Annotated in this window: 51 protein-coding genes, 1 tRNA gene and 1 pseudogene (2 of these 53 cut by a window edge); 19 read left to right on the top strand and 34 right to left on the bottom strand. The window is 70.8% G+C overall.

Annotation, left to right across the window (positions count from 1 at the left end; all coding sequences use genetic code 11):
* The 3 genes in view from IAG44_RS25945 to IAG44_RS25955 are tightly spaced (at most 10 nt apart) and all read right to left on the bottom strand, a layout consistent with a single transcriptional unit that may run on beyond the window.
* On the bottom strand, window positions 1-800 hold the 5' portion of the coding sequence (locus tag IAG44_RS25945) for a carbohydrate ABC transporter permease (RefSeq protein WP_187749477.1). It extends 109 nt beyond the left edge of the window; only the first 800 of its 909 coding nucleotides appear in the window; the start codon lies at window positions 798-800; the stop codon falls past the left edge of the window.
* A 10-nt stretch (window positions 801-810) separates the two neighbouring features.
* Complete coding sequence (locus IAG44_RS25950) at window positions 811-1,824, bottom strand: carbohydrate ABC transporter permease (protein ID WP_187749478.1); 1,014 nt, start codon at window positions 1,822-1,824, stop codon at window positions 811-813.
* A gap of 5 nt (window positions 1,825-1,829) precedes the next feature.
* Window positions 1,830-3,170: an ABC transporter substrate-binding protein gene (locus IAG44_RS25955; protein ID WP_187749479.1), complete on the bottom strand. Its 1,341-nt coding sequence runs from the start codon at window positions 3,168-3,170 to the stop codon at window positions 1,830-1,832.
* A gap of 349 nt (window positions 3,171-3,519) precedes the next feature.
* Here IAG44_RS25955 and IAG44_RS25960 point away from each other — a divergent pair, with 349 nt between their 5' ends.
* Window positions 3,520-4,566, top strand: coding sequence for a LacI family DNA-binding transcriptional regulator (locus tag IAG44_RS25960; protein ID WP_187749480.1), 1,047 nt, complete (start codon window positions 3,520-3,522; stop codon window positions 4,564-4,566).
* A gap of 5 nt (window positions 4,567-4,571) precedes the next feature.
* Here the strand turns inward: IAG44_RS25960 and IAG44_RS25965 are convergent, their stop codons facing one another.
* A complete protein-coding gene (locus IAG44_RS25965; RefSeq protein WP_187749481.1) occupies window positions 4,572-4,838 on the bottom strand; it encodes a hypothetical protein in 267 nt (88 codons plus the stop codon).
* 201 nt (window positions 4,839-5,039) lie between these two features.
* Here IAG44_RS25965 and IAG44_RS25970 point away from each other — a divergent pair, with 201 nt between their 5' ends.
* Window positions 5,040-5,816, top strand: a complete 777-nt coding sequence (locus tag IAG44_RS25970) for a serine/threonine-protein kinase (protein WP_187749482.1) — start codon at window positions 5,040-5,042, stop codon at window positions 5,814-5,816.
* 34 nt (window positions 5,817-5,850) lie between these two features.
* On the opposite strand, the gene IAG44_RS25975 is transcribed toward IAG44_RS25970, so the two are convergent.
* From IAG44_RS25975 to IAG44_RS25995, 5 genes are all read right to left on the bottom strand, one after another.
* Window positions 5,851-6,351 (bottom strand): GNAT family N-acetyltransferase, encoded by a 501-nt coding sequence (locus IAG44_RS25975; RefSeq protein ID WP_187749483.1) that lies wholly within the window; start codon window positions 6,349-6,351, stop codon window positions 5,851-5,853.
* 67 nt (window positions 6,352-6,418) lie between these two features.
* Window positions 6,419-6,491, bottom strand: a tRNA-His gene (locus IAG44_RS25980).
* A gap of 127 nt (window positions 6,492-6,618) precedes the next feature.
* On the bottom strand, window positions 6,619-7,221 hold the full coding sequence (gene orn / locus IAG44_RS25985) for an oligoribonuclease (RefSeq protein WP_187749484.1): 603 nt from the start codon (window positions 7,219-7,221) through the stop codon (window positions 6,619-6,621).
* A 212-nt stretch (window positions 7,222-7,433) separates the two neighbouring features.
* Entirely contained in the window at window positions 7,434-8,648 is a 1,215-nt protein-coding gene (locus IAG44_RS25990) for a helix-turn-helix domain-containing protein (RefSeq protein WP_187749485.1), read from the bottom strand.
* 377 nt (window positions 8,649-9,025) lie between these two features.
* Window positions 9,026-9,355, bottom strand: coding sequence for a hypothetical protein (locus tag IAG44_RS25995; RefSeq protein ID WP_187749486.1), 330 nt, complete (start codon window positions 9,353-9,355; stop codon window positions 9,026-9,028).
* 322 nt (window positions 9,356-9,677) lie between these two features.
* Here IAG44_RS25995 and IAG44_RS26000 point away from each other — a divergent pair, with 322 nt between their 5' ends.
* Entirely contained in the window at window positions 9,678-10,205 is a 528-nt protein-coding gene (locus IAG44_RS26000; protein WP_187749487.1) for a universal stress protein, read from the top strand.
* Window positions 10,206-10,368: 163 nt separating this feature from the next.
* Entirely contained in the window at window positions 10,369-10,947 is a 579-nt protein-coding gene (locus tag IAG44_RS26005; protein WP_187749488.1) for a GPR1/FUN34/YaaH family transporter, read from the top strand.
* A 104-nt stretch (window positions 10,948-11,051) separates the two neighbouring features.
* Here IAG44_RS26005 and glmS read toward each other — a convergent pair whose 3' ends face one another.
* A complete protein-coding gene (gene glmS, locus IAG44_RS26010) occupies window positions 11,052-12,869 on the bottom strand; it encodes a glutamine--fructose-6-phosphate transaminase (isomerizing) (protein ID WP_187749489.1) in 1,818 nt (605 codons plus the stop codon).
* Window positions 12,870-12,884: 15 nt separating this feature from the next.
* Window positions 12,885-13,142 carry a hypothetical protein gene (locus IAG44_RS26015; protein WP_187749490.1) on the bottom strand — a complete coding sequence of 86 codons (258 nt, stop codon included), beginning with the start codon at window positions 13,140-13,142 and terminating at the stop codon, window positions 12,885-12,887.
* Window positions 13,143-13,341: 199 nt separating this feature from the next.
* On the opposite strand from IAG44_RS26015, the gene IAG44_RS26020 reads away from it, so the two are divergent.
* Window positions 13,342-14,907: a purple acid phosphatase family protein gene (locus IAG44_RS26020; protein WP_187749491.1), complete on the top strand. Its 1,566-nt coding sequence runs from the start codon at window positions 13,342-13,344 to the stop codon at window positions 14,905-14,907.
* Window positions 14,908-14,980: 73 nt separating this feature from the next.
* Here the strand turns inward: IAG44_RS26020 and IAG44_RS26025 are convergent, their stop codons facing one another.
* The 11 genes from IAG44_RS26025 to IAG44_RS26075 all read right to left on the bottom strand — a co-directional run bounded on the left by IAG44_RS26025 (window position 14,981) and on the right by IAG44_RS26075 (window position 28,729).
* Entirely contained in the window at window positions 14,981-15,859 is an 879-nt protein-coding gene (locus IAG44_RS26025) for a DUF4429 domain-containing protein (RefSeq protein ID WP_187749492.1), read from the bottom strand.
* A 69-nt stretch (window positions 15,860-15,928) separates the two neighbouring features.
* The gene (locus IAG44_RS26030; protein ID WP_187749493.1) at window positions 15,929-17,698 is read right to left on the bottom strand and encodes an IucA/IucC family protein; all 1,770 of its coding nucleotides are present in this window, start codon (window positions 17,696-17,698) and stop codon (window positions 15,929-15,931) included.
* A complete protein-coding gene (locus IAG44_RS26035) occupies window positions 17,695-18,231 on the bottom strand; it encodes a GNAT family N-acetyltransferase (protein ID WP_187749494.1) in 537 nt (178 codons plus the stop codon). The genes IAG44_RS26030 and IAG44_RS26035 overlap by 4 nt, the downstream gene beginning before the upstream one ends.
* A complete protein-coding gene (locus IAG44_RS26040) occupies window positions 18,228-19,496 on the bottom strand; it encodes a lysine N(6)-hydroxylase/L-ornithine N(5)-oxygenase family protein (protein WP_187749495.1) in 1,269 nt (422 codons plus the stop codon). Before IAG44_RS26040 ends, IAG44_RS26035 begins: the two co-directional genes overlap by 4 nt.
* A complete protein-coding gene (gene desA / locus IAG44_RS26045) occupies window positions 19,480-20,922 on the bottom strand; it encodes a lysine decarboxylase DesA (RefSeq protein WP_187749496.1) in 1,443 nt (480 codons plus the stop codon). Before desA ends, IAG44_RS26040 begins: the two co-directional genes overlap by 17 nt.
* 164 nt (window positions 20,923-21,086) lie before the next feature.
* On the bottom strand, window positions 21,087-21,899 hold the full coding sequence (locus IAG44_RS26050; protein WP_187749497.1) for a siderophore-interacting protein: 813 nt from the start codon (window positions 21,897-21,899) through the stop codon (window positions 21,087-21,089).
* Window positions 21,900-21,906: 7 nt separating this feature from the next.
* Window positions 21,907-22,965 (bottom strand): ABC transporter substrate-binding protein, encoded by a 1,059-nt coding sequence (locus tag IAG44_RS26055; protein WP_187749498.1) that lies wholly within the window; start codon window positions 22,963-22,965, stop codon window positions 21,907-21,909.
* A gap of 134 nt (window positions 22,966-23,099) precedes the next feature.
* On the bottom strand, window positions 23,100-24,260 hold the full coding sequence (locus IAG44_RS26060; RefSeq protein ID WP_187749499.1) for an acyl-CoA dehydrogenase family protein: 1,161 nt from the start codon (window positions 24,258-24,260) through the stop codon (window positions 23,100-23,102).
* The gene (locus IAG44_RS26065) at window positions 24,260-25,195 is read right to left on the bottom strand and encodes a hydroxymethylglutaryl-CoA lyase (protein ID WP_187749500.1); all 936 of its coding nucleotides are present in this window, start codon (window positions 25,193-25,195) and stop codon (window positions 24,260-24,262) included. The genes IAG44_RS26060 and IAG44_RS26065 overlap by 1 nt, the downstream gene beginning before the upstream one ends.
* Window positions 25,188-27,107, bottom strand: a complete 1,920-nt coding sequence (locus IAG44_RS26070; protein ID WP_187749501.1) for an acetyl/propionyl/methylcrotonyl-CoA carboxylase subunit alpha — start codon at window positions 27,105-27,107, stop codon at window positions 25,188-25,190. Before IAG44_RS26070 ends, IAG44_RS26065 begins: the two co-directional genes overlap by 8 nt.
* Window positions 27,108-27,112: 5 nt before the next feature.
* Entirely contained in the window at window positions 27,113-28,729 is a 1,617-nt protein-coding gene (locus tag IAG44_RS26075; protein WP_187749502.1) for a carboxyl transferase domain-containing protein, read from the bottom strand.
* Between the two features lie 85 nt (window positions 28,730-28,814).
* On the opposite strand from IAG44_RS26075, the gene IAG44_RS26080 reads away from it, so the two are divergent.
* The 3 genes from IAG44_RS26080 (at window position 28,815) to IAG44_RS26090 (ending at window position 31,672) form a co-directional block, all read left to right on the top strand.
* Window positions 28,815-29,411, top strand: a complete 597-nt coding sequence (locus IAG44_RS26080; protein ID WP_187749503.1) for an SACE_7040 family transcriptional regulator — start codon at window positions 28,815-28,817, stop codon at window positions 29,409-29,411.
* 179 nt (window positions 29,412-29,590) lie between these two features.
* Window positions 29,591-30,748, top strand: coding sequence for an acyl-CoA dehydrogenase family protein (locus tag IAG44_RS26085; protein ID WP_187749504.1), 1,158 nt, complete (start codon window positions 29,591-29,593; stop codon window positions 30,746-30,748).
* Between the two features lie 51 nt (window positions 30,749-30,799).
* Entirely contained in the window at window positions 30,800-31,672 is an 873-nt protein-coding gene (locus IAG44_RS26090) for an acyl-CoA thioesterase (RefSeq protein ID WP_187749505.1), read from the top strand.
* 61 nt (window positions 31,673-31,733) lie between these two features.
* On the opposite strand, the gene IAG44_RS26095 is transcribed toward IAG44_RS26090, so the two are convergent.
* Both IAG44_RS26095 and IAG44_RS26100 read right to left on the bottom strand, forming a co-directional pair.
* Complete coding sequence (locus tag IAG44_RS26095) at window positions 31,734-32,522, bottom strand: phosphatase (RefSeq protein WP_187749506.1); 789 nt, start codon at window positions 32,520-32,522, stop codon at window positions 31,734-31,736.
* Window positions 32,523-32,595: 73 nt separating this feature from the next.
* Window positions 32,596-34,314 (bottom strand): PucR family transcriptional regulator, encoded by a 1,719-nt coding sequence (locus tag IAG44_RS26100; RefSeq protein ID WP_187749507.1) that lies wholly within the window; start codon window positions 34,312-34,314, stop codon window positions 32,596-32,598.
* Between the two features lie 140 nt (window positions 34,315-34,454).
* Here IAG44_RS26100 and IAG44_RS26105 point away from each other — a divergent pair, with 140 nt between their 5' ends.
* The 4 genes from IAG44_RS26105 (at window position 34,455) to IAG44_RS26120 (ending at window position 39,822) form a co-directional block, all read left to right on the top strand.
* The gene (locus IAG44_RS26105) at window positions 34,455-35,933 is read left to right on the top strand and encodes a sodium:solute symporter family protein (protein ID WP_187749508.1); all 1,479 of its coding nucleotides are present in this window, start codon (window positions 34,455-34,457) and stop codon (window positions 35,931-35,933) included.
* A 49-nt stretch (window positions 35,934-35,982) separates the two neighbouring features.
* Complete coding sequence (gene speB / locus IAG44_RS26110; RefSeq protein ID WP_187749509.1) at window positions 35,983-36,954, top strand: agmatinase; 972 nt, start codon at window positions 35,983-35,985, stop codon at window positions 36,952-36,954.
* Window positions 36,951-38,633: a thiamine pyrophosphate-binding protein gene (locus tag IAG44_RS26115; protein WP_187749510.1), complete on the top strand. Its 1,683-nt coding sequence runs from the start codon at window positions 36,951-36,953 to the stop codon at window positions 38,631-38,633. The genes speB and IAG44_RS26115 overlap by 4 nt, the downstream gene beginning before the upstream one ends.
* Window positions 38,634-38,769: 136 nt before the next feature.
* Window positions 38,770-39,822, top strand: coding sequence for a methyltransferase (locus tag IAG44_RS26120; protein WP_187749511.1), 1,053 nt, complete (start codon window positions 38,770-38,772; stop codon window positions 39,820-39,822).
* A gap of 1 nt (window position 39,823) precedes the next feature.
* Here the strand turns inward: IAG44_RS26120 and IAG44_RS26125 are convergent, their stop codons facing one another.
* The 4 genes from IAG44_RS26125 to IAG44_RS26140 all read right to left on the bottom strand — a co-directional run bounded on the left by IAG44_RS26125 (window position 39,824) and on the right by IAG44_RS26140 (window position 44,372).
* Window positions 39,824-40,210 (bottom strand): VOC family protein, encoded by a 387-nt coding sequence (locus IAG44_RS26125; RefSeq protein WP_187749512.1) that lies wholly within the window; start codon window positions 40,208-40,210, stop codon window positions 39,824-39,826.
* A 37-nt stretch (window positions 40,211-40,247) separates the two neighbouring features.
* The gene (locus IAG44_RS26130; RefSeq protein ID WP_187749513.1) at window positions 40,248-40,856 is read right to left on the bottom strand and encodes a DUF7691 family protein; all 609 of its coding nucleotides are present in this window, start codon (window positions 40,854-40,856) and stop codon (window positions 40,248-40,250) included.
* 233 nt (window positions 40,857-41,089) lie between these two features.
* A complete protein-coding gene (locus tag IAG44_RS26135; protein WP_187749514.1) occupies window positions 41,090-41,896 on the bottom strand; it encodes an endonuclease I family protein in 807 nt (268 codons plus the stop codon).
* A gap of 208 nt (window positions 41,897-42,104) precedes the next feature.
* Entirely contained in the window at window positions 42,105-44,372 is a 2,268-nt protein-coding gene (locus tag IAG44_RS26140; RefSeq protein ID WP_187749515.1) for a mannosyltransferase YkcB-related protein, read from the bottom strand.
* Window positions 44,373-44,546: 174 nt separating this feature from the next.
* Between IAG44_RS26140 and IAG44_RS26145 the strand changes: the two genes are divergently transcribed.
* The 4 genes from IAG44_RS26145 to IAG44_RS26160 all read left to right on the top strand — a co-directional run bounded on the left by IAG44_RS26145 (window position 44,547) and on the right by IAG44_RS26160 (window position 51,107).
* Complete coding sequence (locus tag IAG44_RS26145) at window positions 44,547-45,392, top strand: serine hydrolase (protein ID WP_187749516.1); 846 nt, start codon at window positions 44,547-44,549, stop codon at window positions 45,390-45,392.
* An 81-nt stretch (window positions 45,393-45,473) separates the two neighbouring features.
* Window positions 45,474-46,514: an esterase-like activity of phytase family protein gene (locus IAG44_RS26150; protein WP_187749517.1), complete on the top strand. Its 1,041-nt coding sequence runs from the start codon at window positions 45,474-45,476 to the stop codon at window positions 46,512-46,514.
* Between the two features lie 149 nt (window positions 46,515-46,663).
* Window positions 46,664-50,371: an ABC transporter ATP-binding protein gene (locus IAG44_RS26155; protein WP_187749518.1), complete on the top strand. Its 3,708-nt coding sequence runs from the start codon at window positions 46,664-46,666 to the stop codon at window positions 50,369-50,371.
* A gap of 205 nt (window positions 50,372-50,576) precedes the next feature.
* Complete coding sequence (locus tag IAG44_RS26160; protein WP_246562094.1) at window positions 50,577-51,107, top strand: hypothetical protein; 531 nt, start codon at window positions 50,577-50,579, stop codon at window positions 51,105-51,107.
* A 7-nt stretch (window positions 51,108-51,114) separates the two neighbouring features.
* Here the strand turns inward: IAG44_RS26160 and IAG44_RS26165 are convergent, their stop codons facing one another.
* On the bottom strand, window positions 51,115-51,561 hold the full coding sequence (locus tag IAG44_RS26165; protein ID WP_187749519.1) for a hypothetical protein: 447 nt from the start codon (window positions 51,559-51,561) through the stop codon (window positions 51,115-51,117).
* A 318-nt stretch (window positions 51,562-51,879) separates the two neighbouring features.
* On the opposite strand from IAG44_RS26165, the gene IAG44_RS26170 reads away from it, so the two are divergent.
* A complete protein-coding gene (locus IAG44_RS26170) occupies window positions 51,880-52,668 on the top strand; it encodes a helix-turn-helix domain-containing protein (protein ID WP_187749520.1) in 789 nt (262 codons plus the stop codon).
* A pseudogene (locus IAG44_RS43765) lies at window positions 52,665-52,805 on the top strand (helix-turn-helix domain-containing protein); the annotation flags it as partial. The gene IAG44_RS26170 and the pseudogene IAG44_RS43765, both read left to right, overlap by 4 nt.
* Here the strand turns inward: IAG44_RS43765 and IAG44_RS43770 are convergent.
* Window positions 52,790-53,086, bottom strand: a complete 297-nt coding sequence (locus IAG44_RS43770) for a hypothetical protein (protein ID WP_246562097.1) — start codon at window positions 53,084-53,086, stop codon at window positions 52,790-52,792. The pseudogene IAG44_RS43765 and the gene IAG44_RS43770 sit on opposite strands and share 16 nt — an antisense overlap.
* A gap of 65 nt (window positions 53,087-53,151) precedes the next feature.
* Here IAG44_RS43770 and IAG44_RS43775 point away from each other — a divergent pair, with 65 nt between their 5' ends.
* The gene (locus IAG44_RS43775) at window positions 53,152-53,463 is read left to right on the top strand and encodes a DUF2690 domain-containing protein (RefSeq protein ID WP_246562101.1); all 312 of its coding nucleotides are present in this window, start codon (window positions 53,152-53,154) and stop codon (window positions 53,461-53,463) included.
* Window positions 53,464-53,506: 43 nt separating this feature from the next.
* Here the strand turns inward: IAG44_RS43775 and IAG44_RS26180 are convergent, their stop codons facing one another.
* The 4 genes from IAG44_RS26180 to IAG44_RS26195 form a co-directional block, all read right to left on the bottom strand.
* Complete coding sequence (locus tag IAG44_RS26180; protein WP_187749521.1) at window positions 53,507-53,926, bottom strand: DNA-binding protein; 420 nt, start codon at window positions 53,924-53,926, stop codon at window positions 53,507-53,509.
* A gap of 71 nt (window positions 53,927-53,997) precedes the next feature.
* A complete protein-coding gene (locus tag IAG44_RS26185; protein WP_187749522.1) occupies window positions 53,998-54,810 on the bottom strand; it encodes a carbohydrate ABC transporter permease in 813 nt (270 codons plus the stop codon).
* Window positions 54,807-55,700: a carbohydrate ABC transporter permease gene (locus IAG44_RS26190; protein WP_246562104.1), complete on the bottom strand. Its 894-nt coding sequence runs from the start codon at window positions 55,698-55,700 to the stop codon at window positions 54,807-54,809. Before IAG44_RS26190 ends, IAG44_RS26185 begins: the two co-directional genes overlap by 4 nt.
* Window positions 55,675-55,837, bottom strand: partial view of an ABC transporter substrate-binding protein gene (locus IAG44_RS26195; protein WP_187749523.1) — the end only. It continues 1,139 nt past the right edge of the window; only the last 163 of its 1,302 coding nucleotides appear in the window; the start codon falls outside the window, past its right edge; the stop codon is at window positions 55,675-55,677. Before IAG44_RS26195 ends, IAG44_RS26190 begins: the two co-directional genes overlap by 26 nt.

Consider the following 55,837-nt stretch of genomic DNA (forward strand, 5'->3'; position numbering starts at 1 on the left):
GACTGGTCGGGGGTGTAGCCGCGGCCGAGGCCGGCCAGCGCGACCTGGACCGTCGGGTTCCCGGTCTGGGTCAGGACGAGGAACGGCCACAGGAAGTCGTTCCAGGACTGCACGAACGTCAGCATCCCGAGGACGGCCATGGCCGGCCGCGCGGCGGGGAACACGACGTGCCACAGCACCCGCCAACTGCTCGCCCCGTCCACGCGGGCGGCCTCGATGAGTTCGTCGGGCAGCGCCTGGATCAGGTACTGCCGCATGAAGAACACCCCGAAGGCGCTCACCAGCGACGGCAGGATGACGGACTGGAGCTGGTCGGTCCACTCCAGCTCGGCGACCATCATGTAGAGCGGGATGATGCTGAGTTGGGGCGGAACCATCATCGTGCCGACCACGATCAGCATCAGCGCGCCCCGCCCCCGGAACCGGAGTTTGGCGAAGGCGAACCCGGCGATCGTGGACAGGATCACGATGGTGATCGACGAAATCCCGGCCACGATCGTGGTGTTGAGGAACGCCTTGCCGAGGTTGGCGTCCGTCCACGCCTTGTCGAGGTTCTTGAAGAGGTTGGAGCCGAACCAGAACGGGGGCGGCGTCTGGGCCAGCCGGTTGGTGTCGCGGGAGGCGGCGATCGCCGACCACACCAACGGGCCCAGCGAGCCGAACGTGAACAGCCCGAGGACGATGTAGGCGATCGGGCCGCCGTGCAACTGCCCGCCCGCGCGGCCCGACTTGGACAGCCGGCGGCGCGTGCGTTTCGGCGCCGTCTCCTCCGGCGCGGGTTTGGGCAACGTCGTCGTCACCGTCGTACTCCTAACTGCCACTGCTGGAGCGCAGGCGGCGCGAGATGACGTAGTTCACGATGCCGATCACGATGAGGATCAGGAACATCGTCCAGGCGATCGCCGAGGCGCGGCCCAAGTGCTGGTTCACCCAGCCCTGTTCGTACAGGTAGAGGCCGAGCGTCTGGTACTGGTGCTCGCCGCCGCCGGACGCGCCCGTGTTCGGGTCGAACAGCAGGGGCTCACCGAAGACCTGGCTCGCGCCGATCGTGGAGACGACGACCGTGAACAGGATCGTCGGCCGCAGCGACGGCAGCGTGACGTGGATGAACTGCTGCCAGCGGCTCGCCCCGTCCAACGCGGCTGATTCGTACAGGTCGTTGGGGATGGCCTGCATCGCCGCGAGGTAGATCAGCGCGTTGTAGCCGGTCCACCGCCAGATGATGATCGTCGAAACGGCGATCTGCGAGGACCACTTGTCGTTCTGCCAGTCGACCGGGCCCAACCCCACAAGGTCCAGGCCCCAGTTGATCATCCCGTAGTCGTGCCCGAAGAGCAGCACGAAGACGAGCGCGGCGGCGGCGATCGACGTCGCGTACGGCGCGAGGATCACGACCCGGTAGAAAGTCGAGGCGCGCAGACGGTAGTTGAGGATGTGCGCGATGCCCAGCGCCATCAGCAGCTGCGGCACGGTCGAGATGATCCCGATCGTCAGCGTGTTCTTCGCCGCGTTCCAGAAGAAGTCGTCGTCGAAGATCCGCGTGTAGTTGCGCAGCCCCACCCACTTCATGTCGGTGGGCGCGGTCAGCTCCACCTGGTGCAGCGAGGCCCAGCCGGTGTAGACCAGCGGGAACAGCCCGAAGGCCAGGAAGAGCAGGAAGAACGGCGAGACGAACGCGTACGGGCTCCACTTGATGTCCCGCTGCCAGCGGCGCGAGAGCCGGGCCCGGCGCCGCTGCTCCGCCTCGGACGGCTGTCCGGGCGCGGGGCGGCCCGGGGCCGCGCCCCCCTTCGAGGGGGGCGCGGCGGTGTCGTGACTGGCCATGCGGGTCACTTGTCCAGGTTGTTGTCGATGGTCTTGGTGGCGTTGTCCCACGCCTCCTGGATGGACTTGCCCTTCGTCACCAGGAACACGCCGTTGTCGGTCATGCCCTGCTGGATGATCTGGTCCTTCGGGCCGATCGGCTGGACCGGGATGTTCTTGGCGGCCTGGGTGAAGATCTGGCCGATCGGGGCGTCACCGGTCATGTCGTTCTTGCCGGCGGTGACTTGGGGCAGCGTGTACGCGGCGGGCGTGCTCGGGACGCTGCCCTGGACGGCGAAGAGCTTGGCGAGCTGCGCGGGCTGGGTCAGCCAGGTCACCAGCGCCTCGGCCTCCTTGACGTGCTTGCTGGCCTTCGGGACGCCGAGGAACGTGCCGCCCCAGTTACCCGCCTTCGGCGCCTGGGCGACGTCCCACTTGCCGACCGCCTCGGGCTTCGACTTGTCCTTCAGGTAGCCGAGCATCCACGGCGGGCAGGTGACCGCGGCGAACTTGTTGTTGGCGATGCTCTGGTCCCACCCGGTCTGGAACTGCGTCACCGGCTGGACCAGGCCCTTCTGGGCGGCCTCACCGGCGATGTCGAACGCCGCCCGCACCTTGGGGTTGCTCTTGTAGATGACCTCGCCGTCCTTGTCGTAGTACTTCTGCTCCTCGCTGCCCATGATGGAGTTGAACAGGCCACCGGGGGAGTCCATGAAGTAAGTCCCGCTCGGCGCCTTGCTCTTGTAGCGCTCGCCGACGCTGATGACCTTCTTCCAGTCCCCGGCCCACAGCTGGGAGACCTGCTCGCGGTCGGTGGGCAGCCCCGCCGCCTGGAAGAGGTCCTTGCGGTAGCAGATGCCCGTCGGGCCGACGTCCGTGCCCAGGGCGATCGTCTTGCCGTCCTTGGTCGTGGACTGCGCCCACTTCCAGTCGAGCCAGTTGCTCTTGACGACTCCCTCGGCCTTGCCGATGTCCACGAACTTGTCCGCCTGCGTCGCGACGATCTCCGCGATGTTGCCCACTTCGATGGCCTGGACGTCCATCAGGCCGGCGTTGGTGGTGAGGTGGTTGAGGAGCGCCGGGTAGTAGTTCTCGTTGCGCTCGACGACGTTCTCCTGGATCTTGATCTCCGGGTGGAGCTTCTCGTACTCGGTGTAGAGACCGGCCTGCTTGAAGCCCTGCGTACCGAAGAGACCGAGGCTGATAGTCGTCTGCCCCTTGCCACCGCCGCCGCCCGACGACGCCGACGGGTCGCCGGAGGCGTTGTCGTCGCCGTCGTCGGCACAGCCGGCCAGCAGCCCGGCGCCCAGCGACACGGCAGCCGCCAGGACCACCACCCGACGGGAGGTTCGGGATCGTGCTCGCATTGCGTCCTCCTGTTGCCCTGACGTGCCGACCCCCCGGCCAACTGCATGGTTGGGCCCGTTGTTTTCTCGCTGCGGCTCGGGCGGGGAACGTGCGGGATGTGTATGTGTCAGGTAGTGTGGGAGCGCTCCCACAAGTGATGTGTTGAAGAGTCGTCGGTTCCGGCGGGGGTGTCAAGGGCGTCGACGCGGAGAGATGCGTTCAGTTATCGGGACGTTAACTGGAAGCGGGCCAGGTCGGTTTTCGGCCGGACGGGTTCCGCGGGCGAGCGTGCGGAGCGGGCCGTTTCATGTCAGGACAGGGCTGTTAGATTCCAGGCCAGTGCGTAGCGATCGAGGGAAGGCGGGGCCCATGGCAACCCACGGAGCGCGGGGCCGCAGCGGGGGGCGCCCGACCCTTGAGGAAGTCGCCGCGCGCGCGGGCGTCGGCCGTGGCACCGTCTCCCGCGTCATCAACGGCTCCCCGCGGGTCAGCGACGCGACGCGGGCCGCCGTCGAGGCCGCCGTCGCGGAGCTCGGGTACGTCCCCAACACCGCCGCCCGCGCGCTCGCCGCGAACCGCACCGACGCGATAGCGCTCGTCGTCCCCGAGCCGGAGACGCGGTTCTTCTCCGAGCCCTACTTCTCCGACATCCTGCGCGGCGTCGGCGCCGAACTCTCCGACACCGAGATGCAGTTGCTACTGATCTTCGCGGGCAACGACCGGGAGCGGAAGCGGCTCGCGCAGTACCTCGCCGCGCACCGCGTCGACGGCGTCCTGCTCGTCTCCGTCCACGCGGACGACCCCCTGCCCGACCTGCTCGCCCAGCTGGAGATCCCCTCCGTCATCAGCGGTCCGCGCTCCGCCGGGGAGACGCTGCCGTCCGTCGACTCCGACAACTACGGCGGGGGCCGGTCCGCCGCGGAGCATTTGCTCTCGCGCGGGCGGGAACACATCGCCCACATCACCGGTATGCCGGACGTCTACGGCGCGCAGCGGCGTATCGACGGGTACCGGGAGGCCATGGAGGACGCCGGCCGCGAGCCCCTGATCGAGTCCGGGGACTTCACGGAGGAGAGCGGCTACCTCGCGGCCCAGCGCCTGCTGTCCCGCAATCCCCTGCTGGACGCCGTCTTCGCCGGGTCCGACGTCATGGCGGCCGGCGCGCGCCAGGCCCTGCGCGAGGCCGGCCGCCGTATCCCGGAAGACGTAGCTCTCGTGGGGTACGACGACTCCGCCATCGCCCGCCACATGGACCCGCCCCTCACCAGCGTCCGCCAGCCCATCGAGGAGATGGGCCGCCACATGCTGGACCTCCTCCTCACCGAGATCGCCGACCGCCGCCCCGCGGTCTCCCGCGGCCTGGAACGCCGCCAGATCGTGGTCGCCACGGAACTGGTCGTACGAGCCTCGTCCTGAGGGGGTCACCAGCGCCGGGACGGGGGAGGGGGCGGGACTTCCGGACGGCGTGCGGCGCGGCCGGAGGCTTTGTTGGTGACGAGCCAGATGACGCCGAGGATGACGTCACCGGCGGTCCAGGCGATCAGGGTGACCAGGGAGACGGCGGCGGCGGTGATCTCGGTGCCGGCCTGACAGGTCTCGCTGGCCCCGCAGTCGTCGTGGGCCCCCGGGGTGGCGCTGATCACGGCGATCAGCCACAGCAGCATCAGCGCGTTGAACACGAGGATCACCCAGGTCAGCGGCCTCCAGCGAGGCCGGTGCCTACGGCGTGTGCGCCGGGCGGCGGGCGGGGGCGTAGGCGTGGTCCATCCCTGGTACGACATGGCGAGCCTCCCAACGCGAGAACGGCTCTCCCTCGACCATACGGCCCCCGCCCCGACCCGGCAGTTTCTCGGTGGACGGGGGTGGTGCGGGGTGCGACACTCCCCGGCATGCCTGCGCACCCCCTCCTGGACGTCGACGAGATACCCGTCCCTCTGGAGAGCTACCTCCGGGGTATCGGGGAGGTGTTCCGGCGGTTCGGGGCGCCTCAGCAGGACTCGGGGTGTGTCTCCTACGGGGTACGGCTGCCCAGCGGGGAACGCTGGTTCGTGAAGGCGCCGGAGACGCCGGACGCGGCGCGCACGTCGGCTCGGGCATGGCGGTTCCACCAGGAGGTCCGGCACCCCGCGATCGTGCCCCAGCTCCACAGGCTGGGCCCGGCGGTGGTGATGCCCTGGCGGGACGGAGGGCTCCTGTACGACCCCCGACACCGCGCGCGGTTCCGGCGGTTGGCGGTGCCGGAGGTCCAACGCGCCCTGGACCGGCTCCTGGACGCGCACCTCGCGGTCGAAGCGGCGGGCTGGCAGCCGGTGGACCTGTACGACGGCGCCCTCCTCTACGACTTCGACCGCGCCGCCCTGCACCTCATCGACCTCGACGAGTACCGCCCCTCCCCGTTCCGCCTGGACACCGCCCGACTCCCCGGCTCCCGCCGCTTCATGGCCCCCGAGGAGTGGCACCGGGGTGCCCGCATCGACGCACGGACGACCGTGTACGTCCTCGGGCGGGCCGTACGCCTGCTGCTGGACGCGGGGAACGAGGAACGTGAATGGCGAGGCACGGAGCGCCAGTTGGCGGTGGTGCAACAGGCGACACGCCCTGACCCGGTGGAACGGTACGCGGACGTACGTGAGTTGGCGGGGGAGTGGCGAAGCGCGACGGGGTGACGGCCCCGGGCACCCACACCTGACCCCGGCACGCTCACCCGTCCTCGCCCCGAAGCCGCCACCGCACCTCCCCCTCCTGCCATTCACCGGTCCGCGTCAGCCCCGCCGCCTCGGCCACCCGTTCCGACGCCCGGTGGTCGGGATGGACGTGGGCGACGACCGTCCGGACCCCCTCCTGGCGCAGCCACCCGACCATCCCCCGGGCCGCCTCCGAGGCGTACCCCCGCCCTTGCAGGCCGGTGCCGATCACCCAGGCGACCTCGGCCTCGTCGCCGGTCACGGTCGCCTGGACGGTCCCGGCCAGTTCCCCGCTCTCCCGTACCCGTAGTACCCAGTTGAGCCAGCACACGGCGGGATCGGGGGACCCGGCGGTGAGCCGTTCGTAGCGGGCCGCCAGTCCCTCCGGAGTACTAGGGGTACCCCCGATGAACACGTGCAGCGCCGGATCGGCGAGGACGAGGGCCATCTCGGGGGCGTGGGAGGGCTGAAGGGGGAGGAGATCGAGCCGGAGGGTCACGAGGGGAGCGATACGCATGAGAGGTCAGGGTAGTGAAACGACTGAGGGCCGATCTGCCTGAGCAGATCGGCCCTCGTCCGATGAGGGTGAGTAACGGGACTCGAACCCGCGACATCCTGGACCACAACCAGGTGCTCTACCAGCTGAGCTATACCCACCATGACCGGCGCTGGAGTTTGTGCTTTTCCGACCGGCCGAGAAAAAGTGTACAGGGTCCGAAGGGGTGCTCGCGCACGGCTTTCGCGGCGCCCCTTCCGGGGGACCTGCGGGGGTCCGACCAGGGACCTAACTCGCGGGAAGTACGTGCCGGGCGGCGATCGCCTTCGCGGTGTCGGAGTCGGGACCGGGCTGGGGGACGAAGATGGCGTCGCGGTAGTAGCGCAGCTCGGCGATGGACTCGCGGATGTCGGCGAGGGCGCGGTGGTTGCCGTTCTTCTCCGGGCTGTTGAAGTACGCGCGCGGGTACCAGCGCCGGGCCAGCTCCTTGACGGAGGAGACGTCGACGATGCGGTAGTGCAGGTAGGACTCCAGCGCCGGCATGTCCCGGGAGAGGAAGCCCCGGTCGGTGCCGACGGAGTTGCCGCACAGCGGGGCCTTGCCGGGCTCCTTCACGTGCTCACGGACGTACGCGAGGACCTGCTCCTCGGCCTCGGCCAGCGTCGTACCGCCCGCCAGCTCGGCCAGCAGCCCCGACGAGGTGTGCATCTGACGCACCACGTCCGGCATCGTCTCCAGCGCCGAGTCCGGCGGGCGTACGACGATGTCCACCCCCTCGCCGAGCACGTTCAGCTCGGAGTCGGTGACGAGGGCGGCAACCTCGATGAGCGCGTCGTCGGACAGCGAGAGGCCGGTCATCTCGCAGTCGATCCACACCATGCGATCGTTCATGCGTCCACCCTAAGGCTGACATCCGCCGATCGGGTGTACCGCGACCTGGGCAGCTCCCCGGAACCAGGGATGTAGGGGTACCCCTTGCGGGACCCCGCCCGCAGGGACGCCCGACCCTTACGGGACCCCCACCCCCTACGGCAGGACGACGCCGGGCCCGGAAGGGTCACCCCCTCCGGGCCCGGCACCGACCGGTCAACCGATCGGTATGTTCACGCTCCGCTGCGCTGCCCCGGCAGAGCCGCCCGCGCCCCGGCGTACTCCGGCGCGAGCCCGGCGGAGGCCGCCGAGGAGCCGACGGACGCCGTGCGGCGGGCCTGGAGCGGCACCGGCGCCTCCGGGTGCAGCCCGGAAGCGGGCGGCCCCAGCGGGGACGGCACCGGCTCACCCTCCATCGGGCGTTCGCCCTGCGGACGGCGGGCCCGGTAGGCGGCCCGGTACGCGGCCGGCGACGACCCGAGCTGGCGGCGGAAGTGCCCGCGCAGCGCCACCGGCGACCGGAAGCCGCAGCGCCCCGCGACCTCGTCCACCGAGTAGTCGGACGTCTCCAGCAGCCGCTGCGCCTGGAGCACCCGCTGGGTGATCAGCCACTGCAACGGCGCGCTGCCGGTCAGCGAGCGGAACCGGCGGTCGAAGGTGCGCCGGCTCATGTACGCGCGCGCGGCGAGCGTCTCCACGTCGAACTGTTCGTGGAGGTGTTCCAGCGCCCAGGAGACGACCTCGGCGAGCGGGTCGGCCCCGATCTCCTCTGGTAAAGACCTGTCGAGGTAGCGCTCCTGACCGCCCGAGCGGCGCGGCGGGACGACGAGCCGGCGGGCGAGCGCGCCGGCCGCCTCGTTGCCGTGGTCCGTCCGCACGATGTGGAGGCACAGGTCGATCCCGGCCGCCGTGCCGGCGGACGTGAGGACGTCGCCGTCGTCGACGAACAGCTCTCTCGGATCGACGTGCACCGACGGATAACGTTTCGCCAGGGTCGGCGCGTACATCCAGTGGGTGGTCGCCGGACGGCCGTCCAGCAGCCCGGCGGCCGCGAGGACGAAGGCGCCTGTGCAGAGCCCGACGATGCGGGCTCCCTCCTCGTGCGCCCGGCGCAGCGCGTCGAGCGCTTCCTCGGGCGGCGGCGCGGTGATCGAGCGCCAGGCCGGTACGACGACCGTCCCGGCGCGCGAGATCGCCTCCAGCCCGTGTGGCGCGGTGAGTTCCAGGCCCCCTGTGGTCCGCAGCGGGCCGTCCTCGCCGGCGCAGACCAGCAGGCGGTAGCGCGGTACACCGGCGTCCTGACGGTCGATGCCGAACACCGACAGTGGTATGGAACTCTCGAATATGGGGCCGCCGCTGAACAGCAGCACCGCGACGATCTCCTTGCGGCGGCGGCCGGACAGTTTCCGGACAGCGGCTTCCGGCGCGGCGGTGGAGTCGTGGCTCATCCTGCTAAGCCCCCCTCGGTGGTCGCGGCTCCTCGGTTGTGTCGCTCCTGCACGTTTCCCCTCGGTCCTGCACGAGTCCCCCGCCGTAGACAGTCAAGATCGAATCTACTGTGTCGCGCCGTGCCGCGGTGGCCAGTTCTCCACCCGGCACATTGTCGACATGGCAACTTGGCGTAAAGCATTCGATCACGAAGCGTTGCACTACGGGGACGCGCAGGGAAGTGCGCCTCCTGGCAGTGGCCAATCTGCGTAGGGTGTGAGAGGCCCTGGAGACCCTTTCAGTGCAGGTCAAACGGGGGTTAGGGGGTGTTTGGGCGCCCTGATGCACAGGTGCGGGAAGTTGGCTGAAAACCGATGTGGTTGTGCGCGGAAACCGGTCAACCGACCGGTGAGCTTCCGCCGGTGTGACGTCCGCCTCGGTGTGCGCCCGCGCCCGCGCGCGCGGGGCGCCTGTGGTGGTGCGGCGCGCGCTCCTCGGCGAGCACGCGGGCCTCGCAGCGCTCGGACTGCCGCAGCAGCACCCGGCACACTGCGGTGACGGCGGCCAGCCCCAGCGCCGTGCCGGCGGTGCCGCCGAGCGAGGTGCCGTACCAAAGGAGTACTACGGGTACGAGGAGACAGGAGAACGCCGCCCAGCGGATGAGATCGGTCGTCCGGTCGTCGGCGGACTCGGGGGGTCCCTCGGAGGTATTACGGGGTACGGGCATGGTGGTTCCCTGTCTCCCGGGCGGGTGGCGGTCACCGGGATCAACGCCGGTTCGACCGGTCGGTCACTCGGAGGCGGGGGCCGCGTCAGTGAATCCTGTGCAAACCGCCTGTACGGGGCAGCAACCATTGCGTTACGGGCGCCACCTCGTGCATGCTCCCTGGAACCCCCACCTGACGGGCGCGGGATATGGGCTGAGGAGGCGTGCCGCCGTACCCTTGGGGGTATGGGGTTGGGAAGATGATTCCCGGACAACAGCTCCGCCGACAAGCTCCGCCGTTCCTGTCGCCTTCCCACACAAGGATCGATTCGCCGAGACAGCCATGGCCGGTCACGAATTCTTCGAACCCGCAGACCGCAAGCGGCCCGTCGCCGACCCCACGGCGGCCGAGCCCCTGGCGGCGGAAGAAACACGCCCCACCTGCGATCCCGCCTTCAAGCACGGCGTCGTCGTCGGCTTCGACGGCTCCACGTCGAGCGAGCGGGCCCTCGCGTACGCCATCGGCATGGCCCACCGGTCCCGCGCCGGCCTGATCATCGTCCACGTCGCCAACCGGCTGCCCACGACCGTCTGGGCGGGCTGTGAACCCCCGGTCTTCGTCGACGTCCCGGACCACCGCACCGAAGTCCTCGGCCTCGAACTCGCCTGCGCGGACTACCTGTCCGAGGTGCCGTGGATCCTCGTCGAGCGTGGCGGCGACATCTGCCACGAACTGGAGGAGGTGGGGCGGGAGTACGAGGCGGACGCGATCGTCGTCGGCTCCACGCACGGCCTCGTGGGGCGGATCTTCGGCTCGGTCGCGGGGCGGCTCGCGAAGCGGGCGCAGCGGCCCGTGGTGGTCATCCCGTAGTACCCGAGGGGTAGTTGAGGCTCCCTCTTTCCTCCCCGGCTCCCCCTTTTTCCCTCAGGTTCCGCCGGGCATGAAGCTACCGGTGCGTAGCGGGTGTTTGTGTCCTTGTGAAGGGCATATAACGCACACCGCACAACTGCACATGCTTGAAGGGAGCCCCGCCGTGGCCAACGACGTCTCTGCGGGAATCAGCGGAAGCACCTCCACCATCGCCGGCCGACTCGCCCTCGCCGTCACCCTGTTGGCGTTCGGGCTCGGGTTCGCCGATGTCGTCGACGGAGTCTCGGCGGCCGACGCCGTCGCCGTCGCGCACTACATCGGCGGAGTCGCCCTCTTCGTCGCCGGACTCTTCGCCTTCCGGGACCACGACACGCTCAACGGGACCGGGTTCGTGGCCGTCGGAGCGTTCTGGTTCACCTGGGCCGTGTCCGCCGACAGGCAGGTCTCCGACAACGCGGCGGGGCTGTTCCTGCTGCTGTTCGCCCTCATCGCCCTGTCCCTCACAGTCTCCGGAGGGGACCAACTCGCCCAGGGGACCTACGGGTTGTTCCTCGTCGCGCTGGTCCTGCTGGCCATCTCGCGGTTCGCCGGGAACGACTCCCTCGCCAAGGTGGGCGGCTGGTTCGCCGTCGCGGCGGGCGCGGTCGCCTGGTACGCGGCGACCGCGGCGCTGGCCCACTGGCCGACCGCCCTGCCCGGACGTGGACGCGCTGCCGGCCGGGGGGTGACGGCCACCGGCTAACAGGCAGCCGACGCCGGGGAGTTGGGCGGCCCCGGCACTCATGAACGGACCCCCGGTGAAGGTGGCATCACCGGGGGCCCGTTCCGTTGCGGCGGGGGCGAGGACTACTCGACCGTCACCGACTTCGCGAGGTTCCGCGGCTTGTCGATGTCACGGCCCAGCGCCTTCGCCGTGTAGTACGCGAGGAGTTGGAGCGGGATGCCCATGAGGATCGGGTCCAGCTCGGGCTCGTTCTTGGGGACGACGATCGTGCGGTCGGCCTTCTCCTGCTCCTGGTGCGCGACGGCGACGATCCTGCCGCTGCGGGCCTTGATCTCCTCCAGGGCGGCGCGGTTCTTCTCCAGCAGGTCGTCGTCGGGGACGATGGCGACCGTCGGCAGGGCGGGCTCGATGAGCGCGAGGGGGCCGTGCTTCAACTCCGAGGCGGGGTACGCCTCGGCGTGGATGTAGGAGACCTCCTTCAGCTTGAGGGACGCCTCGCGGGCGACCGGGTAACCCCGCACGCGCCCGATGAACAGCATCGAGCGGGCCTCCGCCAACTCGGCCGCCAGCTTCTCGTACTCGGCCTCGTTCGCCATGATCTCCGCGATCTGGCCCGGGAGTTTGCGCAACCCCTCGATGATCCGCTTGCCGTCGCGCACCGACAGGTCACGGGTGCGGCCGAGGTGCAGGGCCAGCAGCGCGAACGCCACCGTCGTGTTCGTGAAGCACTTGGTGGAGACGACGCAGACCTCGGGACCGGCGTGGACGTAGACGCCGCCGTCCGCCTCACGGGCGATCGCCGAGCCGACCACGTTGACGACGCCGAGGACGCGCGCGCCCTTGCGCTTCAGCTCCTGGACGGCCGCGAGGACGTCGTACGTCTCGCCGGACTGGGAGACGGCGATGTAGAGGGTGTCGGGGTCGACGACCGCGTTGCGGTAGCGGAACTCGGAGGCCGGCTCGGCGTCGGCGGGGATCCGGGCCAGCTCCTCGATCATCTGGGCGCCGATCATGCCCGCGTGGTACGAGGTGCCGCAGCCGAGGATCTTCACGCGCCGGATCTGCCGGGCCTCGCGGGCGTCGAGGTTGAGGCCGCCGAGGTGGACGGTGGAGAAGCGGTCGTCGATCCGGCCGCGCAGGACGCGGTCGACGGCGTCCGCCTGCTCGTGGATCTCCTTGTGCATGTAGGTGTCATGGCCACCCATGTCGTAGGAGGCGGCCTCCCACTCCACGGTCGTCGGCTCCGAAGTAGTACGGGTCCCCTCCGTGGTGTACGTACGGAAGTCGTCCGCCTTCAGGGTGGCCATCTCGCCGTCGTCCAGCGTTACTACCTGACGGGTATGTGCGACCAGCGCGGCGATGTCCGAGGCGACGAACATCTCCTTCTCGCCGATGCCGAGGACGACCGGGGAGCCGTTGCGGGCGACGACGATGCGGTCGGAGAAGTCGGCGTGCATGACGGCGATGCCGTAGGTGCCCTCGACGAGGCGCAGCGCCTCGCGGACCTTGTCCTCCAGCTTCTCGGCCTGCGAGCGGGCGATGAGGTGGGTCAGGACCTCGGTGTCGGTCTCCGACAGGAACTCGACGCCGTCCGCCTCCAGCTTGCGCCGCAGGTCGGAGGCGTTGTCGATGATGCCGTTGTGGACGACGGCGACCTTCAGGTCGGCCGACAGGTGCGGGTGGGCGTTCACGTCGGAGGGGGCGCCGTGGGTGGCCCAGCGGGTGTGGGCGATGCCGGTGGTGCCCTTGAAGCGCGCCGGGACCTTGGCCTCCAGGTCCCGGACCCGGCCCTTGGCCTTGACGACCTTCAGGCCGGCGGACTTGGGGGAGGAGACCACGATGCCCGCCGAGTCGTACCCCCGGTACTCCAGGCGCTGCAGGCCCTCAAGGAGTAGGGGGGCTACATCACGCTTGCCGATGTATCCGACGATCCCGCACATATGAAAAGGTATCCCTCAGCCGTAGACCATGCGGCGCAGCTGCCGGAGGGAGAGCTCCGGCGGCGCGACCGCCCTGTACTTCAGATCCGCCGCGATCCGCTCGAAGATCTCCGTGTTCACCAGGCCTTGTGCCTGGAGCTCGCGGTGGCGGCGACGGACGTAGTGCTCCGTCGTCTCGTCGAAGTAGGCGAGCACGTCCTGGATCACCCGCAGCGCCTCGCCCCGCTGGAGGGGCGTGGACCGCATCAGATGATCAACGAGTTCGTCGTGCACCCGGTAGATCCTGAGGTACCGCCGCCGGTTTCGCAAGAAATCTGCCCGCTTTCGGGCAAGGGCCCATGGGAGGTCCGGTAGGCGAATTCTTGGGGTGGCGTTGAAGGTCTCATGGGCCTTTGTTCGGAAATCGTCCATTCGGCGTCTTGTATCCCGTCGTCCGGAACGACGAATTTCAGACCTCATGGACACTCCTCGCATGGGCGTACCCGAGCAGCTCGCCGCCCGCATGACGATGGCGGAGCAGCACGAGTACCTGCGCGCCAAGTTCTCCCGCCGGTCGATGGTCAGAGGCGGCGCCGTGACGCTGGGCGCCGTCGCCGGCGGCGTCTTCGTACCGGGCGCCACCGCCCAGGCCGCACCCCGCACGTCGTCCGCGCGCCCGGCCGCCGAGAAGGTCGACGGCTCCCTCGTCGCCCCCTTCGGCCGCCACCTCGCCTACGGCAACGACCCCCGCACCGAGATCAGCGTCTCCTGGCAGGTGCCGGTCGCCGTCAAGAAGCCGTTCATCCGGGTCGGCGCCCACCCCTGGGACCTCTCGCGCAAGATCGACGCCGAGATCCGCACCCTGTTCACCCCGGCCGGCGTCGGCGCCAGCGGCAACCACACCCAGTACTACCTGCACGCCAAGCTGACCCACCTGCGCCCCGGCAAGACGTACTACTACGGCGTCGGCCACGCCGGCTTCGACCCGGCCCAGCCCCACCTCCTGGGCACCCTGGGCACGTTCACCACCGCGCCCGCCCACAAGAAGCCGTTCACCTTCACCGCGTTCGGCGACGAGGGCGTCAGCTACCACGGCCTCGCCAACAACGCCCTGCTGCTCGGCCAGAACCCGGCCTTCCACCTGCACGCGGGCGACATCGCCTACGCCGACCCGACCGGCGCGGGCAAGAGCGCCGACACCGGCTTCGACTCGCGGGTGTGGGACCAGTTCCTCGCGCAGACCGAGTCGGTCGCCAAGTCCGTTCCGTGGATGCCGGCTTACGGCAACCACGACATGGAAGCCTGGTACTCGCCCAACGGGTACGGCGGCGAGGAGGCCCGCTGGAACCTCCCCGACAACGGCCCCGACAAGAAGAACCTGCCGGGCGTCTACACCTTCACGTACGGCAACACGGCGATCATCTCCCTCGACGCCAACGACATCTCGTACGAGATCCCGGCCAACCTCGGTATTTCCGGGGGCACTCAGACCACATGGCTGGAGGCGCAGCTCAAGAAGTACCGCGCCTCGAAGGACATCGACTTCGTCGTCGTCTTCTTCCACCACTGCGCCTACTGCACCTCCACCGCGCACGCCTCCGAGGGCGGGGTCCGGCAGGAGTGGGTGCCGCTGTTCGAGAAGTACACGGTCGACCTGGTCATCAACGGCCACAACCACCAGTACGAGCGCACCGACGTCATCAAGAAGGGCGCGGTCACCAAGAAGCTCCCGATCGGCGGGACGGCGTACCCCGAGACCGACGGCGTCGTCTACGTCACCGCGGGCGCGGCCGGCCGCAGCCTGTACGCGTTCAGCGCGCCGCTGTCCTACGAGGGCCACGAGAACGAGGTCGAGTCCGTCGCCTCCTTCGTCAACACCAAGGACGGCAAGGCCGACGAGACGGTCACCTGGTCGCGCGTGCGCTACCTCGACTACTCGTTCCTGCGCGTCGACGTCACCCCGGCCGCCAAGGGCCGCACGGCGACGCTGACCGTGCGCGGCATCGCCGAGACCGGCGAGCAGGTCGACCACTTCACGGTGGCGCGCCGCGCGAAGTGAGCCGTGCGCCCAGAAGGCGGGGCGCACAGCCCGGTTGAGCCGGCAGGCGGTCCTCAGGCGAGGTGACGGTGTGTCACAGTCGTTTGAGGATCGCCTGTTTGGCGAGGGAGAACTCCTCGTCCGTCAGCACCCCGTCCCGGTGCAGATCGCCCAGCTCCCGCAGGCGCCGCAGCATCGCGTCGTGGTCGTCTCCCGTGGCCTGTGCGGAAGTTGACGAGGCGTCGAGCTGCGGGACGGCGGACTGGGGCCCCGCCGACGGATGCGGCAGCCGGGCCTGTACCGCCGCCGCGACCAGCGCCATCAGCGGGTCCTTCTTGAACCCCCACAGCTCGACCGAGTTGGGGTCGTACTTCGGCGGCGCCTTGGTGGGCGCGCCCCGGACGGTGAACCGCAGGTGCCCGTTCTCCAGACCGGCGGCGGGCTGCCACTCCACGCCCTGGATGTCGCCGATCGCCAACTGCCGTGTTCCGGCGGCCGACTTGGCTTCCTCGGTCTTCCAGTTCCACTCCAGCCGCACGCTGTCCCCGTCGAAGCTCGCGCTGCCGTCCCCGGCGGACACCGAGAGCGGCACGGCGGGGCCCGGCAGCAGGAAGGCGTCCGCCGGGCCGCCCGGCACCTCGTCGAGCAGCAGCGCGTTGCGCACCTCGTCCACCAGGTACTCGGCGACGCCGTACCGGTCGGACTCGACGACCAGTTGATACGGGTCGTGGGGCTCGGCGAGCCGGCCCGCGGTCGCCAGCAGCAGCGGGTCGGCGCCGTCGCGCAGGCGCAGCCTCAACCGGCCGTTCTTCTTGCCCTGTTCGAAGGAGACACCGGCCAACGCCGCGAGCGGCACGGCGAGTTCACCCAGTTCCTTGCGGAGGATGCTCACGTTCTTGTCGTGTCCGGGCGTCAGCCGCAGCCGGTCGCCGTCGAAGATCCAGGTGCCGTCCTTCTGGATGATTTCCGCCATGGCACGATTGTCCACCACGCGGAGACGGGCGCCCCCGAGGACCGTACTCGGGGGCGCCCGTCCATGTCATCAGTACCCCGCGACGGGATTCCTCAAGGTACCGATCAGCTGAAGGGCGCCCGCCGGGTCCGACAGGTCGACCATCTGCTCGTTGTCGCGCAGCTGGAGCCGGTTGAGGCAGGAACGCGCGAACTCCGGGGCGAACAGGTCGAACTGGCGGAACTTGTCGGCGAGTTCGGGGTGCTCCTCCTGGTAGGCGCGGGTCGTCTCGGCGACCGTCCGCCAGAAGTCGTCCTCGCCGAGCACGCCCGCGGCGGCGAGGTCGGAGGCGAGGAAGCGGAAGAAGCAGTCGAAGACGTCCGTGAAGATCGACAGGAGTTTCTTGTCCTCGGGGACGTCCACCGCGATCCGCCGGACCTCGGGCGGCAGTACCGCGTCGGGGTCCATGACGGCGATCTCCTCGGCGATGTCCTTGTAGACCGCGCGCCGCACGACGCCGTCCTTCAGCACCAGGATCGTGTTCTCGCCGTGCGGCATGAACACCAGGTCGTAGGCGTAGAACGAGTGCAGCAGCGGCGTGTAGTAGGCGTCCAGGTAGCGCCGCAGCCACTGTGCCGGTTCGAGGCCGGAGCGCTCGATCAACTCGGCGGCCAGCGACCGGCCTTCGTGGTCCACGTGGATCAACGAGGCCATCGTCGCGAGCTGTTCGCCCTCCTGGAGGAAGGGCACCGGGCTCTCCCGCCACAGCGCCGCCAGCATCTTGCGGTACGGCGAGTAGCGGTCCGTCGCCGCCTCGTACTCCAGGTGCCGGTAGCCGACGGCCGCCCGCTCCCGGATGATCGACAGACCCGCGCCCTTCAGTACCCGGTCGTTGTCGATCAGCCCGGCGAGCCAGTCGTTGATGGCCGGGGTCGCCTCCATGTACGCGGCCGAAAGTCCGCGCATGAAGCCCATGTTGAGGACCGAGAGCGCCGTCTTCACATAGTGCTTCCCGGGGCTGGTGCTGTTGAAGAACGTGCGGATCGATTGCTGCGCCAGGTACGCGTCGTCGCCTTCGCCGAGCGGGACCAGCAGGCCGCGCGCGACCTCCGCCGCGAACGTCACCGACAGCTTGTTCCACCACTGCCACGGGTGGACCGGGATCAGCAGGAACTCGGCGGGGTCATGGCCGAGTTCACGCAGCCGGGCATGGAAGCGCTCGACGGTCTCCTCGCCCAACTCCCCCCGTACGAACGGCTCGTACTCGATGCCGGCGCCCGCCGTGAACGCGGCGCGCGAGCGGTGGGCGGCGAGCCAGACCAGGCGGACCGGCTGCGCGGTCTCCGGGGCGTACGCCAGGTACTCGTGCACGCCGAAGCCGAGCCGGCCGTTGTTGGCGACGAAGCAGGGGTGGCCCTCGGTCATGCCGGTCTCGATCGCCTGGAAACCGGCGTCGAGCAGTTCGGCGCAGGTCAGCCGGGGCTTGGTGAGCTTGTAGCAGGTGCCGGAGAGGGTGGAGGAGATCTCCTCCAGGTACACCGGCAGGACCTCGTCGCTCAGACCGAGGGCGGACTTCAGCTCGATGAAGAAGTCCAGCGCGGCGAGCGGGAGTTGGACCCCGTCGCGGGTGCGGGTGATCGAGTCCGCGTCGACCTGCCAGTGATCGAGGGCGCGGCGGACGGCGGTGAAGCGGTACGTGGTGAGGTCGTCGTCGCTGCGGACGAGGTAACTCCCGTTCCGCTCCTCGGGGTTGATGAGGCGTTCGTGGGCGAACTCGGCGAGCGCCTTGCGGATCAGCAGGCGGTTGGCCTTCTCCCAGCGCTCGGGGGAGAGGTGGGCCACGGCGTCGGCGAGGCTCATGCGGTCACCGCCGTCGCCCGCTTCTCGGCGAACTGCTCCCGGGTGCAGAAACTCAGCAACGCTGTCTTCTCCGGCTTCTGGATCACGCGCTCGGGCACGAACCCGACGGCTTCGTTCAGGGCGTGGACGGCTGTGTTGGAGACGTCCGGTTCGACGACGACGCGTCGCACGGCCGGGTCCTCGAAGAGGTGGGCCATGACGGCGGTGAGGACGGCTCGGGTGAAGCCGCTGCGGGGGGTGTCGGTCGCCGGGGTGAGGAAGTGCATGCCGACGTCACCGGGCAACGGGTCGTAGAGGCCGGGGAGTTCGCGGTGGACGGGGTCGTAGCGCTCCATCACGAAGGCGGGGACGCCGGCCTCCAGACCGAGGAACGCCTCCTGGTGCTCGTCGGCGGCGACGGCCATGTAGGCGCGCTCGATGTCCTCCAGGCGCGCGTCCAGCATCATCCAGTAGGCCGCTTTGGGGTGGGTCAGCCAGGAGTGCAGGAGTTCGGCGTCGGTGAGGGGATCGACCGGCCGGAAGGTGAAGTTCATATCGCGAACTCCTGGAACGCGATCGTCTTCTCCACCGGGTAGTACTCGCGGCCCAGCAGCTCCGCGATGATGCTGCTGTTGCGGTACGCGCCCATCCCCAGGTCGGGGGAGGTGACGCTGTGCGTGTGCACCCCGGCGTTCTGGAGGAAGACGCCCCGGCCGGTCGTGTCGATCGCGTAGTTGCGGGCGATGTCGAAGTTGCCGTGGCCGTCGTAGACGAGGCGGTCGCGGATCGGGGCGAGGAAGGCCGGCTCGGTGTATGCGTACCCGGTCGCGAGGACGAGGCCGTCCGTCGTCAGCTCGAAGTCTGTCTCCTGCTCCTCCTGGCGGAAGCCCAGCGTGTAGCTGCCGTTGTCGTGACGGGCGCTGTTCAGCGAGGAGTTGGTGAGGAGCCTGGTCGGGACCGGGCCGCCGAGGTTCTTCTGGTAGAGCAGGTCGAAGATCGCGTTGATCAGCTCGCCGTCGATGCCCTTGAAGAGGCCCTTCTGCTGCGCCGCGAGCCGGTAGCGGGTGGCCTCGGGCAGTGCGCGGAAGTAGTCGATGTACTCCGGGGAGGTCATCTCCAGCGTCAGCTTGGTGTATTCGAGCGGGAAGAAGCGCGGGGAGCGCGTCACCCAGTTCAGCCGGTAGCCGTGGACGTCGATCTCGCTCAGCAGGTCGTGGTAGATCTCGGCGGCGGACTGCCCCGAGCCGACCAGCGTGATCGACTCCTTCTTCACCAGCTCCGAACGGTGCTGCACGTAACGGGAGTTGTGGATGAAGTCCCCGCCAAGACCCCGCACGGCGGCGGGGTGGTACGGCTGCGTGCCGGTGCCCAGGACCAGCTTGCGCGCGCGGTAGACGTCCCCGCCGGTGGTGCGGACGACGTACAACTCGCTCTCGTACGTGACCTGTTCGACCGTCGTCGAGAACCGCACGCTGCTCAGCCGGTTCGCGGCCCAGCGGCAGTAGTCGTCGTACTCCACCCGCAGCGGATAGAAGTTCTCGCGGATGTAGAACGAGTACAACCGGCCTTTCTCCTTCAGGTAGTTGAGGAAGGAGTACGGCGAGGTCGGGTCGGCGAGGGTGACCAGGTCCGACAGGAACGGGGTCTGGAGGTGGGCGCCGTCGAGGAACATGCCCGCATGCCACTCGAAGTCGGGCTTCGACTCCAGGAAGACGCCGTCGAGTTCGGCGATCGGCTCGGTCAGGCAGGCGAGGCCGAGGTTGAAGGGGCCGAGGCCGATGCCGACGAAGTCGTAGGTGGTGTCAGGACGCGCGGTCAAGGGACTCTCCCAGGTACTGCTCGGCGTGGCCGGCGATCAGGTCGAGGACGGCGGCGATGTCGGCCGGCGTGGTCTCGGGGTTGAGCAGGGTGAACTTGAGGTGGTGCCGGTGGCCGACCTTCGTACCCGCGACCACCGCGGCCCCGGACGCGAACAGGGCCTTGCGGGCATACAGGTTGGCCCGGTCGATCTCGGCGGGGTCGGTGACGGCGGCCGGGATGTAGCGGAAGACCAGCGTGGACAGCGACGGCTCGACGACGACGTCGAACCGGGGGTCGGCGGCCAGCAGTTTCCAGCCCTCGACGGCCAAGTCGCAGACCTCGTCGAAGAGTTGGCCGATGCCGTCGGCGCCCATCGTGCGCAGCGTCATCCACAGCTTGAGCGCGTCGAAGCGGCGGGTCGTCTGGAGGGACTTGTCGACCTGGTTGGGGATGCGCTCCTGGACCATCCGGCGCGGGTTCAAGTACTCGGCGTGGTAGGTCACGTGACGCAGCGTCGCCGCGTCACGGACCAGGACGGCGGACGAACTCACCGGCTGGAAGAAGGACTTGTGGTAGTCGACGGTGACGGAGTCGGCGCGCTCGATGCCGTCGATGCGGTCCCGGTACTTCACGCTGGCCAGCAGCCCGCAGCCGTAGGCCGCGTCGACGTGCAGCCAACTCCCGTACTGGGCACAGAGTTCGGCGATCTCGGGGAGCGGGTCGATGGAGCCGAAGTCGGTGGTGCCGGCGGTGGCGACGACGGCCATCGGGGTCAGCCCGGCGGCGCGGCAGCGCTCCAGCTCACGGGCCAGGGCCACCGTCCGCATGCGCTTGTCGTGGTCGACGGGGATCGAGACGACCGCGTCGGGGGACAGGCCGAGGAGTTTGGCGGACTTCTTCACGCTGAAGTGGCTGACCTCGGAGGCGAAGACGCGCAGGTCGGCGAGGTCGCCCGCCTTGGCCTCCTCGCGGGCCAGCAGCAGCGCCTGGAGGTTGGACTGGGTGCCGCCGGAGGTGAAGACGCCGTCGGCGGCCTCGCCGAGGCCGATGCGCTCGGTCGTCCAGTCGATCAGTTTGCGCTCGATCAGGGTGCCGCCCGCCGACTGGTCCCAGGTGTCCAGCGAGGAGTTGACCGCGCTCAGGACGGCCTCGCCGAGCACCGCGGGTATGACGACCGGGCAGTTGAGGTGGGCGAGGTAGCGGGGGTGGTGGAAGTAGACCGCGTCCCGGAGGTAGACCTCCTCCAACTCGTCGAGGACCGCCGCCGTGTCGTGCAGCGGCTTGTCGAGGTCGATCCGGTCGATGCGGGGGGCGAGGGCGTCGACCGTGACTCCGGTGAACGGGCGGTCGGTGGCGGCGAGTCTGGCGGCCACCCGTGCCACTCCGTCGGTCACGGAGCGGCGGTACTGCTCCGCGGTCGTGTCGTTGAGCAGGTGCGAGCGCATGCGGGGTCCTCCGGGGGAAGGGGACGGCGGCGGCGTGGGGGGTGATCGGGGGCGATCAGAAGTGATCGAAGTAAGGTTAGCCTAACCTAAGTTTGCTGTTCGAAATCGCGACCGTCCCGTGACCGTGATCACGTTTGACGCCGGAGTCGACGGCAGAGGGAGCGTTACTCCCCGGCTGCCCTCAACTCCTCCTCGGACATTCCCCGCCGCCAATAACCGACGAAGGTGACCCGGCGCCGGTCGATCCCGCGTTCCTGGACGAAATGCCGGCGCAACGCCTTCACGGAACCGGATTCCCCGGCGATCCACACGTACGGGAATGCGGCGTCCGGCAGTACGGCCGTCCGCAGATTCTCCAGGGAATCCTCGCCGACCAGCCAATTGATCTCGGTGTCGGGAGGTGTGGTCAGTTGAATGACGTCGGACACGTCGTCGACCTCTATCCACGCCCGCACCCGCCGCGTACCGGGAAGTGCCTCAAGAATCGCGGCGATCGCGGGAAGTGCGGTCGCATCGCCCCACAGGATGATGAGATCGGCGTCCTCGGGCGCCCGGAAGCGGATCGCCCGGTTGTCGGCGACGGCGGGCCCCAGCAGCACGACCCGGTCACCGGGGACGGCCCGCTCGGCCCACGCGGACGCCGGCCCGGCGGGCGTGTGGAGCACGAAGTCGACGTCGATCTCGTCGGGCCCGCGCCGCAGCTCACGCAGGGTGTACGAGCGCATCACGGCCCGCACGTCGGCGGGGAGGTCGCGCCAGCCCTGCCACCAGCCGTCGCCGAGTTCGATCGGCACCTGGGGCTCGCGCTGGCCGGGGTGGGGGACGAACAGCGACAGCGACTGGTCGTACCCGAGGGAATGGAAATGCCGGAGATCGTCCCCGGCGAAAGAGACGCGCACGAGGGACGGCGAAATCCGCCGGGTCCGTGTCACGTGGAGGGAGAAGAAACGGAACGGGGACCCGGCGGAATCGGTCATGCGGAAATCACGCGACCTTCTTGGCCTTCTCGATGGCGGCCGCCAGGTTTTCCAGGAGCGGCGCGCACTTGTCGTACGACAGAATCGGCTCGGGCGACCGCGCGATGACCTGACCGGCCTTGACGGCGGGCAGCTTCTTCCACGTCTCCTTGGTGATCGCCGAAGGCTGGATCGCGGAGGTCCGGTCGTCCATCAGAATGAGGTCGGCCGGGTATTTGTCGACGTTCTCCCAACTGAGCGGTTCGAACCAGCCGCCGCTCGCCTTGAGGACGTCCGCCGGAGGCTCGACGAAGTTCACGCCGAGCGCCTTGAAGTACTCCAGGTCGATGGAGAGATTGCTACCGGAAACGTAGAACAGCTCGGCGCTGGCGGAACCGGCGAGGACCTTGATGCCGGGGTTGGCCTTGGTGGCGGCGCGCAGCCGGGCCGCGGCGTCCTCGAAGCGCTTCTTCGCGGCGGTCACCTTCGCGGCCGTCATGTCGGCGCCCAGGGACTCGGCCAGCTCCCACATGCGCTCCAGCGGCGCGGTGAGCTGACGGTCGTACACCGAGATGCCGACGCTGGGCGCCAGCTTGGCGATCTTGTCCTTGGACGCCTCGGGGACGTACCAGAGGGTGCCGGCGGTGTCGAACATGGTGGTGACCAGGACGTCCGGCGCGAGGGCGGCGTACTTCTCGACGTTGAACTCGTCCCAGACGTTGCCCAGGATCTCGACCTTCGAGACGTCCATGTCGCCGGCCTGGACGTCGGCCTTGCCGGCGGACGTCTTCGTCGGGCCGAAGACGCCCTTGACCTGGATGCCGTAGTCGAACAGGGCGGCGCCGACGCCCGTGAAGGCGACGATCGTCGAGGGGGTCCTGTCGAGCTTCACGGTCGTGCCGCGGTCGTCCTTGAACGTCCACGGGCCGGACTTGGCGGCGTTCGCCCCCGGGCCCGTCGACGCGTCGGAGCCACCGCTTTTCGCGCCGTCGTCCCCGCAGGCGGCGAGGGCGGCTCCGAGGCCGAGGGCGCCGCCGGCGGCGAGGAGGCCGCGGCGGGTCGGGTGGGTGGCTCTGGCGTTGGGCATGAGTGGGGCTGCTTTCGGACGTGCGGGGATCACCGCCGGACAGATCGAAGGTAGGTTAGCCTAACCTCAGTCGATGTTCCTAGGGGTGGTCGCCTTGGATCGAAAGCTATGTGCGGCCTGTGGGTCGCGTGTTGTCAGCTCACCAAGCCCAACTCCCTTGCAATCAACATCCGTTGCACCTCGCTCGTGCCCTCGCCGATCTCCAGGATCTTCGAATCGCGCCACATCCGGGCCACCGGGTACTCGTTCATGAAGCCGTAGCCGCCGTGGATCTGCGTCGCGTCGCGCGCATTGTCGACCGCGACCGTCGAGGAGTGCAGCTTCGCCAGCGCCGCCTCCTTCTTGAAGGGCTCGCCCGCCACCAGCCGGGCCGCCGCGTCCCGCCACGCCAGGCGCGCGGTGTGCGCCTTCAGCTCCATGTCGGCGATCTTGAACTGGATGGCCTGGTTGGCGCCGATCGGCCGCCCGAACGCCTCGCGCTCCTTCGCGTACTTCACCGACTCGTCGACGCAGCCCTGCGCGAGGCCCGTCGCCAGCGCGGCGATCGCGATCCGGCCCTCGTCCAGGATGCGCAGGAACTGCGCGTAGCCACGGCCGAGTTCACCGAGCAGGTTCGCGGCGGGCACGCGCACGTCCGCGAAGGACAGCTCGCGGGTGTCCGAGGCGTTCCAGCCGACCTTCGAGTAGGGGGCGGCGACCGTGAAGCCCGGCGTGCCCGACGGGACGATGATCGAGGAGATCAGCGGCTTGCCGTCCGGCTTGCGGCCGGTGACCGCCGTGACCGTCACCAGCCCCGTGATGTCCGTGCCCGAGTTGGTGATGAAGCACTTGGTGCCGTTGATCACCCATTCGTCCGTCTCCGGGTCGAGGCGGGCCGTCGTGCGCGTCGCGCCCGCGTCGCTGCCGCCGTCCGGCTCGGTCAGGCCGAAGGCGCCCAGGAGTTCGCCCGCGCACAGGCGCGGCAGCCACGTGCGCTTCTGCTCGTCCGTGCCGAACAGGTGGATCGGCATCGCGCCCAGGGAGACGCCCGCCTCCAGGGTGATCGCCACCGACGAGTCGACGCGCGCCAGCTCCTCCAGCGCGACGCCCAGCGCCAGGTAGTCGCCGCCCATGCCGCCGTACTCCTCGGGAAACGGCAGGCCGAACAGGCCCATGCGGCCCATCTCGCGGACGATCTCGTACGGGAACTCGTGCCGTTCGTAGAAGTCGCCGATCTTGGGAGCCACGACGTCGTGCGCGAACTCCTCGACCGTGCGGCGGAGTTCTTCCAGCTCGGGGGAGAGGCGGTAGTCCATCACTGTTCCTTGTGGGAGAGGGCGCGGACGGTTCGGGACGGGCTGGGGCGGCCCAGATGACCGGCCATCCACGCGCTCGTGGCGACGAGGCGGCCGAGGTCGGTGCCGGTGTCGATCCCGAGGCCCTGGAGCATCCACACGAGGTCTTCGGTGGCGAGGTTCCCGGTGGCCGACCTGGCGAACGGGCAGCCGCCCAGGCCGCCCGCTGAGGCGTCGACGGTGGTGACGCCGTGCTGGAGCGCGGCCAGGGTGTTGGCGAGGGCCTGGCCGTACGTGTCGTGGAAGTGGACGGCCAGCGCGGGAGTGGGGACGCCGGCGTCGTTCAGGGCCGTCAGGAGGGCGCGTACGTGGCCCGCCGTCGCGACGCCGATCGTGTCGCCGAGGCTCAGCTCGTCGCAGCCCATGTCGTACAGGGCCTTGGCGACCCTGACGACCTGGGGGATCGGGACGGGGCCCTCCCAGGGGTCGCCGAAGCACATCGAGAGGTAGCCGCGGACGTGCGCCTGACGGTCCTTCGCCCGGGTGACGACCGGGTCGAACATCGCCAGGGACTCGTCGACCGTGCGGTTGAGGTTGGCCTTGGCGAAGGACTCCGTGACGCTGGCGAAGACGGCGATCCTGCGCGCGCCGAGGGCGAGGGCCCGGTCGAGGCCGCGGTCGTTGGGGACCAACACCGGCAGATCCACGGGGAGTTCGCTCACCCGCGGGAACAGGGCCTCCGCGTCCGCCAGTTGGGGGACCCACTCGGGGCGGACGAAACTCGTCGCCTCGATGGTGGTCAGGCCCGCGTCCGCCAGGCGATGGATGAACTCCGCCTTGACCTCCGTCGGGACGGTCGTCTTCTCGTTCTGGAGGCCGTCCCTGGCGCCGACCTCGTGGATGCGGACGCGCGCGGGGAGGCCGTTCGCCGGGACCGTCATGGGGAGTTCAGGCATCGGGGGCCTCCTCAAAGGGCGTCACCACGGCGAGGACCTGGTCCATGGCGACCGTCGTGCCCGGGGTGACGTCCAGCTCGGTGACCGTGCCCGCGTGCGGGGCCGCGATGACGTGCTCCATCTTCATCGCCTCGACGACCAGCAGGCTCTGGCCCGCGGTGACCTCGTCGCCCTGCGCGACCTTGACGACCGTGACCGTGCCGGGCATGGGGGCGGTGAGGGCGTCGGCGCCCGCGCGGGTGGTGGCCGTGAGGGAGGCGGCGACGGGGTCGTGGTCGCGGACGTGCCAGGCGTCGCCGTCGCGGCCGAGCCAGTCGCCCGCGCGGTGGAAGGTGTGGCGGAGGCCGTCGAGGGTGACGCAGACCTGGTCGGCGGTGACGGTGTGGGTCCCGCGCGGGGTGTATGCCAGGGGGTCCCGCACGGCCAGGTGGAAGGCGGCCGGCTTCGGCTCGCCGCCCATGCGCCAGCCGCTGGGGACGGAGAAGGGGTCGACCCAGCCGTCGCTGTGCGGCGTGAGCGCGTCCAGGCGTACGGCCGCCGCCGCCTCGTACACCTCCTCCGGCACGTCGTCGGAGACCAGCTCGTCCACCACGCGCTCGACGAGCCCGGTGTCCAGCTCGCCCGCGACGACCGCCGGGTGGGCGAGGAGGCGGCGCAGGAAGCCCGCGTTGGTCTGTACGCCCAGGGTGACCGTCTCCGCGAGGGCCGCGCGGAGCTTGCGCAGCGCCGTCTCGCGGTCGGGCCCGTACACGACGACCTTGGCGAGCATCGGGTCGTACAGGCTGCCCACCTCGGTGCCCTCGCTGAGCCCGGAGTCGGTGCGGACGCCGTCGCCCTCGGGCTCGCGCAGCCTCAGGACCGTCCCGCCGGACGGGAGGAACCCGCGCGCGGGGACCTCGGCGCAGATCCGCGCCTCCACCGCGTGCCCCGTCAGGGCGACGTCGTCCTGGGTGAACGCCAGCTTCTCCCCGGCCGCGACCCGCAGCTGCCACTCCACCAGGTCGAGGCCGGTGACGAGTTCGGTCACCGGGTGCTCCACCTGGAGGCGGGTGTTCATCTCCATGAAGTAGTACTGCGACGCGTCGGCGCCCGGGACGATGAACTCGACCGTCCCCGCGCCCACGTACCCGCACGAGCGCGCCGCCTGCACCGCCGCCTCGCCCATCGCCGCGCGCGCGGCGGCGTCGAGGAACACCGAGGGGGCCTCCTCGATGACCTTCTGGTGGCGCCGCTGGAGGGAGCACTCGCGCTCGCCGAGGTGGACGACGCCGCCGTGCCCGTCGGCCAGGATCTGGATCTCGATGTGGCGGGGGCGGTCGATCCAGCGCTCGACCAGGAGCGTGTCGTCGCCGAAGGAGGCGCGGGCCTCGCGGCGGGCGGCGGCGATCTCGTCGTCCAGGGCGGACAGGTCGCGCACCAGGCGCATGCCCTTGCCGCCGCCGCCCGCGCTGGGCTTGAGCAGCACGGGCGCGCCCAACGCGCGCGCGGCGTCGGCGAGCTGCGGGTCGCGCCCGCCGGGGACGACGGGGACGCCGGCCGCCTCGACGGTCTCCTTGGCGCGGATCTTGTCGCCCATCAGGGCGATCGCCTCGGCGGGCGGCCCGATGAACACGAGCCCCGCCTCGGCGCACGCGCGCGCGAAGGCCGCGTTCTCCGCGAGGAACCCGTACCCGGGGTGGACCGCTTGCGCGCCGGTGCGGGCGGCGGCCTCCAGGATGCGCTCGGCGGACAGGTAGCTCTCCGCCGCGGGCGCCGGGCCGAGCCGGACCGCCGTGTCGGCCTCGCGCACGTGCCGCGCGTCCGCGTCGGCATCCGAGTACACGGCGACCGAGCGGACGCCCAGCGCGCGGAGCGTACGGATGACACGGACGGCGATCTCGCCCCGGTTGGCGACGAGGACGGTGTCGAACATGGGCCTCACATCCTGAAGATGCCGAACTGGGGGTCACCCAGGGGCGCGTTGGCGCAGGCGGTCAGGGCCAGGCCGAGGACCTGGCGGGTCTCCAGGGGGTCGATCACTCCGTCGTCCCAGAGGCGGGCCGTCGCGTAGTAGGCGTTGCCCTGGCGCTCGTACTGGGCGCGGATCGGCGTCTTGAAGGCGGCCTCGTCCTCGGCGGGCCACTGCTCGCCGCGCGCCTCCAACTGGTCGCGCTTGACGGTCGCGAGGACCGAGGCGGCCTGTTCGCCGCCCATGACGGAGATCTTGGCGCCGGGCCACATCCACAGGAAGCGGGGGGAGTAGGCGCGGCCGCACATCGAGTAGTTGCCGGCGCCGTACGAGCCGCCGACGACGACCGTCAGCTTCGGTACGCGCGTGCACGCGACGGCCGTGACCATCTTCGCGCCGTGCTTCGCGATGCCGCCCGCCTCGTAGTCCTTGCCGACCATGAAGCCCGAGATGTTCTGGAGGAACACCAGCGGGATGCCGCGCTGGTCGCACAGCTCGATGAAGTGGGCGCCCTTCTGGGCCGACTCGGAGAACAGGATGCCGTTGTTGGCGACGATGCCGACCGGGTGGCCGTGGATGCGCGCGAAGCCGGTGACCAGGGTCTGGCCGAACTCCGACTTGAACTCGGCGAACCGCGAGCCGTCGACGACGCGCGCGATGACCTCCCGGACGTCGTACGGGGTGCGCGGGTCGACCGGGACGGCGCCGTACAGGCCGTACGGGTCGACCTTGGGCTCCTCGGCGGGCTTCACCTCCCAGGGGAGCGGGCCGCGCGCGGGGAGGGTGGCGGCGATGGTGCGGACGATGCGCAGCGCGTGCGCGTCGTCCTCCGCGAGGTGGTCCGTCACGCCCGACACGCGCGCGTGGACCTCGCCGCCGCCCAGTTCCTCCGCCGTGACGACCTCGCCGGTGGCCGCCTTCACCAGCGGGGGGCCGCCCAGGAAGATCGTCCCCTGGTCCCGGACGATCACCGCCTCGTCGCTCATCGCCGGGACGTACGCGCCGCCCGCCGTGCACGAGCCCATCACCGCGGCGATCTGGGGGATGCCGGCGCCGGACATGCGGGCCTGGTTGTAGAAGATGCGGCCGAAGTGCTCGCGGTCCGGGAAGACCTCGTCCTGCATCGGGAGGAAGGCGCCGCCCGAGTCCACCAGGTAGACGCAGGGGAGGCGGTTCTCCAGGGCGACCTCCTGCGCGCGCAGGTGCTTCTTGACGGTCATCGGGTAGTACGTGCCGCCCTTGACCGTGGCGTCGTTGGCGACGATCACGCACTCGCGCCCGCTCACGCGCCCGATGCCCGCGATGACGCCGGCGGCGGGGGCCTGGCCGTCGTACATCCCGTCCGCGGCGAGCGGGGCCAGCTCCAGGAACGGGGAGCCGGGGTCCAGGAGGGTGTCCACGCGGTCGCGGGGGAGGAGCTTGCCGCGCGCGGTGTGCCGGGCGCGGGCCTTCTCACCGCCGCCGAGACGGGCCGCCGCGAGCTTCGCGCGCAGCTCCTCGACCAGGGCCCGGTGCGCCGCCTCGTTGGCCCGCCACGTCTCGGACGCGGGGTCTGCCGTGCTGGTCAGCACGGGTTCCTGCGCCATCTCGCGCTCCCCTCCGCAGTTAATGAGCGTTAACCCATGGCCTCCATGTTAACGAGCGCTAACAAGCCTGTCTAGAATCGATTTCATGGGCACCAGAACCGACGCTCCCACCCGCCGCGAGCAGATCCTCAAGGAGGCCGCGCGCCTCTTCGCCGAGCGCGGGTTCCACGGCGTCGGCGTCGACGAGATAGGCGCCGCCGTCGGCATCAGCGGACCCGGCCTCTACCGCCACTTCCCCGGCAAGGACGCGATGCTCGCGGAACTCCTCGTCGGCATCAGTGGCCAGCTCCTCACGGGTGCGCGCACGCGCCTGAGGGAATCCGCCGGCGACGCGCCCGCGCGCGTGCTGGACTCCCTCATCGAGGGGCACATCGACTTCGCCCTCGACGACCGTCCGCTCATCACCCTCCACGACCGCGAGCTGGACCGCCTGCGCGACAGCGACCGCAAGCTCGTGCGCCAGCTCCAGCGCCAGTACGTCGAGCTGTGGGTGGAGGTCGTCCGCGAGGTGTATCCGGGGCTGCCCGAGCCCGCCGCCCGTTCGGCCGTCCACTCGGTCTTCGGTCTGCTGAACTCCACGCCGCACCTCGGGCGCGCGGGTTCCCTGCCGGGGCGCGGCGAGACGGCGCGGCTGCTGCACCGGATGGCGCGGGGGGCGTTCGGGGCGGCGGCGGGGGAGTGAGGCGGGGCGTGAGGCGGGGCGTGAGGCGGGGCGTGAGGCGGGGCGTGAGGCGGGGCATGGGGTGCGCCGGGTGGGCCGTCGTGCTGCTCTGGAGTGACGTGCGTCTCTGGCGCTCCTGGCTACTCGCCGGTACGCTCTGATATGAGCAAGCGCTTAGACAGGTAGCGGGAGGTGGCGGCGTGCGCCGTACGGTGTTCAACGAGGATCACGAGGCGTTCCGGGAGACCCTTCGGGCGTTCATCGAGGCCGAGGTCGTGCCGGTGTACGACGAGTGGTTCGCCGCGGGGCAGGCGCCGCGCGAGTTCTACTACAAGCTCGCCGAGCTGGGCGTCTTCGGGATCCAGGTCGCCGAGGAGTACGGCGGCGCGGGCATCGACTCGTACAAGTTCGAGGCGATCATCTACGAGGAGACCGCGCGCGCGGGCGTGACGTTCGGCGGCTCCGGCGTGCACACGCTGCTCGGCCTGCCGTACGTGAAGCTCCTCGCCACCGACGAGCAGAAGAAGCGCTACCTCCCCAAGTTCGTCTCCGGCGAGGAGATGTGGGCCATCGCGATGACCGAGCCGGGCACCGGCTCCGACCTCGCGGGCATGAAGACCACCGCCAAGCTCTCCGAGGACGGCACGCACTACGTCCTCAACGGCGCCAAGACCTTCATCACCGGCGGCGTCCACGCCGACCGCATGATCGTCTGCGCCCGCACCTCCGCGCCGACCGCCGAGGACCGCCGGCACGGCATCTCCCTGTTCGTCGTCGACACCAAGGCGGAGGGCTACTCCGTCGGCCGCAAGCTCGACAAGCTCGGCTTGAAGACCTCCGACACCGCCGAGCTGGCCTTCGTCGACGTCAAGGTCCCCGTCGAGGACCTGCTGGGCGAGGAGAACAAGGGCTTCTACTACCTCGGCCACAACCTCGCCTCCGAGCGCTGGGGCATCGCCTACGGCGCGTATGCGCAGGCCAAGGCCGCGATCCGGTTCGCCACCCAGTACGTCAAGGAGCGCACCGTCTTCGGCCAGCCCGTCGCCGCCTTCCAGAACACCAAGTTCGAACTCGCCGCCTGCCAGGCCGAGGTGGACGCCGCCGAGGCCGTCGTCGACCGCGCCACGGAAGCCCTCGACGCGGGCGAGCTGACCCCCGCCGAGGCCGCCTCCGCGAAGCTCTTCACCACCGAGGTCGCGCACCGCGTCATCGACCGCTGCCTCCAGCTGCACGGCGGCTACGGCTTCATGAACGAGTACCCCATCGCGCGCCTGTACGCGGACAACCGCGTCAACCGCATCTACGGCGGCACCAGCGAGATCATGAAGACGATCATCGCCAAGAACATGGGCCTGTAGGCAGCCGGCCGCACGGCCCCCGCACCGACGAGTCACCAGAAGCAGGGGCCGATGACCCACGCACTCCAGGATCTCCTCGATCTGCTCGACCTGGAGCAGATCGAGGAGAACATCTTCCGCGGCCAGTCCCGCTCCGCCGTCGTCCCGCGCGTGTTCGGCGGGCAGGTCGCGGCGCAGGCGCTGGTCGCCGCGGGGCGCACGGTGCCGGCGGACCGGCTCGCACACTCCCTGCACGCCTACTTCCTGCGCCCCGGCGACCCCGGCGCGCCCATCGTCTACACGGTCGAGCGCCTGCGGGACGGCCGCTCCTTCACCACCCGCCGCGCGGTCGCCGTCCAGCACGGACGGCCGATCTTCGCGCTCTCCGCGTCCTTCCAGCTGGCCGAGGACGGGCTCGACCACCAGACCCCGATGCCGCCCGCGCCCGACCCGGAGACCCTGCCGACCAGCCACGAACGGCTGCGCGGGTACGGCCATCTCGCTCCCGAGGTCGTCGAGCGCTTCCTCGAATCCCGAGAGGCGATCGACCTCCGGTACGTCGACGAGCCCCCGTACGGCAAGTTCGGCGAGCCGCGTGAGCCGCACTCCCAGGTCTGGTTCCGCACCAACGGCAAGCTCGCGGACGACCCGCTGCTCCACGTCGTACTCGCGACCTACGTGTCCGACATGACCCTCCTCGACTCCGTCCTGCTCGCCCACGGGCGCGGAGGGTGGGCCGTGGGGGACGTCGTCGGGGCGTCCCTGGACCACGCGATGTGGTTCCACCGGCCCTTCCGGGCCGACGAATGGCTCCTGTACGACCAGGAGTCGCCGTCGGCGCACGGGGGGAGGGGGCTCGGGCAGGCGCGGATCTACACGCGGGAGGGGGAGCTGGCGATCTCGGTGATCCAGGAGGGCGTGGTCAGGGTCCCTCGGGAGGTGTAGAGGTACTACGGGTTGGCGGTGCCGGGGAGCGGGGCGCCGCAGGTACTACGGGTACTACGGGTCATCTCAGCCCCGCCTCCGCCAGCAGGTACGCCACCATCGGGTCGTAGTACCTGGGGCTGACGACGTGGTCGTCCAGGGGGACCGCCACTTGGAGGGTGCCCTCCGACTCCGCGAGGAACAGGGCGGGGTCGTTGCAGTCGGCGTAGCCGACGGAGTCGACGCCGTGCTGGGCGGCGTAACCGGCCCAGCCGTGGTCGGCGACGACGAGGTCCGGCAGGTCGCGGGCGGTGCGTTCGAGGGCGGTGAGGATCTGCCGCATGGGCTCGCCGGAGTGCGTGTGCCAGAGCGTCGCCCCGTGTTCGAGGACCGCGACGTCCGCGAACTGCATGACGTACCCCTCCTCCGTCTGGAGCCCGTCGGGGATGACGACGATGTCGCAGCCGGCCGTCCGCAGCGCCCCCGCGACCGTGCGGTGCACGTCGAGCAGGCCGCCCGGGTGACCCGTCGCGAACAGCACCCGCTGGTGGCCGTCCGCCGCCTTGCGCAGCCGCGCCGCCATCCGGTCCAGCGCGTCGACCGTCAGCTCGGGGTCGATCGTGTCCTGCCCGTAGCGGTACTCCGGATCGTCGTTCACCCCGACCCGCTCCGCCATCACGGCCAGCACGTCCTGTTCGTCCGCCCACCGGTCACCCAGTTCGAGCCCGAGCCAGAAGTTCCGGACGCCGTTGGCGAGTTGGCGGTAGTGAGCGAGGTTGTTCTCGCGCGGCGTGGCCACCTGGCCGGCGATGCGGGTCTTCACCAGGTGCTCGACCAGTTCGCTGCGGGTGGGGATCCGGGGTATCGGCATACCCCCATTCTGGTGCAGACGCTCGCGCACGTCCGCATGGTTGCGTCCGCTGGGACATGGGTCACGTCGACGATCACTCCGCCCGGTCCGCGTGCTCCCTGAGGTGCTCCCTGAGCGCGAACCACAACTCCATCCGAACGTCGGGATCGTCCAGGTCCGTCCCCAGCAACCCCGCGCAGCGCGCGATCCGTTGGCGCACGGTGTTGCGGTGCACGCCCAGCGCCACCGCCGTCCGGTCCCAACTCCCGTGCAGGGACAGCCAGGTGCGCAACGTCTCGGTGAGCGCCGGGGTCTCGGCGACCGGCGCGAGCAGCGCCCGCGCGTGCGCCGCCGCGTCCTGCGGGGAGATCAGCGCGGTGAGCGTGGTGCGGGCGGTGTGCCGGACGACGGGGACGCGCGTCGCCAGCGCCCGCGCGAGGGCTCGCGCCGCCTGCGCGTCGGCGGCGGGCCAGTCGGCGGGGGTGACGGGGGCGCTCGCCCCCAGGGCCCAGCCCGGCTGGGGCGGCGGGGCGGGGTACGGGTCCTCGTCGGCCGGGAGGAGGAGGCGGACGACATCGCCGGCGGCGTCGGCGATGTCCACGAGGGGGGTGCCGAGAGCCGCGCCGAGGGCGGTGGGGGTGAGGCCGGTGCCGGCGCCGGGGGCGGGGTCCGGGTCGTAGGGGAGGGGGTGGCTCTCGGGGTGTACGGGGTGTACGGGGTCCGCCGGGGTGCGGGTCGTCCGGCGGGCGTGGACGACGATCCAGCGCTCGGCGCCGAGCAGCGGGGCGACCTGCTCCGGGCGCGCGCCCAGCAGCAGCCGGACGAGGGAGGTCGTACGGGTCGTCTCCGGGGTGCTCTGGCGCTCGTCGGTGAGGAGGGTGAGGAGGACGGCGGCGACGGAGGTGATGGTGTGGTCGGCGGGGGTGCGGTGGGGGGAGGCGAGGGTGAGGGCGAAGGGGCGGCGGGGGGTGGTCGCGGGGCCCGTAGTACCCGTAGTACCTGCGGTGCCCTCGCCGAGGCGTCCCGTAGTACCCGTAGTACTCGCGGCGCCCCCGCCCGCGCGGCCCGTGCTACCCGTAGTACCCAAGGCGTAAGCCGAGAGGTGCAACCCCGTGGCGGGGTCCGTGTCGGTGGCCGTCGCGGAGGTGCGGGTCGTGACGAGGCGGGCCAGCGCGGCAAGGGCCTCGTCGGTACCGGCGAGGGAGGCCGCGCCCGGTGTTCCCGCCGCTGCCACTGTCCCCCCGTCCGGCCCGAACAGCACCGCCCGTCCCCCCGTCCGCTGGGCCAGTTGCCGCAGGACCGCCGGGACCGGGTCGGGGCGGGACGCCGCTGCCGCGAGGCTCTGCTGGGCCTCCGTCACCCGGCGCAGCTCCGAGGTACGGGCCCGTTCCATGAGCTGCCAAACCGCGCGGGCCACCGCCGCGAACGTCGTCCCCTCCGGGACCTCGATCAGGGGCAACCCGTACGACTCGCAGGCGGCGACCAGAGCCCGGGGCACGGTGTCGTGGACGGGGGCGACCCCGAACCCGAGAGCCACGCCGCCCGCCTCGACGACCCGGGAGACGTAGTCGTCGAAGTAGGTCCCCGCCCCCGCCGCCTCCGGGATGTGCACGCCGGCCGTGAGCAGCAGCTCGCCCCCCAGGAGGTACGGGTAGGGGTCGGCCATCTCGGAGGTGAGGGCGCCGTACAGGACGACGGCCGGGTCGGCGGGCCCGGCGATCTGGCGCAGGGCGAGGTCGTCGCGGGCGAGGAGCGCGGCGAGCGGGACGGGAGGAGTGGGCGGGACGGTGGGGGCCGACGGCGCGTTATGCATGTGCGTTTCCTCCATCCCGTACCGCGAGGGTGTGGGAAACGTACACTTCGCAGTCGCTTTCCGGCCACCTAATCTCGGAGTCCGTCACCCGCACGGCGACGAGGAGCGCCCCCGGGCGCGCAGCCAGAGTGAGGGATTCCATGGCCGTCGACTACACCGTGATCGTCGTCTACCTGGCCGGGATGCTGGCCATGGGCTGGTGGGGCATGCGCCGCGCCCGGTCCAAGAGCGAGTTCCTGGTCGCGGGCCGCAGGCTCGGCCCCGCGATGTACTCGGGGACGATGGCGGCGATCGTCCTGGGCGGCGCGTCCACCATCGGCGGGGTAGGTCTCGGGTATCAGTACGGCCTCTCCGGCGCGTGGATGGTGTTCACGATCGGCCTCGGCCTGCTCGCCCTGAGTGTCTTCTTCTCCGCCCGCATCGCCCGCCTCAGGGTCTACACCGTCTCCGAGATGCTCGACCTCAGGTACGGGGGTGGCAGGGCCGGGATCGTCTCCGGAGTGGTCATGTGGGCGTACACCCTGATGCTGGCGGTGACCTCGACCATCGCGTACGCCACCATCTTCGACGTCCTGTTCGACATGGACCGCACCCTCGCGATCGTCCTCGGCGGCTCGATCGTCGTCGCGTACTCCACCCTCGGGGGGATGTGGTCGATCACCCTGACGGACATGGTGCAGTTCGTCGTCAAGACGGTCGGCGTGCTGCTTCTGCTGCTGCCGATCGCGGTCGTCAAGGCGGGCGGATTCGGCGCCATGCGCGACGAGTTGCCGACGTCGTACTTCGACCCGCTGGGTATCGGCGGCGAGACGATCTTCACGTACGTGCTGATCTACACCTTCGGCATGCTGATCGGCCAGGACATCTGGCAGCGGGTGTTCACCGCCCGCAGCGACCGCACCGCCAAGTGGGGCGGCACGGTGGCGGGTTCGTACTGCCTCGCGTACGCCCTCGCGGGCGCCGTCATCGGTACGGCGGCCAAAGTGCTCTATCCGAGCCTGACGTCGGCGGACGACGCCTTCGCGACGATCGTGAAGGACGAACTCCCTGTCGGTGTCAGGGGGTTGGTGCTGGCGGCGGCGCTCGCGGCGGTGATGTCGACGTCGTCCGGCGCGCTCATCGCGTGTGCGACGGTGGCGAACAACGACATCTGGGCGCGGCTGCGGGGCGGGCGGGGCGGGAACGCCGGTGCCGAGAGCGGTGACGAGGTCCGCGACAACCGGCTGTTCATCCTGGTCATGGGCATCGCCGTGATCGGCACGGCCGTCGCGCTGAACAACGTGGTGGAGGCGCTGACCGTCGCCTACAACCTGCTCGTCGGCGGTCTCCTGGTCCCCATCCTGGGCGGCCTGCTGTGGAAGCGGGGCACGGTCCACGGCGCGCTGGCCTCCGTCGTGGTCGGCGGCGGCTCGGTGATCGCGCTGATGGCGGCGTACGGCATCCTCGCCAACGAGCCCGTCTACTACGGTCTGTCGGCCTCCCTCGCCGCCTACGTCGCGGTCTCCCTCGCGACCCCGCCGACCGACGCGGCCGTCCTCGCCGCCTGGCGCGAGCGACTGGCCGGACACGCGCCAGAACTGACGGAACATCAGCTCCGTACGGCGACGACCTCGCCGTAGGAGACATTCGGAAAGCGCCCAACAGGCGTGAGAGAGAAGGAACGTGACCATGGTTGACCACGAGACGCCGCGCGGCCCCGTCGACTCCTCGCGGATCCCCCGCTACGCCGGGCCCGCGACGTTCGCCCGGCTGCCGAGGCTCGACGAGGTCGGCGGGAAGGCCGATGTCGCCGTCGTGGGCGTGCCGTTCGACTCCGGCGTCTCCTACCGGCCGGGGGCGCGGTTCGGGGGCAACGCGATCCGCGAGGCGTCGCGGCTGCTGCGCCCCTACAACCCGGCCCAGGACGCCTCGCCGTTCGCGCTCGCGCAGGTCGCGGACGGCGGGGACATCGCCGTCAACCCGTTCGACATCAACGAGGCCGTCGAGACGATCGAGGCCGCCGCCGACCAACTCCTGTACGGCGGGGCCCGGTTGATGACGCTGGGCGGCGACCACACCATCGCCCTGCCGCTGCTGCGGGCCGTCGCCAAGCAGCACGGGCCGGTCGCGCTGCTGCACTTCGACGCCCATCTCGACACCTGGGACACGTACTTCGGGGCCGAGTACACGCACGGCACCCCGTTCCGCCGCGCGGTCGAGGAGGGCATCCTCGACACCTCGGCGCTCTCGCACGTCGGCACCCGGGGCCCGCTGTACGGCAAGCAGGACCTGACCGACGACGAGAAGATGGGCTTCGGGATCGTCACCTCCGCCGACGTCATGCGGCGCGGCGTCGACGAGGTCGCCGACCAGCTGAGGCAGCGGGTCGGGAACCGGCCGCTCTACGTCTCGATCGACATCGACTGCCTCGACCCCGCGCACGCGCCGGGTACGGGTACCCCTGAGGCCGGAGGTATGACGTCCAGGGAGCTACTGGAGATTCTGCGCGGGCTGTCCGGGTGCAACCTCGTTTCCGCCGATGTGGTAGAGGTTGCTCCGGCTTACGACCACGCCGAGATCACCTCCGTCGCCGCCTCCCACACGGCGTACGAGCTGGTCACCCTCATGTCCCGCCAGATTGCCGAGGCCCGCGCACAGTGACTCACGACCATGACCTCGTCCTCCGTCCGACGGCGGCCCAGACGGCGGCCGCGCTGAACCCTCCCGCCGGGCGGATCGGCGGGGACCTGGTCGTGGAGACGCTGGCCGGGCTCGGCGCGACGACCGTCTTCGGACTGCCCGGCCAGCACGCGCTCGGCATGTTCGACGCGCTGCGCCGCTCCCCTCTCAGGTATGTCGGTCTCAGGGTGGAGAACAACGCGGGGTTCGCGGCCGACGCGTACGGGCGGGTCACGGGCGAGGCCGCGCCGCTGCTGCTGTCGACCGGGCCCGGCGCGCTGACGTCGCTCGCCGCGCTCCAGGAGGCGGCAGCGGCCTCGGCGCCCGTGCTGGCGATCGCCAGCCAGGTGCCGCGCGCCGGTCTCGGCGGCGGCCGCCACGGCTACCTGCACGAACTCCCGGACCAGGCAGCCTCGTTCAGGGGCGTCGTGAAGTCCGTCCACACCGCCCGCACCCAGTCGCAGATCCCCTCGGCGATCGCGGACGCCTGGCGGTCGGCACTGTCCGCGCCGCACGGCCCGGTGTGGGTGGAGATCCCGCAGGACGTCCTGCTCGCCCCGGCCGCGCTCCCCGTCGTGACCGGCGTCGACGCGACCCCCGAAGAGCTGGCGCCCCGGCCCGAACTCACCGCCGTCGCCGCCGAGTTGCTGTCCCGCGCCGAACGCCCGGCGATCGTCGCGGGCGGCGGGGTGGTCCGCTCGGACGCCTCCGGCAAGCTGCGGAAACTGGCCGAGCGGCTGTCCGCGCCCGTGGTGACGACGTACGGCGGGAAGGGCGCGTTCCCCTGGCACCACCCGCTGTCGCTCCAGTCGTGGATGGAGGACCGGCACACCACCGAACTCCTCGAAGACGCCGACGTGTTGCTCGTCGTCGGCTCCGGACTCGGTGAACTGTCGTCCAACTACCACACGTTCAGGCCGCGCGGCCGGGTCATCCAGGTCGAGGCGGACCTCGGCAAGTTGGAGTCCAACCACCCGGCGCTCGGCATCCACGCGGACGCGCGGCTCGCGGTGCAGGCGCTCCTGGAGACGGTCGAGGACCGCGACGACCCCCGGGCGCCGGAGCGGGTACGGGAGCTGCTGGCGAAGGTGGGCGAGCGGCTGGCGGGCCAGCGACTCGACCTGGAACAGGGCGTGTTGGCGTCCGTCCGGCGGGCGCTTCCCAAACGGGCCGCGTCGTTCTGGGACATGACGATCCTCGCGTACTGGGCGTGGGCCGGGTTCGACGCGGGCGCCCCCGGCCTCATGCACTCCGCCCAGGGCGCCGGCGGGCTCGGGTACGCGTTCCCCGCGGCGCTCGGCGCGGCGGCGGCCGACCCGACGCGGCCCGTGCTCGCCGTCTCCGGGGACGGCGGCGCGCTCTACTCGATCGCCGAGCTGGCCACGGCCCGGCAGTACGGGTACGACGTGACCTGGCTCATCGTCGACGACGGCGGGTACGGCATCCTGCGGGAGTACATGACCGACGCGTTCGGCGAGGCGTCCGGCACCGAGCTGGCCCGCCCCGACTTCGTGGCCCTCGCCGAGTCCTTCGGGGTGCCCGCGGTGCGGACCTCGCCGGAAGCCCTCACCGAGGACCTGGCCAACTCCCTTGCCCGGACCGGCCCTTCGGTGGTCGTGCTGCCGGCGGTGCTGCGGATGTTCGCGCCGACGCACCTGTAGCGGCCGTTGACGCCACACCCTGACAGCTCACCGGGGAGGGCGAGGTTGGCTCTTTCGGGTGTTCCGTTTCACCGCCCTCACCTGACACTCTGGGTGCCTGAGGGGCTACTTTCGGTTCTGAGGCGAGGAGGACGGCATGGTGCGGGGCGAGGTCGGTACGGCAGGTGGCGCGGAGGGGGAGCGGTTGCGCCGTTCCGGGGCGTTCCTCGTCGACGAGGCGATGGCGTTCCTCCAGTCCGCGGCGCTGCGCGCGGCGGCCGAGGTCAAAGTGGCCGATCACCTCGCCGGGGGTCCCCTCGCACCGGCCCAACTCGCCGTCGCCACAGGCGTGGACGAGCGCGGCCTCTACCGCGTGCTGCGGCTCCTCGCGACGCGGGGCATCGTCGAGGAGGACACGCGCGGGGCGTTCACGCTGACCGACGCCGGGCAGGCGCTGCGCGGTGACGTGCCGGGGTCCGTCCGGACGGCCGTCCTCATGATCACCGACCGGAGCATGTGGCAGCCCGCCGGCGAGCTGGCCCGCTGTCTCACCGGTCAACTCCCCGTGTTCGACAGCATGTTCGGGATGCCGTTCTTCGACTACTTCGCGCAGGACGAGCGGACGGCCGCCGTCTTCCACGTCGGCATGGCCGCGATGACCGACCCCGAGAACGCCGTCATCGCCGGCGCGTACGACTTCCCGGACACCGGCACGGTCGTCGACGTCGGCGGCGGGCACGGCGGGCTCCTGCTGGAGGTGCTGCGCCAGAACCCGTCCCTGGACGGCGTGTTGTACGACCAGGCCCACGTCCTCGCGGGCCACCGGCTGGCCGGCGCCGAGGAGATCGCCGGGCGCTGGGCCCTGGCGGACGGCGACTTCTTCACCCACGTGCCCGACGGCGACGTCATCATGATGAAGCGCATCACGCACGACTGGGACGACGACAGGTGCGTCACGCTGCTCACGCACTGCCGCCGCGCCCTGCGCCCCGGCGGGCGGGTCCTCGTCCTCGACGCCGTCGTCCCGCCCGGCAACGCGCCTCACCAGTCCAAGACCATCGACCTCATGATGATGGCTTCCCTCGGCGGACGGGAGCGCACGGCCGGGGACTTCGCGGCGCTGTTCGAGGCCGCGGGGCTGAAGCTGGCGCGGGTGCTGCCGACGGACACGGTGCTGTCGGTGGTGGAGGCGGTGGCCGCCGGGGAGTGAGTCAGCGGGCGGGTTCGCGGACCAGGCACAGGGGATGCCCCGCCGGGTCCGCGAACACCCGCCAACTCCGCTCCGAGGGGCCGGAGTCGAGGAGTTCGGCGCCCAGCGCGAGGAGTTGGGTGCCGGCCTCGTCCAAGTCCCGTACGCCGAAGTCGAGATGGAACTGCTGGGGGCGCTCCGGGTCCGGCCAGGTGGGCGGGCGGTGGTCGGCGACCTTCTGGAAGCACAGGACCAGACCGGACGGGGCGTGCAGCGTGGCCCAGTCCTCGTCCAACGCCCAGCGCGGGTCGGGGCGGTTGACCTCGCCGCCGAGCAACGCGTGGTAGAAGGCGGCGAGTCCGGCGGGGTCGGGGCAGTCCAGGACGACGCACTGGAGGTCGGCGATCATGGGGCGAGCCTAGCCAGTCGAGCCGCCGGTCGAGCCGTCAGTCGAACCAGAAGAACAGCGTGTCCGCCGTCGAGTTGGCCCGCCACTCGTCCACCTCGAAGCGGAACGCCTCGGTGAAGCGGCGGACCGTGTCCTGGCAGTCGGGATGGACGCGGTCGAGGACGGCGGTGTACGCGGTCGCGGCCTCGGCGGCGCGGTGGATGGAGAGGGTGCCGATCTGCGGGTGGACGTCGCCGGGGTGGGGGAGGGGCAGCGGCGGGCCCGAGAAGAGGAACGTCTCGGGCAGCAGCGGGGCCGGAACGCCGTGCCGGGCAAGGTCGTTGGAGACCGTCTGGAACCACGACATGCGCCGCCAGCTGCCGAGATCGGTGACGTCGGAGAAGCACGACGCGACGACCTCGTGGAAGGCGTGCGCGTACGCCGGGCACATGTTCCTGGACGGCGCCCCCTCGATCAGCTCCTCCAGCGCGCGGATCACCGGCACGTCGAGCCCGGCGCCCTGGCTCTGCAGCCGGACGTCCAGGGCCTTGCACTGCTCGCGCACCCTGCCGAGGTGCAGCTCCTGTTCCGGCGTCCGCTCCACCGCCGTCAGCAGCCGGGCCACCTGCCGCATGTCCCCCGCACTCATCTCCAGGGCGTAACTCACCGTCGTCCTTTCCCTCCACTCGGTCGGTCCGCCCATGATCCGTTGCCCAGCGCGGGAAGGCCAACTCCCTTGTCATAAAGGGGAGTCGGGGGGTTTCCGGGTCCTTGTGCAGAGGTGCCGTCCGTTGTGTCCGGGCTGTGGTGGGGGAGTTGGCCGGCGCGGACTGGCAGGGGCCGTCAACACCGAGGGCCCTCCCCCGAATTGGGGAAGGGCCCGATACGGCTCAGCCGGTGCTACCAGATCGCCTCGACCCACTCCGGGTGGTCGATGAAGGGGTTGCGGTTGTGCTGGTACGTGTCGTAGATGACCTGGTTGCGGCGCTCCTCGAAGGCGCTCGGCGGGTCCTGCTCGTTCCACGCCTTGAGGACGGAGAGCTTGCCGATGTACGGGTTGCTGCCGTTGTTGACCCGCTCGTTGGGCTCCAGGTCCGCGAAGCCGTCGCCGCCGTCGTAGCGCACGGCCATGTAGAGGATCATGCGGGCGACGTCGCCCTTGTCCGCGTCGCGCGGCTCGAAGGAGTCCGAATCGACCTTGCTGCCACCGCCGTTGGTCACGGAGCTGCCGCCGTTGTCGAAGTCCAGGTTCCCCCGGATGCTGTTGACCTGGACGTCCGCTGGGCGCAGGTGGTGCAGGTCGGTGCCGGGGCCGGTCACCTCGCCGAAGTCGCCGTGGGACTTGGCCCACACGTGCTCGCGGTTCCAGTCGCCGACGTCGCCGCCGTTGAGCGACTTGCTGCGTGAGAGGCCGCTGTAGAGCAGGATCACGTTGTTGCTGTTGTTCGGGTCCTGGTCCGTCGCCTTGAGCGCGTTCCAGACGGCGGAGTACGAGATCTTCGTCTGGCTGCTGATGATCGTGTGCAGCGAGGACTTCAGGCTCGCGCCCGTCTTGCCGACCGCGTTCTTGTAGTACGTCGCGTCGTACGCCGTGGTCGTGGCGGCGGCGGGGGTCGCCGTCATGGCCGGTGCGGTGAGGCCCACCAGGACCGCGGTGGTCGTCAGAGCGACTGACTTCCAGCGGCGGCGTATGCGTGTCGCCAGCATAAGGAGTGTCCTGTCTACGCGTGTTGAGTGGGGGGCAACAGAGGGAGCGTGACATGGACATGCGGTCATGTAAATGAATCCGGTGTGTCCGGTCGGTGTCAAGAAAGGGCAAATCGTTGGCGATCTACGCGAGTTGACCTTACGTGCGGGTAAAATGGCCCCTGGAGTCGGTGACTTCAGGGGCCGTTGGGGGTGGAGGCGGTCTGGGTCAGTTCACGTCTGACGGGTCCAGGCGGTAGATCGACGCGGACGACGACGTGGACGACGACGTGGACGCCGTCTTGCTGTAGTCGCTCTCCTTCACCGCCGTCGCGTTCTTCCGCACCCACTCCGTGACCTCGGAGCTGACATTCGAGCCGCCGCCGGGGCCGCCGCTCATGCCGCCCCCGCCGATCTGGATGTAGTGCAGCTCGCCCTTCTTGACCAGCTCCTTCAGCTTGGCGAGGGTCATGGCCTTGTCGCTGCCGGACCAGCCCCACATGGAGATCACCGGTTCGCCGCTGCTGAGGATGAGCTGGGCCGCGCTCTGTGAACTCGACACCGCGAGGAGCCACTTGGCGCCGTCCTGGTGCTTCTTCAGGTAGGCGATCAGTTCGGTGCTCGCGCCGGCCATGCCCATGGCGCCGGTGGGCATGCCGTCCATCTCGCCCATGCCGCTGGGGGCACCGCCGGGGGTGTCGCCGCCGGAGGGCGTGCCGCTCATCTCGCCCGTGCCGCCGGGGAGTTGGCCGTTCTCGCCGCCCGGGGCCTGTCCGCCGTCCTGCTGGGAGCCGCCCGGGAACTCGCCACCCTGCCAGCCGTTTTCGCCGGACCGGCCACCCTGACCGTCCTGGCCGCCTTGCCCGCTCTGACCGCCAGGGAACCCGCCCTGCCGGCCCCCCATGCCGCCCCAGCGACCGCCGGGACCACCGCCGAAACCGCCGAAGCCGGTCGTGGGTCCCGCCGTGGGGTTAGTACCCCCCATACCTCCGGTGGACCCCGAAGGTACCGACCACGCGTACGCCGCAGGTCCTGCTACCGAGGCGACGACCGCCGCGGCGACCGAGGCCGCGAGCAGCCGTACCCGGTTGCCGGAGCGGAAGACGACCAGCCCGACGACGGCCGCCGCCATCAGGACGCCGATCGTCGGCCACAGCCAGGTGTGCCAGCCGGACGCCCGCCGCAGCAGCACGATCGCCCAGACGCCGGTGACCGCGAGCGCCGCGGGCAGCACCCACGTCCACCGCTTGTCCGTGCGGAACGCGCGCAGCAGCATCGCGCCACCGCCGCCGCACAGCGCCGCGATGCCGGGGGCCATGGCGGTCGTGTAGTACGGGTGCATCGTGCCCTCGGCCATGCTGAAGGTGAGGAAGTGCAGGCCCAGCCAGCCGCCCCACAGGAGGACGGCGGCCCGGGTGAGGTCGGTGCGCGGGGCGCGCCCGCACAGGATCACCGCGCCGGCGAAGGCGATCGCGGCGAAGGGCAGCAGCCACGAGATCTGCCCGCCGAGGACGTCGTTGAACATCCGGCCGAGGCCCGCGGTGCCGGAGAAGCCGCCGCCTCCGCCACCACCGCCTCCGCCGCCCATGTTGCCGTCGCCGCCGAAGACCCGGCCCAGGCCGTTGTAGCCCATGATCAGGTTCCAGGCGGTGCCGTCCGTCGAACCTCCGATGTAGGGGCGGTCCCCCGCGGGTACTAGGGATACGGCCGCCGCCCACCAGAACGAGGAGACCGCGAGTACGACACCCGCGAGAGCCAGGTTGACGATCCGCCGCACCAGCTTCGGCCGCGCCGCGTAGAGGTAGACCGCGAAGACGGCCGGCAGCGCGATGTAGCCCTGGAGCATCTTGGTGTTGAAGGCGAGCCCGAAGCACGCCGCCGAACCCAGCAGCGGCAGCAGCCTGCCGCTGTGGACGGCCCGCAGCGCGAGCGCCGCGCCGCCCGCCATCAGGAACACCAGCAGCGTGTCGGGGTTGTTGTCGCGGTTGATGGCGACGGTGATCGGGGTCAGCGCGAGGACCAGCGCGGCGACGGCCGCCGCCGCGTGCCCCCACACCCGCTGCACGGACGCGTGCAGGATCCAGATCGTGCCCAGCGCGACCAGGACCATCGGCAGCATCATCTGCCAGGTGCCGAAGCCGAACACGCGGCACGACAGGCCCATCACCATCAGCGCGAACGGCGGTTTGTCGACGGTGAGGAAGTTCCCGGCGTCGAGCGAGCCGAAGAACCACGCCTTCCAGCTCTCGGTGCCGCTCTGCACGGCCGCGCTGTAGAAGCTGTTGAGGCCCGACCCGGAGAGGTTCCAGGAGTAGAGGACCGCCGCCAGGGCCAGGATCGCGAGCAGCGCGGGCAGCGACCAGCGCGGCGCCTTCTCCGCTGCGGCGGCGTCCGTCGGCTCGGGTGGCGGCCGGTCCGAGGAGACGGCCGGCCCGTCCGGTGAGGTCGTGTGGGCCGGTGAGGTCGTGTGGGGGTGGGGATCGGTGGCAGAGGTCACCCCAGCATGGTGCGAAGGCCGCGTTGGCGGCACCTGTGCCGAAGCTGGCCCTCACCTGTGAATGGGCGGGGGTGGTGGCGAGCCCGCGGGGGTGGTGGCGAGCTGCGCAACCGTTGCGCAACGGTGACAGCGACCCGTGCAACCCTTACCTCGAACGTATGAGTCACATCGGGTATGACTCACACGACTTCCAGACGTACCCGAGCGGTCGCGGTCGCCGCCCTCGGCACCGGCCTCCTCATAACCGCCGCCGTCCCGGCCTCGGCCGCCGCACCCGCGGTGAGCTGTACGTCGTCCAAGGCGGCCCTCGCGACCAAACTCAAGAAGGACATCACCGCCGCCGTCGCCTCCCGCAAGGGCACGGTCGCCGTCGGGCTCTACGACCGTACGACCAACACGAACTGCACCCTGCGCGCCTCCTCCGCCTTCGACTCGGCGAGCGTGGTCAAGGTGACCGTCCTGTCGACCCTCCTGTGGGACGCGCAGAAGGCGAAGCGCTCCCTCACCGCCCGCGAGAAGTCCCTCGCGACCGCGATGATCACCAAGTCGGACAACGCCTCCACCAGCACCCTGTGGAAGCAGCTCGGCGTCACCAAGGTGAAGAACTTCCTCAAGGCCGCCGGGATGACCCAGACGAAGCCGGGCGCGAACGGCTACTGGGGCCTCACCCAGATCACGGTCACGGACGAGCAGAAGCTCCTCAAACTGCTGCACGCGAAGAACACCGTCCTCACCGACGGCTCCCGCTCCTACGCCAACGGCCTGATGAGCAAGGTGGTTTCGGCGCAGCGCTGGGGAACTCCCTACGGGGCTCCGGCCGGTGTCGCCGTCCGCGTGAAGAACGGCTGGCTCCAGCGGGCGACCTACGGCTGGCGCGTGCACAGCGTCGGCACCTTCACGGGCGGCGGGCACGACTACACGATCACCGTGCTCACCCACGGCAACAGCACCATGAACTACGGGATCGCGACGATCCAGGGCGTGGCCAAGGTGATCCACGCCGACCTCAAGGCGTCCTGAGGCGGGCTGTCTTGGCGTGGTGTTCCACCAGCTTGGCGTGGTGTTCCACCGGACGACACCCGTTCGCCCTACCGTGCCTCCATGCGCCTGAGAACCGTACTCGCGACCCTCACCGCCGGCCTGGCGGCGGCCACCACGCTGACCGCCGCGGGCCCGGCCGCAGCCTCCGCCAACTCGCCTGGCGGCCACGCCTGTTCGCCCGCCGTGACCCTCGACGGCTTCTCCGACTCCCTCGACAAGACGTCGTACGACGGGACCTTCACCGGCAACCTCTCCGCCCTCGCCCCCGATCCGGACGGCACCCTCGCCGCCCTCTCCGACCGCTCGGCCCTGTTCTCCCTGGACCGGCGAACTCTTGAGCCCCGCAAGGTCGTTCAGCTCGCCGACGAGAAGGGCGCGGCCCTCGACGCCGAGGGCCTGGTGATCGACCGCGACGGCACACGGCTGGTCACCTCCGAGACCGAGCCGTCGGTGCGCCGCTACGACCGGGACGGCCGGCTCCTCGGCCGGCTCCCCGTGCCCGCCCCGCTCCAGGTCGCGCCGGCCGGCCGGGCCGTCGTCAACGGCACGTTCGAGGGCCTGAGTTGGGCGGACGGCGGACGGGCGCTGCTGGCGTCCATGGAGTACGCGCTCAGCGGCGACGCCGCCGGGACCGTCCGGTTGCAGACCTGGAAGCGGCACGGGGCCGCGTTCACGCTCGGCGCGCAGTACGCCTACCGCGCGGACGCCGGGCTCGGCGTGCCCGAGGTCCAGGCCCTCCCCGACGGCCGGCTCCTGGTCCTGGAACGGGGGTTCACCGCCGGCGTCGGCAACACGGTCCGCCTCTACCTCGCCGATCCGCGCCGCGCGAGCGACACGCGGGACGTCGAGCACCTCACCGGGCAGGCCGGGGTGAGGCTCGTCCGCAAGACGCTGCTCGCGGACATCGTCGACTGCCCGAGCCTCGGGGCGACCGCGAAGCAGCCCCAGCCGAACCCGCTGCTCGACAACATCGAGGGCATGGCCGTCACCGGCCGGGCCCCCGGCCGGCCGGGGACCTTCCGGGTGACGCTGGTCAGCGACGACAACCAGAACGCCGTCCAGACGACCCGGTTCTACTTCCTGCGGGTGAGGACGCGCTGACCTACCTGAGTACTACGGGACCGGCGGGAGCCGAGGAAACCGTGAAGGAGGCGGAGATCACCGCCGGAATTGTTGCGGAGGGATGAAATCCGGTTCCCTCCGCGTTGGTGCCTTCCGGGACAGCAACGGTTTCTGCAGGAGGGCACCGCGTGGCAGCGCAACGGGGATGGGCACGACGGCTGGCGGGGTACGCCTGGCGGTATCCGAAGGACACGGTCCTGGCTCTCGGCTCGTCCCTCGTGGGTATGGCGGTGATGGCGCTCGTCCCGCTGATCACGAAGGTGATCATCGACGACGTCATCGGTGATCATTCCCGCTCCATGGCCCCCTGGGCGGGCGCCCTCCTCGGGGCGGCTCTCCTGGTGTACGTGATGACGTACATACGCAGGTACTACGGGGGCCGCCTCGCCCTCGACGTCCAGCACGACCTGCGCACCGAGATGTACGGGACGATCACCCGGCTCGACGGCCGCCGCCAGGACGAGCTGTCCACCGGCCAGGTCGTCGGCCGCGCGACCAGCGACCTCCAGCTCATCCAGGGTCTGCTGTTCATGCTGCCGATGACGATCGGCAACATCGCCCTGTTCGTGGTCTCCCTCGTCGTCATGGCGTGGCTGTCCCTCCCGCTCACCCTGGTCGCCCTCGCCGTCGGCCCCGCGCTGATCTGGATCGCCCGGCTCAGCCGCACCCGCCTCCACCCCGCGACCTGGTACGCGCAGGCGCAGGCCGCCGCCGTCGCCGGGGTCGTCGACGGCGCCGTCAGCGGTGTCCGCGTCGTCAAGGGGTTCGGGCAGGAGGAGCAGGAGACCGGCAAGCTGCGCGAGGTCGGGCGGCGGCTGTTCGCCGGGCGGCTGCGCACGATCCGGCTCAACTCGCTCTACACGCCCGCCCTCCAGGCCGTCCCCGCGCTCGGCCAGGTCGCCATGCTGGCGCTCGGCGGCTGGCTCGCCGTACGCGGCCACATCACCCTCGGCACGTTCGTCGCGTTCTCCACCTACCTCGCCCAACTCGTGGGCCCCGTCAAGATGCTGGCGATGGTCCTCACCGTCGGCCAGCAGGCCCGCGCCGGCACCGAGCGCGTCCTCGAACTCATCGACACCGAGCCCGTGTCGCGCGAGGGCACCAAGCAACTGCCCGCCGACGCACCGGCGACCGTCGAGTTCGACGACGTCACCTTCGGCTACACCGACGACCGCCCCGTCCTCGACGGCCTCAGCTTCGAGATCCGCCCCGGCGAAACCCTGGCCGTCGTCGGCGCCTCCGGCTCCGGGAAGTCCACCCTCGCGCAGCTCCTGCCGCGCTTCTACGACGTCACCCGGGGCGCCGTCCTGATCGGCGGCCACGACGTCCGCGAGCTGACCTACGACTCCCTGCGCAATGCCATAGGACTAGTACCCGAGGACTCCTTCCTCTTCTCCGAGACCGTCCGGTACAACATCGCCTACGGCCGCCCCGACGCCACCGACGCCGAGATCGAGGCCGCCGCTCGCGCCGCACAGGCCGACCGATTCATCGCCGAGCTACCCCAGGGGTATGACACGAAGGTCGGCGAGCACGGCCTCACCCTCTCCGGCGGCCAGCGCCAGCGCGTCGCCCTCGCCCGCGCGATCCTCACCGACCCCCGGCTCCTGGTCCTCGACGACGCGACGTCCGCCGTCGACGCCCGCGTCGAGCACGAGATCCACGAGGCGCTGAAGGAGGTCATGCGCGGCCGGACGACCCTGCTGATCGCCCACCGCCGCTCGACCCTCAACCTGGCCGACCGCATCGCCGTGCTGGACGCCGGACGCCTCGCCGACCTCGGCACGCACGACGAGCTGGAACGCCGATCCCCACTCTACCGGCGCCTGTTGACCGACCCGGACGGCCTCGGCGGCGTCAGCCCCGGCCACGCCCGCCCGGCCGGACCCGCCGAGGACACGACCGTCCGCGACGAACTGGACGCCGAGTTCGACGCCGAACGCGGCATCACGCCCCGCCTGTGGGCCGCTCCCCGCGCCACCCGCGACACCGCCCTCGCCGGCACCCCCTCGACGCCCGAACTCCTCGCCCAGGTCGAGGCGTTGCCCCCGGCGACCGACACCCCCGGCATCGACGAGGCGCGCGCCGTCACCCCGGAGGAGTCGTACGGGCTGCGCCGGCTGCTGCGCGGCTTCCGCACGCCGCTGCTCATCAGCCTCGGCCTCGTCGCCGTCGACGCGGGCGTCGGCCTGCTGCTGCCGGTCCTCATCCGGCACGGCATCGACAGCGGCGTCTCCGAGGCCGCGCTCGGCGCCGTGTGGGCGGCGTCGCTGCTCGCCCTGCTCGCCGTCCTCGTGCAGTGGGCGGCGCAGATCGGCGAGACGCGCACCACCGGGCGGACCGGTGAACGCGTCCTCTACACCCTGCGGTTGAAGATCTTCGCCCAGCTCCAGCGGCTCGGACTCGACTACTACGAACGGGAGTTGACCGGCCGGATCATGACCCGGATGACGACGGACGTGGACGCGCTGTCGACGTTCCTGCAGACCGGACTCGTCACCGCGTTCGTCTCCGTCGTCACCTTCTTCGGGATCATGGTCGCCCTCGTCGTCATCGACGTGCAGCTCGCGCTCGTCGTCTTCGTGACCCTTCCCCCGTTGGTGGTAGCCACGTACTACTTCAGGCGGGCGAGCGTACGCGCCTACGAGCTGGCCCGGGAGCGGATCTCCACCGTGAACGCCGACCTCCAGGAGACGGTGGCGGGCCTCAGGATCGTCCAGGCGTTCGGGCGCGAGCGCGACGGCATGGTCCGGTTCGCGGCCGGCAGCACCGCCTACCGCGAGGCCCGGGTGCACGGGCAGTGGCTCATCTCGGTCTACTTCCCGTTCGTGCAGTTCCTGTCGTCCGCCGCTGCCGCCGCCGTGCTGATCGTGGGCGCGGGCCGGGTCGAGGCGGCGACGCTGACGACGGGCGCGCTGGTCGCCTACCTGCTCTACATCGAGCTGTTCTTCGCCCCCGTGCAGCAGCTCTCCCAGGTCTTCGACGGCTACCAGCAGGCGGCCGTCTCGCTCGGCCGTATCCAGGAACTGCTCCAGGAACCGACGTCCACGAAGTCCGCCGACGAACCCCTCGACGTCCTCTCGCTGCGCGGCGACATCACCTTCGAGGACGTCCACTTCGCCTACACCGACGACGAAGAGGCCCTGGGCGGCGTCTCGTTGAGGATCCCGGCGGGGCAGACCGTCGCGTTCGTCGGCGAGACCGGCGCGGGCAAGTCGACCCTGGTCAAGCTCGTGGCGCGGTTCTACGACCCGACCTCGGGGCGGGTCCTGGCCGACGGCACCGACCTGCGCGACCTCGACCTCACGTCGTACCGCCATCACCTCGGAGTGGTACCCCAGGAGGCGTACCTCTTCCAGGGGACGGTCCGCGACGCGATCGCCTACGGCCGTCCCGCCGCGACCGACGCCGAGGTCGAGGCGGCGGCGCGGGCCGTCGGGGCGCACGAGATGATCGCGACCCTGGAGAACGGCTACCTGCACGAGGTCGCCGAGCGCGGGCGCAACCTCTCGGCGGGCCAGCGCCAGCTGATCGCGCTGGCCCGCGCCGAGCTGGTCGACCCCGACGTCCTGCTCCTCGACGAGGCGACGGCGGCCCTCGACCTGGCGACGGAAGCGCAGGTCAACCAGGCCACGGAACGGCTCGCGGGCCGCCGCACCACCCTCGTCGTTGCCCACCGGCTGACCACCGCCGCCCGCGCCGACCGGGTCGTCGTCATGGCTGACGGGCGGGTCGCGGAGGACGGGACGCACGAGGAGCTGCTGGCGCGGGGCGGGCGGTACGCCGCGCTGTGGCGGACGTTCGTGGGGGAGCCGGTGGATGTCGTGCCGTCCTGATACCCGGGAGCTGATACCCGCGAGGGAGTCGGGGCGCCGGGGTGTGGCGCCGGGGGTGTAGCCCTGGGGGCGTACGGGTGTGGCTCTCGCGGTGTACGGGCTCGATGTGGTCCTCAGGGCGTACGGGGCGCGGCCGGTTCGGCGTGCCCTCGTGACGGTCGTGCAACCGTGCGACATATGTCGTGCGTCCGTACATCTGTACGGGATGTCGGTACGGGCGGACGGCACACGGGTGGGGGCCATGGAGAAACGCGGGATACGACGACGGCTGGCGCTGGCGACGGTCGCCCTCACGGCGTCCGCAGCCGTGGCCCTGGCGACACCGGCGGTCGCGGATGAGGCACCGGCGGCTACGGGGGTGGCCCCGGCAGCTACGGAGGTCGCCCCTGCGGTCACCAACGCGCTCCACACGGCGAGGGTGTGGAAGAAGCCGGGCAAGGGCCCCGCCCCCACCGCCTGCTACGGCCGCAAGGTCCGCACCTTCCCCTTCCGCACCGGCACGGTCGTCGTCTACAAGCGCCCCGGCTACGTCTGCGCCGTCACCCTCGCCGAACGCCCCGGCGGCAGGCAGAAGATCTCCGTCACCGTCCAGGCCCGGGGCAACGCCGCGGTGACACGGGGGTGGGTCAACGCCCGGACCTCCCCGGCCGTCACGGTCCACGCCGGGCACCGGTGCGTGCGCGTGGCGGGCCGCGTGGGGCGCGGGGAGGTCAAGTCGGGCTGGATCCTGTGCTGAGCAACCGTCAAGTCAGCGGGTTGTCCACCACGTTGCCCCGGTAGCTGTGGAACCCGCTCGGCCCCTGCCCCTTGGTGGAGGCCACCTCGACCTGGAAGAACCGGATGTCGGCCTTCTGCTTCCAGGACAGGTTGGGGAACAGGGTGTACTTGCCGCACTTGCTCTTGCCGGCGATGCGCGGCGCGCCGAACTGCTGGCGCCCGTCGGTGCCGGTGACGATGACACGGATCTGTCCGGCGACAAGTCCCTTGCCGCACGGGAACTTCACGGACATGGCGCCCTTGAGCGTCTTCTTGCCCCAGGTGAAAGTCCCGCTGCCGCAGGCGTACTTGCCGCAGGCGTCACTGCGCCCCGTCGCGGCGGAGGCAGGGCCGGCCTGGACGAGGACGCCCGTGCCGGCGAGCAGTCCGGCGGCGCCGGTGAGGGCGAGACGGCGGGCGATGGTCGTGCGCATGATGTCCCCCTGTGGAAGTGGTCGAAGGTGGTGCCGGGCCGGATGGACCCCCGTCCCTTCCGGCCCGCCGTACCGAGATTGCAGGCCAACTTGGCTGCGGGCCAGTGCTGGTGGGGACACCGGGACCGCGTGGGACGTCCCACGCGCTGAGCTGCGCGGACGGGTGCCGTGACGCGGCATCGGTGGGACGCCCGGACGCGGCCGGGCGCAACCGGGCGCGTCCGAAAGGCGACCCGGTCGGTGTTCCGGCCGGAACCCGGAGGCGGCCCCGGGGGTGTACTACAGAGTCGAGGGATCCTGACGCGTGCGGGGTGAGGGATGTCGCGTTGGCAGGAACTGCCGGACTCGCTGGACCAGAGGGTCCGCCAACTCGTCGTGCAGCTCCGCCGGTTGAAGGACCGGTCCGGGCTGACCCTGAACTCGCTCGCCACCAAGACCGGGTACAGCCGCTCCTCCTGGGAGCGCTACCTCAACGGCCGGGCCCTGCCGCCCCGGCAGGCGGTGGAGGAACTGGCGCGGGTCACCGGCACGGAACCCACGCGGTTGCTCGCGCTGCACGAGGTGGCCGTGGACAGCTGGCAGACACCGGCCGAACCCCCGCCGACGGAACCCGAGTCGATCGAACCGCCGGCCGCCGTGATCCCCCGCTCCCACGCCTTCGCCGCCGTCGCGGTCGCCGCACTCCTGGGCGTCGGCGCGGGCCTGCTGATCGCCGTTCCCTGGCGGAGCGACGACAGCGGAGGGCGGAAGGGCAGCACCGAGGTCGTCACGGGCGCGCGGCCCAGCCCCAGCCCCTCAACCACCGGGGAAGGACCGGGGCGTTACCTCTTCAGGGTCGGCAAGACCTACCCCTGCGAGATCCGCGCGCGGGGCGCGCTCGGCCTCGGCGCCGGGTACAGCACGACCCGGACCGCCGTCCTCGCCGGGCCCGGCTGGGACGTCGTCGAGGCCCAATGCCTGTTGCGCAGGCGCCGGTTGAACCCGGGGCCTGTCGACGGCATCTACGGCCAGCAGACCATCGCGGCCGTCGTACGCCTCCAGCAGGTGGCCGGGCTGCCGGCGGACGGCATCGTCGGCCCGCACACCTGGCAGGTGCTGCGCCGATGACCGCCACCGCACCGGAGTGCGTCGCCCTGGCCGAGGGGCTGCGCGCGGCGCGGGCACGAACGGGCCTGAGCCTGGCGGCACTTGCCGAGCGCACCCCGTACAGCAAGTCGTCGTGGGAACGCTATCTCAACGGGAAGAAACCACCGCCCCGGCAGGCGGTCGAGGCGCTGTGCGCACTCGCCGGAGAACCGCCCGGACGGCTCCTCGCGCTCTGGGAACTCGCCGACGCCGAGTGGAGCGGACGCGCCCGCGCCACCCCGCCCGCCGAACTCCCCTCCGTGCCCGTCACGTTGGTGACTCCGCCCGCGCCCAGGCGCCGTCGCCGGTACCTGCTCCCCGTCGGCGCGGCGGTCGCCGCCGTCGCCATCGCCGCGCTGTCCGTGCGGAGTTCGGGGTCGGAGCACACCACGACGGCCACGCCCCTGCTCGACCCCGCCCCCCGGCTGCCAGGGCCGCACGTGCGACGGGCGGGATCCGGACGCGATGTCGTGCGGGCTGCCCGGCCGCGTCGACTCCCTCGGCCCGCAGCACCGCACGCGCGCCGGGGCGAGCGTCGAGTTGCGCTACAGCACTGTGTGCGGGGCGGCTTGGGGTCGTATCTGGCACGCGCGGGTCGGGGACGCGGTGGAGATCTCGGCGCCGGGGGAGCGGGCGCGCCGGGCCGTCGTCCGCGACGTCGCCGACACCGCCGTCTACCGGTTCACCGCGATGATCGGGGAGCCGGACCGGGCGAAGTTGCGGGTGTGCTTCGTGCCGGGGAGCGGCGGGGGCGGGCGGGAGTGCTTCGGGCCCTGACGCCGATATGCCCTGGCCGGCGGGGAGTTGAGCTGACGTGGGGCTACTGCTCGCTCTCCACCCGGCTCGCCAGCCTCTCGTAGCGCTGCCGGGCCGCCTGCGGAGTGCCGAGCCCCAGGCCGAACGCGATCTCCTGCCACGTCATCTCGCGCCCGCGCGCCATCTCCAGCAGCCCGGCCTCCAGCTCGTCCAACTCGGCCCGCACCAGCGGCAGAAGCGTCAGCGCGGCGGTGATGTCCGCCCGGTCGACGTCCTCCTCACCCTCTTCCTTCAGCGCCGCCCCACTGAGCAGGAACGACACCAGTCGTACCGCCTCGTGGGGCGCGAGGATCGCCGGGTTGGTCTGCCGCAGACGCTGCGCGTCGGTCGCCGCGTGCCGTTCGGCTATCCGGAACAGGGACGGGTAGACCCGCTCGGCGCGGGCCTGTTCGGGGTCGGGGGCGGTGAAGGGATCCGAAGTCATGAGCACCAGCATGGGAGTTGAACGAAGAGGCGTCAACTCCTTATGTTGAACGAGATGTTGTCACTCTTTTCTCAGCCGCGCACCGCCCCCGCCGTCAGCCCCGACACGAAGTGCCGCTGGAGCAGCACGTACACGACGATCACCGGCACCGACGCGATCACCACCCCCGCGAACAGCAGGGGGTACTGGGTCTGAAACTCGCCCTGGAAGTCCAACAGGGCCAGCGGCAGCGTCCGTTGCTCGTGGGAGCGGATGAACAGAAGGGGATAGAGCAGGTCGTTCCAGTCCATCACGAACAGGAAGATGCCCGTCGTCGCCAGCGCGGGACGCGTCAGCGGGAGCGTGAGGGACACGAACGACCGCAGCGGACCCGCGCCGTCCAACTCGGCCGCCTCGTACAGCTCTTCGGGGATTGTGCGCAGGAAACCGCCGAGGATGAACACGGCCGTCGGCAGCGTCATCGTGGTGTCGACGAGGACCAGCCCGAACAGGCTGTCGGTGAGCCCGAGCCGGTCGAACAGGACGTACTGCGGGACGATCGCCGCCTGCGCGGGCACCGCGAGCCCCGCGACGAGGACACCGAACACGATCCAGCCGACCCGCCCCGGCACCCGCGCGCAGAAGAACGCGGCGAGACTCGCGACGGCCAGCGTCAGCACGACCGCGCCCGCTGTGACGAGCACGCTGTTGCCGAACGCGGCCCCGAGCCCGCCCTCGTCGACCGCCCGCCGGTAGTTGTCCAGCGTCGGCGAACTCGGCGGCGACAGCGGCGAGTCGAAGAGCTGCGGCAGCGTCTTGAACGTGCCGAACACCACGACCAGCAACGGGACCACGACGGTCGCCGCGCCCAGCGTGAGTACCAGGGGTCGCAGGGTCTTCGTCATCGCGTCGCCCTCCGGATCGCCCGCCGCTGGACCCAGGTGAGCAGCGCGATGAGCGCCATGAACAGCAGGGACTGGGCGGCGGCATAGCCGAACTGGTTGTTGGAGAAGGTGGTGTAGACCCGCGTCGACAGCAAGTCCAGTGCCGGACCAGGGGGGTTGCCGCCGAGCCCGAGGACCAGATCGAACGCCTTGAAGGACTGCACGGTCGTGTAGGCGACGACGATCCCCGTCGCCGGAGCCACCAACGGCCAGGTGACATACCGGAACCGGGCCAGGCGCCCGGCGCCGTCCAGCTCGGCCGCCTCGTACAACTCCCGTGGGATCGCCTGGAGTCCGGCGATGAAGACGACCATCATCTGGCCCGCGTGGAACCACACCTGCGTGAGCGCCAGCCAGTACACCGCCGTGTCCGGGTTCCCCAGGTACACCGACTGGAGATTGCCCAACCCCACAGCACGAAGGCCCGAGTTGAGCAGCCCGCCGTCCGGGTCGTACACGAACCGCCACACGAACGCGACCGCCACCGACGACAGGACCGTCGGCAGGAAGAACAGTGCGCGCAGCACGGTCGAGGCGCGGGTCGTGCGCACCAGGTAGAGCGCCAGCAGCAGCGCCAGCGCCGTCTGGGCGAGGACGACCACCACCATCAGCTTCAGGTTGTTCTCCGCCGCGTTCCTGAACACGTCGTCGCCCGTGGCGAGTTGACGGAAGTTGTCCAGGCCGACGCTGCGGTACGCCGCGCTGTAGCCGTCCCAGTCCGTCAGCGCGTACTGCACCGCCTGCACGGTCGGGTACGCGAAGAAGAACAGGTAGAGGGCCAGCGCGGGCACCGGGAAGAGCCACAGCGCCCGCGACGCGCGGCGGCTACGCGCGCTTCTGGTCGATGACACGCTGGGCCTCCTCGGCCGCCTGCGCCGGCTTCTTGCCCCCGACGACGGCCACGGCCGCGTTCTCGACGGCCGAGCGGATGTCGAGGTCCAGGAACTGGAAACGCGGCGCCAGCAGCGTCCTGCGCGCCAGCCACGGC

It is taken from the genome of Streptomyces roseirectus (genome assembly GCF_014489635.1).
Classification (GTDB): Bacteria; Actinomycetota; Actinomycetes; order Streptomycetales; family Streptomycetaceae; genus Streptomyces; species Streptomyces roseirectus.

What these genes read in the sequence shown, in the direction of transcription:
- IAG44_RS25950 (WP_187749478.1), bottom strand. Translation starts at nt 1,824, where the DNA reads ATGGCCAGTCACGACACCGCCGCGCCCCCCTCGAAGGGGGGCGCGGCC.
- IAG44_RS25955 (WP_187749479.1), bottom strand. Translation starts at nt 3,170, where the DNA reads ATGCGAGCACGATCCCGAACCTCCCGTCGGGTGGTGGTCCTGGCGGCT.
- IAG44_RS25960 (WP_187749480.1), top strand. Translation starts at nt 3,520, where the DNA reads ATGGCAACCCACGGAGCGCGGGGCCGCAGCGGGGGGCGCCCGACCCTT.
- IAG44_RS25970 (WP_187749482.1), top strand. Translation starts at nt 5,040, where the DNA reads ATGCCTGCGCACCCCCTCCTGGACGTCGACGAGATACCCGTCCCTCTG.
- IAG44_RS25975 (WP_187749483.1), bottom strand. Translation starts at nt 6,351, where the DNA reads ATGCGTATCGCTCCCCTCGTGACCCTCCGGCTCGATCTCCTCCCCCTT.
- orn (WP_187749484.1), bottom strand. Translation starts at nt 7,221, where the DNA reads ATGAACGATCGCATGGTGTGGATCGACTGCGAGATGACCGGCCTCTCG.
- IAG44_RS25990 (WP_187749485.1), bottom strand. Translation starts at nt 8,648, where the DNA reads ATGAGCCACGACTCCACCGCCGCGCCGGAAGCCGCTGTCCGGAAACTG.
- IAG44_RS25995 (WP_187749486.1), bottom strand. Translation starts at nt 9,355, where the DNA reads ATGCCCGTACCCCGTAATACCTCCGAGGGACCCCCCGAGTCCGCCGAC.
- IAG44_RS26000 (WP_187749487.1), top strand. Translation starts at nt 9,678, where the DNA reads ATGGCCGGTCACGAATTCTTCGAACCCGCAGACCGCAAGCGGCCCGTC.
- glmS (WP_187749489.1), bottom strand. Translation starts at nt 12,869, where the DNA reads ATGTGCGGGATCGTCGGATACATCGGCAAGCGTGATGTAGCCCCCCTA.
- IAG44_RS26020 (WP_187749491.1), top strand. Translation starts at nt 13,342, where the DNA reads ATGGGCGTACCCGAGCAGCTCGCCGCCCGCATGACGATGGCGGAGCAG.
- IAG44_RS26025 (WP_187749492.1), bottom strand. Translation starts at nt 15,859, where the DNA reads ATGGCGGAAATCATCCAGAAGGACGGCACCTGGATCTTCGACGGCGAC.
- IAG44_RS26030 (WP_187749493.1), bottom strand. Translation starts at nt 17,698, where the DNA reads ATGAGCCTCGCCGACGCCGTGGCCCACCTCTCCCCCGAGCGCTGGGAG.
- IAG44_RS26035 (WP_187749494.1), bottom strand. Translation starts at nt 18,231, where the DNA reads ATGAACTTCACCTTCCGGCCGGTCGATCCCCTCACCGACGCCGAACTC.
- desA (WP_187749496.1), bottom strand. Translation starts at nt 20,922, where the DNA reads ATGCGCTCGCACCTGCTCAACGACACGACCGCGGAGCAGTACCGCCGC.
- IAG44_RS26050 (WP_187749497.1), bottom strand. Translation starts at nt 21,899, where the DNA reads ATGACCGATTCCGCCGGGTCCCCGTTCCGTTTCTTCTCCCTCCACGTG.
- IAG44_RS26055 (WP_187749498.1), bottom strand. Translation starts at nt 22,965, where the DNA reads ATGCCCAACGCCAGAGCCACCCACCCGACCCGCCGCGGCCTCCTCGCC.
- IAG44_RS26060 (WP_187749499.1), bottom strand. Translation starts at nt 24,260, where the DNA reads ATGGACTACCGCCTCTCCCCCGAGCTGGAAGAACTCCGCCGCACGGTC.
- IAG44_RS26065 (WP_187749500.1), bottom strand. Translation starts at nt 25,195, where the DNA reads ATGCCTGAACTCCCCATGACGGTCCCGGCGAACGGCCTCCCCGCGCGC.
- IAG44_RS26070 (WP_187749501.1), bottom strand. Translation starts at nt 27,107, where the DNA reads ATGTTCGACACCGTCCTCGTCGCCAACCGGGGCGAGATCGCCGTCCGT.
- IAG44_RS26075 (WP_187749502.1), bottom strand. Translation starts at nt 28,729, where the DNA reads ATGGCGCAGGAACCCGTGCTGACCAGCACGGCAGACCCCGCGTCCGAG.
- IAG44_RS26080 (WP_187749503.1), top strand. Translation starts at nt 28,815, where the DNA reads ATGGGCACCAGAACCGACGCTCCCACCCGCCGCGAGCAGATCCTCAAG.
- IAG44_RS26090 (WP_187749505.1), top strand. Translation starts at nt 30,800, where the DNA reads ATGACCCACGCACTCCAGGATCTCCTCGATCTGCTCGACCTGGAGCAG.
- IAG44_RS26095 (WP_187749506.1), bottom strand. Translation starts at nt 32,522, where the DNA reads ATGCCGATACCCCGGATCCCCACCCGCAGCGAACTGGTCGAGCACCTG.
- IAG44_RS26100 (WP_187749507.1), bottom strand. Translation starts at nt 34,314, where the DNA reads ATGCATAACGCGCCGTCGGCCCCCACCGTCCCGCCCACTCCTCCCGTC.
- IAG44_RS26105 (WP_187749508.1), top strand. Translation starts at nt 34,455, where the DNA reads ATGGCCGTCGACTACACCGTGATCGTCGTCTACCTGGCCGGGATGCTG.
- speB (WP_187749509.1), top strand. Translation starts at nt 35,983, where the DNA reads ATGGTTGACCACGAGACGCCGCGCGGCCCCGTCGACTCCTCGCGGATC.
- IAG44_RS26120 (WP_187749511.1), top strand. Translation starts at nt 38,770, where the DNA reads ATGGTGCGGGGCGAGGTCGGTACGGCAGGTGGCGCGGAGGGGGAGCGG.
- IAG44_RS26125 (WP_187749512.1), bottom strand. Translation starts at nt 40,210, where the DNA reads ATGATCGCCGACCTCCAGTGCGTCGTCCTGGACTGCCCCGACCCCGCC.
- IAG44_RS26135 (WP_187749514.1), bottom strand. Translation starts at nt 41,896, where the DNA reads ATGCTGGCGACACGCATACGCCGCCGCTGGAAGTCAGTCGCTCTGACG.
- IAG44_RS26145 (WP_187749516.1), top strand. Translation starts at nt 44,547, where the DNA reads ATGACTCACACGACTTCCAGACGTACCCGAGCGGTCGCGGTCGCCGCC.
- IAG44_RS26150 (WP_187749517.1), top strand. Translation starts at nt 45,474, where the DNA reads ATGCGCCTGAGAACCGTACTCGCGACCCTCACCGCCGGCCTGGCGGCG.
- IAG44_RS26160 (WP_246562094.1), top strand. Translation starts at nt 50,577, where the DNA reads ATGTCGGTACGGGCGGACGGCACACGGGTGGGGGCCATGGAGAAACGC.
- IAG44_RS26165 (WP_187749519.1), bottom strand. Translation starts at nt 51,561, where the DNA reads ATGCGCACGACCATCGCCCGCCGTCTCGCCCTCACCGGCGCCGCCGGA.
- IAG44_RS26170 (WP_187749520.1), top strand. Translation starts at nt 51,880, where the DNA reads ATGTCGCGTTGGCAGGAACTGCCGGACTCGCTGGACCAGAGGGTCCGC.
- IAG44_RS43775 (WP_246562101.1), top strand. Translation starts at nt 53,152, where the DNA reads ATGTCGTGCGGGCTGCCCGGCCGCGTCGACTCCCTCGGCCCGCAGCAC.
- IAG44_RS26180 (WP_187749521.1), bottom strand. Translation starts at nt 53,926, where the DNA reads ATGACTTCGGATCCCTTCACCGCCCCCGACCCCGAACAGGCCCGCGCC.
- IAG44_RS26185 (WP_187749522.1), bottom strand. Translation starts at nt 54,810, where the DNA reads ATGACGAAGACCCTGCGACCCCTGGTACTCACGCTGGGCGCGGCGACC.